This is a genomic window from Streptomyces abikoensis (assembly GCF_014648775.1).
Taxonomy (GTDB): Bacteria; Actinomycetota; Actinomycetes; order Streptomycetales; family Streptomycetaceae; genus Streptomyces; species Streptomyces abikoensis.
In genome coordinates, this window is the sequence record NZ_BMRT01000006.1 from 113,771 (window position 1) to 169,840 (window position 56,070).

56 protein-coding genes and 1 tRNA gene (2 of these 57 only partly in view) are annotated in these 56,070 nt (G+C 73.1%); 40 read left to right on the plus strand and 17 right to left on the minus strand.

The features are described from left to right. The 3 genes from IE096_RS20345 to IE096_RS20355 all read left to right on the plus strand — a co-directional run. Positions 1-18 carry the end of a quaternary amine ABC transporter ATP-binding protein gene (locus tag IE096_RS20345; RefSeq protein WP_229820420.1) on the plus strand. The gene continues 1,098 nt to the left of window position 1, outside the view, so the window shows 18 of its 1,116 coding nt (coding positions 1,099-1,116); the start codon falls outside the window, past its left edge; the stop codon is at positions 16-18. After that, entirely contained in the window at positions 11-1,822 is a 1,812-nt protein-coding gene (locus IE096_RS20350; RefSeq protein ID WP_189453788.1) for an ABC transporter permease/substrate binding protein, read from the plus strand. Before IE096_RS20345 ends, IE096_RS20350 begins: the two co-directional genes overlap by 8 nt. An 83-nt stretch (positions 1,823-1,905) precedes the next feature. Further along, positions 1,906-2,658, plus strand: coding sequence for a helical backbone metal receptor (locus IE096_RS20355; protein ID WP_189453790.1), 753 nt, complete (start codon positions 1,906-1,908; stop codon positions 2,656-2,658). Here the strand turns inward: IE096_RS20355 and IE096_RS20360 are convergent. Next, positions 2,585-3,700, minus strand: a complete 1,116-nt coding sequence (locus tag IE096_RS20360; protein WP_189453792.1) for a TDT family transporter — start codon at positions 3,698-3,700, stop codon at positions 2,585-2,587. The genes IE096_RS20355 and IE096_RS20360 overlap by 74 nt on opposite strands. Positions 3,701-3,770: 70 nt before the next feature. Between IE096_RS20360 and IE096_RS20365 the strand changes: the two genes are divergently transcribed. After that, positions 3,771-4,706 (plus strand): LysR family transcriptional regulator, encoded by a 936-nt coding sequence (locus IE096_RS20365; RefSeq protein WP_189453794.1) that lies wholly within the window; start codon positions 3,771-3,773, stop codon positions 4,704-4,706. A 252-nt stretch (positions 4,707-4,958) separates the two neighbouring features. Here the strand turns inward: IE096_RS20365 and IE096_RS20370 are convergent, their stop codons facing one another. The 3 genes from IE096_RS20370 to IE096_RS20380 form a co-directional block, all read right to left on the minus strand. Then, on the minus strand, positions 4,959-5,672 hold the full coding sequence (locus tag IE096_RS20370; RefSeq protein ID WP_189453796.1) for a gamma-glutamyl-gamma-aminobutyrate hydrolase family protein: 714 nt from the start codon (positions 5,670-5,672) through the stop codon (positions 4,959-4,961). Positions 5,673-5,698: 26 nt separating this feature from the next. Continuing rightward, positions 5,699-7,123 carry an ethanolamine permease gene (gene eat / locus IE096_RS20375; RefSeq protein ID WP_189453797.1) on the minus strand — a complete coding sequence of 475 codons (1,425 nt, stop codon included), beginning with the start codon at positions 7,121-7,123 and terminating at the stop codon, positions 5,699-5,701. A gap of 118 nt (positions 7,124-7,241) precedes the next feature. Continuing rightward, positions 7,242-7,988: a FadR/GntR family transcriptional regulator gene (locus IE096_RS20380; RefSeq protein ID WP_189453799.1), complete on the minus strand. Its 747-nt coding sequence runs from the start codon at positions 7,986-7,988 to the stop codon at positions 7,242-7,244. 71 nt (positions 7,989-8,059) lie between these two features. On the opposite strand from IE096_RS20380, the gene IE096_RS20385 reads away from it, so the two are divergent. The 5 genes from IE096_RS20385 to IE096_RS20405 all read left to right on the plus strand — a co-directional run bounded on the left by IE096_RS20385 (position 8,060) and on the right by IE096_RS20405 (position 14,329). Further along, a complete protein-coding gene (locus IE096_RS20385) occupies positions 8,060-9,436 on the plus strand; it encodes a glutamine synthetase family protein (RefSeq protein WP_189453801.1) in 1,377 nt (458 codons plus the stop codon). 126 nt (positions 9,437-9,562) lie between these two features. Further along, a complete protein-coding gene (locus IE096_RS20390) occupies positions 9,563-10,951 on the plus strand; it encodes an aldehyde dehydrogenase family protein (RefSeq protein ID WP_189453803.1) in 1,389 nt (462 codons plus the stop codon). Next, a complete protein-coding gene (locus tag IE096_RS20395; protein WP_189453805.1) occupies positions 10,948-11,733 on the plus strand; it encodes a 3-oxoacyl-ACP reductase in 786 nt (261 codons plus the stop codon). Before IE096_RS20390 ends, IE096_RS20395 begins: the two co-directional genes overlap by 4 nt. Before the next feature lie 127 nt (positions 11,734-11,860). Further along, the gene (locus IE096_RS20400) at positions 11,861-13,135 is read left to right on the plus strand and encodes an HAD family hydrolase (RefSeq protein ID WP_189453806.1); all 1,275 of its coding nucleotides are present in this window, start codon (positions 11,861-11,863) and stop codon (positions 13,133-13,135) included. Between the two features lie 144 nt (positions 13,136-13,279). Next, positions 13,280-14,329: a zinc-binding dehydrogenase gene (locus IE096_RS20405; RefSeq protein WP_189453808.1), complete on the plus strand. Its 1,050-nt coding sequence runs from the start codon at positions 13,280-13,282 to the stop codon at positions 14,327-14,329. 295 nt (positions 14,330-14,624) lie between these two features. Here IE096_RS20405 and IE096_RS20410 read toward each other — a convergent pair whose 3' ends face one another. Next, positions 14,625-15,812: an amino acid deaminase/aldolase gene (locus IE096_RS20410; RefSeq protein ID WP_373298171.1), complete on the minus strand. Its 1,188-nt coding sequence runs from the start codon at positions 15,810-15,812 to the stop codon at positions 14,625-14,627. A 178-nt stretch (positions 15,813-15,990) separates the two neighbouring features. Here IE096_RS20410 and IE096_RS20415 point away from each other — a divergent pair, with 178 nt between their 5' ends. From IE096_RS20415 to IE096_RS20430, 4 genes are all read left to right on the plus strand, one after another. Next, a complete protein-coding gene (locus IE096_RS20415) occupies positions 15,991-16,848 on the plus strand; it encodes a hypothetical protein (RefSeq protein WP_189453810.1) in 858 nt (285 codons plus the stop codon). Continuing rightward, positions 16,845-18,029, plus strand: a complete 1,185-nt coding sequence (mycP, locus tag IE096_RS20420) for a type VII secretion-associated serine protease mycosin (protein ID WP_189453812.1) — start codon at positions 16,845-16,847, stop codon at positions 18,027-18,029. Before IE096_RS20415 ends, mycP begins: the two co-directional genes overlap by 4 nt. A gap of 93 nt (positions 18,030-18,122) precedes the next feature. Continuing rightward, the gene (locus IE096_RS20425; protein WP_189453813.1) at positions 18,123-18,863 is read left to right on the plus strand and encodes an SseB family protein; all 741 of its coding nucleotides are present in this window, start codon (positions 18,123-18,125) and stop codon (positions 18,861-18,863) included. A gap of 95 nt (positions 18,864-18,958) precedes the next feature. Continuing rightward, positions 18,959-19,783, plus strand: a complete 825-nt coding sequence (locus IE096_RS20430; RefSeq protein ID WP_189453815.1) for an MIP family channel protein — start codon at positions 18,959-18,961, stop codon at positions 19,781-19,783. Positions 19,784-19,805: 22 nt separating this feature from the next. Here the strand turns inward: IE096_RS20430 and IE096_RS20435 are convergent, their stop codons facing one another. Beyond that, a complete protein-coding gene (locus tag IE096_RS20435) occupies positions 19,806-20,177 on the minus strand; it encodes a DUF1844 domain-containing protein (protein ID WP_126913404.1) in 372 nt (123 codons plus the stop codon). 293 nt (positions 20,178-20,470) lie between these two features. Between IE096_RS20435 and infC the strand changes: the two genes are divergently transcribed. The 10 genes from infC (at position 20,471) to IE096_RS20485 (ending at position 31,380) form a co-directional block, all read left to right on the plus strand. Continuing rightward, positions 20,471-21,169 (plus strand): translation initiation factor IF-3, encoded by a 699-nt coding sequence (infC, locus tag IE096_RS20440; protein WP_189454239.1) that lies wholly within the window; start codon positions 20,471-20,473, stop codon positions 21,167-21,169. Between the two features lie 128 nt (positions 21,170-21,297). Continuing rightward, entirely contained in the window at positions 21,298-21,492 is a 195-nt protein-coding gene (gene rpmI / locus IE096_RS20445; RefSeq protein WP_126913401.1) for a 50S ribosomal protein L35, read from the plus strand. Between the two features lie 92 nt (positions 21,493-21,584). Next, positions 21,585-21,971, plus strand: coding sequence for a 50S ribosomal protein L20 (gene rplT / locus IE096_RS20450; protein WP_126913400.1), 387 nt, complete (start codon positions 21,585-21,587; stop codon positions 21,969-21,971). Positions 21,972-22,112: 141 nt separating this feature from the next. Continuing rightward, on the plus strand, positions 22,113-22,946 hold the full coding sequence (locus IE096_RS20455) for a TrmH family RNA methyltransferase (RefSeq protein ID WP_126913399.1): 834 nt from the start codon (positions 22,113-22,115) through the stop codon (positions 22,944-22,946). A 40-nt stretch (positions 22,947-22,986) separates the two neighbouring features. Then, the gene (locus IE096_RS20460) at positions 22,987-24,117 is read left to right on the plus strand and encodes a sensor histidine kinase (RefSeq protein WP_189453817.1); all 1,131 of its coding nucleotides are present in this window, start codon (positions 22,987-22,989) and stop codon (positions 24,115-24,117) included. Positions 24,118-24,255: 138 nt separating this feature from the next. Further along, the gene (pheS, locus tag IE096_RS20465) at positions 24,256-25,401 is read left to right on the plus strand and encodes a phenylalanine--tRNA ligase subunit alpha (RefSeq protein ID WP_189453819.1); all 1,146 of its coding nucleotides are present in this window, start codon (positions 24,256-24,258) and stop codon (positions 25,399-25,401) included. Continuing rightward, positions 25,401-27,911, plus strand: coding sequence for a phenylalanine--tRNA ligase subunit beta (gene pheT, locus IE096_RS20470; RefSeq protein ID WP_189453820.1), 2,511 nt, complete (start codon positions 25,401-25,403; stop codon positions 27,909-27,911). Before pheS ends, pheT begins: the two co-directional genes overlap by 1 nt. Before the next feature lie 312 nt (positions 27,912-28,223). Next, positions 28,224-29,369 (plus strand): PP2C family protein-serine/threonine phosphatase, encoded by a 1,146-nt coding sequence (locus IE096_RS20475; RefSeq protein WP_308430366.1) that lies wholly within the window; start codon positions 28,224-28,226, stop codon positions 29,367-29,369. An 85-nt stretch (positions 29,370-29,454) separates the two neighbouring features. Continuing rightward, complete coding sequence (locus tag IE096_RS20480) at positions 29,455-30,792, plus strand: tetratricopeptide repeat protein (RefSeq protein ID WP_189453824.1); 1,338 nt, start codon at positions 29,455-29,457, stop codon at positions 30,790-30,792. Positions 30,793-30,849: 57 nt separating this feature from the next. After that, on the plus strand, positions 30,850-31,380 hold the full coding sequence (locus tag IE096_RS20485; RefSeq protein ID WP_189453826.1) for an NUDIX hydrolase: 531 nt from the start codon (positions 30,850-30,852) through the stop codon (positions 31,378-31,380). Positions 31,381-31,503: 123 nt separating this feature from the next. On the opposite strand, the gene IE096_RS20490 is transcribed toward IE096_RS20485, so the two are convergent. Both IE096_RS20490 and IE096_RS20495 read right to left on the minus strand, forming a co-directional pair. Then, a complete protein-coding gene (locus IE096_RS20490) occupies positions 31,504-31,767 on the minus strand; it encodes an ADP-ribosylation factor GTPase-activating family protein (RefSeq protein ID WP_189453828.1) in 264 nt (87 codons plus the stop codon). Positions 31,768-31,915: 148 nt separating this feature from the next. Continuing rightward, the gene (locus IE096_RS20495) at positions 31,916-32,773 is read right to left on the minus strand and encodes a 3-hydroxybutyryl-CoA dehydrogenase (RefSeq protein WP_189453830.1); all 858 of its coding nucleotides are present in this window, start codon (positions 32,771-32,773) and stop codon (positions 31,916-31,918) included. A gap of 175 nt (positions 32,774-32,948) precedes the next feature. Between IE096_RS20495 and IE096_RS20500 the strand changes: the two genes are divergently transcribed. Then, positions 32,949-34,208 (plus strand): glycoside hydrolase family 10-like protein, encoded by a 1,260-nt coding sequence (locus IE096_RS20500; RefSeq protein ID WP_189453832.1) that lies wholly within the window; start codon positions 32,949-32,951, stop codon positions 34,206-34,208. 6 nt (positions 34,209-34,214) lie between these two features. Here the strand turns inward: IE096_RS20500 and IE096_RS20505 are convergent, their stop codons facing one another. The 4 genes from IE096_RS20505 to IE096_RS20520 all read right to left on the minus strand — a co-directional run bounded on the left by IE096_RS20505 (position 34,215) and on the right by IE096_RS20520 (position 37,449). Next, positions 34,215-34,415, minus strand: coding sequence for a DUF1918 domain-containing protein (locus tag IE096_RS20505; RefSeq protein WP_189453834.1), 201 nt, complete (start codon positions 34,413-34,415; stop codon positions 34,215-34,217). Positions 34,416-34,497: 82 nt separating this feature from the next. Continuing rightward, positions 34,498-35,412 carry a LysR family transcriptional regulator gene (locus IE096_RS20510; RefSeq protein ID WP_189453836.1) on the minus strand — a complete coding sequence of 305 codons (915 nt, stop codon included), beginning with the start codon at positions 35,410-35,412 and terminating at the stop codon, positions 34,498-34,500. Positions 35,413-35,503: 91 nt separating this feature from the next. Continuing rightward, positions 35,504-36,724 (minus strand): beta-ketoacyl-[acyl-carrier-protein] synthase family protein, encoded by a 1,221-nt coding sequence (locus IE096_RS20515; RefSeq protein WP_189453839.1) that lies wholly within the window; start codon positions 36,722-36,724, stop codon positions 35,504-35,506. 152 nt (positions 36,725-36,876) lie between these two features. After that, positions 36,877-37,449, minus strand: coding sequence for a GNAT family N-acetyltransferase (locus IE096_RS20520; RefSeq protein ID WP_189453841.1), 573 nt, complete (start codon positions 37,447-37,449; stop codon positions 36,877-36,879). A 48-nt stretch (positions 37,450-37,497) separates the two neighbouring features. Between IE096_RS20520 and IE096_RS20525 the strand changes: the two genes are divergently transcribed. The 8 genes from IE096_RS20525 to IE096_RS20560 all read left to right on the plus strand — a co-directional run bounded on the left by IE096_RS20525 (position 37,498) and on the right by IE096_RS20560 (position 45,437). After that, on the plus strand, positions 37,498-38,079 hold the full coding sequence (locus IE096_RS20525) for a TetR/AcrR family transcriptional regulator (RefSeq protein ID WP_189453843.1): 582 nt from the start codon (positions 37,498-37,500) through the stop codon (positions 38,077-38,079). A gap of 91 nt (positions 38,080-38,170) precedes the next feature. Further along, positions 38,171-39,202, plus strand: a complete 1,032-nt coding sequence (gene argC / locus IE096_RS20530) for an N-acetyl-gamma-glutamyl-phosphate reductase (protein ID WP_189453845.1) — start codon at positions 38,171-38,173, stop codon at positions 39,200-39,202. Continuing rightward, positions 39,199-39,336, plus strand: coding sequence for a hypothetical protein (locus IE096_RS20535; RefSeq protein WP_189453848.1), 138 nt, complete (start codon positions 39,199-39,201; stop codon positions 39,334-39,336). The genes argC and IE096_RS20535 overlap by 4 nt, the downstream gene beginning before the upstream one ends. Further along, a complete protein-coding gene (gene argJ / locus IE096_RS20540) occupies positions 39,333-40,484 on the plus strand; it encodes a bifunctional glutamate N-acetyltransferase/amino-acid acetyltransferase ArgJ (RefSeq protein WP_189453849.1) in 1,152 nt (383 codons plus the stop codon). Before IE096_RS20535 ends, argJ begins: the two co-directional genes overlap by 4 nt. After that, a complete protein-coding gene (argB, locus tag IE096_RS20545; protein WP_229820422.1) occupies positions 40,481-41,485 on the plus strand; it encodes an acetylglutamate kinase in 1,005 nt (334 codons plus the stop codon). Before argJ ends, argB begins: the two co-directional genes overlap by 4 nt. Further along, positions 41,482-42,690 carry an acetylornithine transaminase gene (locus IE096_RS20550; RefSeq protein WP_189453851.1) on the plus strand — a complete coding sequence of 403 codons (1,209 nt, stop codon included), beginning with the start codon at positions 41,482-41,484 and terminating at the stop codon, positions 42,688-42,690. Before argB ends, IE096_RS20550 begins: the two co-directional genes overlap by 4 nt. A gap of 8 nt (positions 42,691-42,698) precedes the next feature. After that, the gene (locus IE096_RS20555; RefSeq protein ID WP_189453854.1) at positions 42,699-43,241 is read left to right on the plus strand and encodes an arginine repressor; all 543 of its coding nucleotides are present in this window, start codon (positions 42,699-42,701) and stop codon (positions 43,239-43,241) included. A 222-nt stretch (positions 43,242-43,463) separates the two neighbouring features. Next, entirely contained in the window at positions 43,464-45,437 is a 1,974-nt protein-coding gene (locus IE096_RS20560; RefSeq protein ID WP_189453856.1) for an FAD/NAD(P)-binding protein, read from the plus strand. Here IE096_RS20560 and IE096_RS20565 read toward each other — a convergent pair. Both IE096_RS20565 and IE096_RS20570 read right to left on the minus strand, forming a co-directional pair. After that, a tRNA-Pro gene (locus tag IE096_RS20565) sits at positions 45,403-45,476 on the minus strand. The two genes, IE096_RS20560 and IE096_RS20565, sit on opposite strands and share 35 nt — an antisense overlap. Before the next feature lie 96 nt (positions 45,477-45,572). Further along, positions 45,573-46,115, minus strand: coding sequence for a Uma2 family endonuclease (locus IE096_RS20570; protein ID WP_189453859.1), 543 nt, complete (start codon positions 46,113-46,115; stop codon positions 45,573-45,575). A 184-nt stretch (positions 46,116-46,299) separates the two neighbouring features. Here IE096_RS20570 and IE096_RS20575 point away from each other — a divergent pair, with 184 nt between their 5' ends. The 5 genes from IE096_RS20575 (at position 46,300) to IE096_RS20595 (ending at position 52,176) form a co-directional block, all read left to right on the plus strand. Continuing rightward, positions 46,300-47,493, plus strand: coding sequence for an argininosuccinate synthase (locus tag IE096_RS20575; RefSeq protein ID WP_189453863.1), 1,194 nt, complete (start codon positions 46,300-46,302; stop codon positions 47,491-47,493). Between the two features lie 39 nt (positions 47,494-47,532). Beyond that, positions 47,533-48,966 carry an argininosuccinate lyase gene (gene argH / locus IE096_RS20580; RefSeq protein ID WP_189453866.1) on the plus strand — a complete coding sequence of 478 codons (1,434 nt, stop codon included), beginning with the start codon at positions 47,533-47,535 and terminating at the stop codon, positions 48,964-48,966. A 63-nt stretch (positions 48,967-49,029) separates the two neighbouring features. Continuing rightward, positions 49,030-49,581, plus strand: coding sequence for a TetR/AcrR family transcriptional regulator (locus tag IE096_RS20585; RefSeq protein ID WP_189453869.1), 552 nt, complete (start codon positions 49,030-49,032; stop codon positions 49,579-49,581). After that, positions 49,578-51,131, plus strand: coding sequence for an MFS transporter (locus tag IE096_RS20590; RefSeq protein ID WP_229820424.1), 1,554 nt, complete (start codon positions 49,578-49,580; stop codon positions 51,129-51,131). Before IE096_RS20585 ends, IE096_RS20590 begins: the two co-directional genes overlap by 4 nt. Before the next feature lie 220 nt (positions 51,132-51,351). Next, positions 51,352-52,176 (plus strand): alpha/beta fold hydrolase, encoded by an 825-nt coding sequence (locus tag IE096_RS20595; protein WP_189453871.1) that lies wholly within the window; start codon positions 51,352-51,354, stop codon positions 52,174-52,176. Positions 52,177-52,202: 26 nt separating this feature from the next. Here the strand turns inward: IE096_RS20595 and IE096_RS20600 are convergent, their stop codons facing one another. Continuing rightward, complete coding sequence (locus IE096_RS20600; protein ID WP_189453872.1) at positions 52,203-52,871, minus strand: lysophospholipid acyltransferase family protein; 669 nt, start codon at positions 52,869-52,871, stop codon at positions 52,203-52,205. 222 nt (positions 52,872-53,093) lie between these two features. Here IE096_RS20600 and IE096_RS20605 point away from each other — a divergent pair, with 222 nt between their 5' ends. The 3 genes from IE096_RS20605 to IE096_RS20615 all read left to right on the plus strand — a co-directional run bounded on the left by IE096_RS20605 (position 53,094) and on the right by IE096_RS20615 (position 55,412). After that, positions 53,094-54,272 (plus strand): glycerophosphodiester phosphodiesterase, encoded by a 1,179-nt coding sequence (locus IE096_RS20605; RefSeq protein ID WP_189453874.1) that lies wholly within the window; start codon positions 53,094-53,096, stop codon positions 54,270-54,272. A 77-nt stretch (positions 54,273-54,349) separates the two neighbouring features. Beyond that, the gene (locus IE096_RS20610) at positions 54,350-54,850 is read left to right on the plus strand and encodes a sigma-70 family RNA polymerase sigma factor (protein WP_229820426.1); all 501 of its coding nucleotides are present in this window, start codon (positions 54,350-54,352) and stop codon (positions 54,848-54,850) included. Between the two features lie 49 nt (positions 54,851-54,899). Then, positions 54,900-55,412 carry a GNAT family N-acetyltransferase gene (locus tag IE096_RS20615; RefSeq protein WP_126913372.1) on the plus strand — a complete coding sequence of 171 codons (513 nt, stop codon included), beginning with the start codon at positions 54,900-54,902 and terminating at the stop codon, positions 55,410-55,412. A gap of 19 nt (positions 55,413-55,431) precedes the next feature. Here the strand turns inward: IE096_RS20615 and IE096_RS20620 are convergent, their stop codons facing one another. Next, positions 55,432-55,851 (minus strand): hypothetical protein, encoded by a 420-nt coding sequence (locus IE096_RS20620; protein WP_189453876.1) that lies wholly within the window; start codon positions 55,849-55,851, stop codon positions 55,432-55,434. Positions 55,852-55,894: 43 nt separating this feature from the next. After that, positions 55,895-56,070: the end of a hypothetical protein gene (locus IE096_RS20625; RefSeq protein WP_189453878.1), read on the minus strand. 184 nt of this gene lie beyond the right edge of the window; only the last 176 of its 360 coding nucleotides appear in the window; its start codon lies beyond the right edge, outside the window; the stop codon is at positions 55,895-55,897.

The window sequence follows — 56,070 nt, forward strand, 5'->3', positions numbered from 1 at the left end:
GTGATCACCCATGCCTGAGATCAACCTCGGTGGCTGGGCGGAATCCGCCGTCGGCTGGCTCCAGTCCCACCTCTCCTGGCTCTTCGACGCCGTCAGCACCGTTCTGACCGGCATGTACGACGGCGTCCACGCCGCCCTCGGCGCGCCCGAGGCGCTGCTGATGGCCGGCATCCTCGCCATCGTCGCCTGGTGGCTGCGCGGCCTGCCCGCCGCCGTCCTCGCCTTCGCGGGGCTCGCGGTGATCGATTCGTTCGGGCTGTGGGACAGGGCGATGGCGACGCTGTCGCTCGTCCTGGTCGCCAGCCTCATCACGCTGCTGTTCGCCGTGCCGCTGGGCATCTGGGCGGCCCGGGACCGCCGGGTCAGCGGGGCGCTGCGGCCGGTCCTCGACCTGATGCAGACGATGCCCGCCTTCGTCTACCTGATCCCCGGCGTGATGTTCTTCTCCATCGGGCCGATCCCCGGCCTGATCGCCACCATCGTCTTCTCGATGCCGCCCGGTGTGCGGATGACCGAGCTCGGCATCCGTCAGGTCGACGGCGAGCTCGTCGAGGCCGCCCGGGCCTTCGGCACGACGCCGCGCGACACCCTCGTCCGGGTCCAGCTTCCGCTGGCGCTGCCCACCATCATGGCGGGCGTCAACCAGGTGATCATGCTGGCGCTGTCCATGGTCGTCATCGCCGGCATGGCGGGCGCGGGCGGCCTGGGCGAGTCGGTCTACGCGGCCGTCACGCAGGTCGACATCGGCGGCGGTGTGGAGAGCGGCCTCGCGGTCGTCGTCCTCGCCATGTACCTGGACCGGATGACCGGCGCGCTCGGCAAGCGGGTCTCCCCGCTGGGCCGCCGTGCGGCCGCCAAGGCCGACGCCGCGGCGGGTGCCGCCGTCGCGTCCAAGGTGCTGCGGTACCGGCCGGGCACGGCCGTCGCCGCCGTGGGCGTCGTCGTCCTCGCGCTCGTCGCGGGCGGCATGCGGCTGGCCGACGGCGACGGGCGGCAGACCGCCGCCGCGGGCGGGGGCGTCGGCCAGGGCCGCGCGGTGAAGCTCGGCTACTTCCCCTGGGACGAGGCCGTCGCCTCCACCTACCTCTGGCAGAACATCCTGGAGGAGCGCGGCTACAAGCCCGAGGTCAAGCAGCTCGACCCCGGCCCGCTGTACACGGCGCTGGCCCAGGGCCAGATGGACGTCCAGTTCGACTCCTGGCTGCCCACCACCCACCAGCAGTACATGGACCGCTACCGCGACAGGCTCACCGACCTCGGCTCCTGGTACGGGCCGACGTCCCTGGAGCTGACCGTGCCCTCCTACGTCAAGGGCGTCGACTCGCTCGCCGACCTCAAGGGCAAGTCCGCGATGTTCGGCGGGAAGATCGTCGGCATCGAGTCCAGCGCGGGCATGATGGGCAAGCTCAACGACAAGGTGCTCAAGGAGTACGGGCTGGACGGCGAGTACAAGGTCGTCTCGTCCTCCACCTCCACGATGCTCGCCGAGCTCGACCGGGCCCTGAAGAAGAAGGAGCCCATCGTCACCACGCTCTGGTCGCCGCACTGGGCGTACGGGAAGTACGACCTGAAGAAGCTCAAGGACCCCAAGGGCGCCTGGGGCCAGGGCGAGCAGATCCACGCCGTCGGCAAGAAGGACTTCGCCAAGGACTTCCCGAAGATCGCGGAGTGGGTGAAGAACTTCAAGATGTCCGAGGAGGACCTCTCCTCCCTGGAGGCGGAGATCCAGAACGGCGGCAAGGGCAAGGAGAAGGAGTCCGCGCGGCGTTGGCTCGACGCCCACCCGGGCCTCGTCGACAAGCTGGCGCCCGTCGGCGCCTGACGAACCGGCGTCTGTCGACGTCTGACGAACCGGCGTCTTTCGGCGCCTGACGAACCCGGGTACGGCGGGCGTACGGTGGGGCGGTGAGCAGCTCACCGATCGGCCGCTCCGCCGTGCGCCGGGTCGTCTCCCTGGTCCCCTCGCTCACCGAGGCCGTGGCCGGGACCGGGCCCGGCCTGCTGGTGGGCGCCACCGACTGGTGCGACCACCCGGCCGGGCTCGACGTCGTCCGGGTCGGCGGCACCAAGAACCCCGACGTGGCGCGGATCGCCGCCCTCGCGCCCGACCTCGTACTCGCCAACGAGGAGGAGAACCGCGCCCCGGACCTGGGCGCGCTGCGCGCCGCCGGGCTGGACGTGCTCGTCACCGAAGTGCGCACGCTGGAGCAGGCGTTCACAGAGCTGGAACGGGTCCTGGTGCGCGGCTGCCGGCTGCCCCGGCCCGGCTGGCTGGACGACGCCCGCGACGCCTGGCGGGACGTCCGGCCCACCGGGCGGCCGGTTCCGGCCGTCGTCCCCGTGTGGCGCAGACCCTGGATGGTGCTGGGCCGGGACACCTTCGCGGGGGACGTCCTCGCCCGGCTCGGGGTCGCGAACGTCCACGCCCGGCACCCCGAGCGCTATCCGCGCGTTCCCCTCGACCAGCTCAACGCCTGCGGCGCCGAGCTGGTCGTCCTGCCCGACGAGCCGTACCACTTCGGCGCCGACGACGGCCCGGAGTGCTTCCCCGGGCTGCCGTCGGCGCTCGTCAGCGGCCGTCACCTCACGTGGTACGGGCCATCTCTCGCATCGGCGCCACGGGTGCTGGGCGCGGCGCTGCGAGCAGCCGGCCGCTGACCAGCCCGGCGGCGGTACGGGCCCCGGCGACCGCCCAGGCGGTCACCAGCAGCGCGTACAGTGCCACCGCCAGCCAGGTCAGGGCGGTCAGCCCGGTGCGGTGGGCCAGCGCGGCGGTGCCGGTGACGCAGGTGCCGATGGGGAAGGTGAAGGCCCACCACGTCATCGCGAAGCCCATGCCCCGGCGGGCGGCGCGGATCACCATGGCGGTGGCGAGCACCAGCCAGAGCAGGGCGAAGCCGATGACGGGCATGCCGTAGAGGAGGGCGAAGCCGGCCATGGCCCGCGCGTACGGCTCCGTGACGACGCTCGGTGCGGCGCCCGCGACGGCGTTGACGGCCGTCGTGGACTGGCCCAGCGGGCCGAGGACCAGGAACAGGGTCGGTGTGAGCACGAGCGGCAGCGGTCCGTGGTGGACGAGCCGGGAGAAGACCACCGGCAGGATCAGCAGCGTGGCCAGCAGGCTCATCCCGAACAGTCCGTAGCAGCCCAGCAGCAGCGCCTGCCGCCACTGGCCGGCGGGCAGGTGCGGCACGAGCGCGGGGCCGAGCGCGGCGGAGACCATGGGCGCCACGATCGGCAGCAGCCACACGGGCGAGGCGTCGCCCGGCGCGATCCGGTGCCGGGTGACCATCAGGTAGGGGATGGCGGCCGCCGCGGCCAGCCCGACGACCGTGCCGGCCGTCCACAGGACGGCGTCGACAGCGACGGCCGCGTTCTCGCCGATGACGCCCGTGCCGACGGAGAGCGTGCTGCCGCCGACGGCGAGCAGGGCCATCGCCAGACAGCCGTAGAAGGGGGCGACGGCGGGGTCGCCCAGGTGCCGCCGGGCCTGGTCGGGGTGGTGGGCCCAGTGGAGGGCGCGGGCGGTGACGAGGGTGAGCAGCATCAGCGCCGCCAGCGCCCACACCGCCTCGCAGGCTCCGCGCAGCCCCGGCACGGCCACCGGCAGGGCCGCTCCGGCGGAGGCGACGATCGCGGTGCCCATGACGGTGGCGTACCAGTTGGGGCCGAGGTGGCGGAGGGGATCGCGGGTGTTCATGAGTCCACGGTCTCCTGGCCGTACCCCGCCCACCAGGGGCTTTATGACTATGGGGACATAAGCTGGGGTTATGAGCGGTGATTCCTCCGGGCCCCTCCCGGCCCCCCTGGCCCACCGGGTCCCCGACCTGGGCGCACTGGAGCTGCTGCTCGCCGTGGCCCGGCTGGGCAGCCTCGGCCGGGCGGCCCGCGAGCTGGGCATCACCCAGCCCGCCGCGAGCGGACGCGTCCGGGCCATGGAGCGCCTCCTCGGCGTCGCCCTCGTCGAGCGCTCCCCGCGCGGCTCGCGCCTCACGGACGCCGGGGTGCTCGTCACCGACTGGGCACGCAAGGTCGTCGAGGCCGCCGAGGCCCTCGACGCGGGCGCGCAGGCCCTGCGCGGGCGGCGCGACTCGCGGCTGCGGGTCGCCGCCAGCATGACCATCGCGGAGTACCTGCTGCCGGGCTGGCTGATCGCGCTGCGCACGGAGCGGCCGGGCACGGCGGTGTCGCTGAGCACGGGGAACTCGGCGGCCGTGGCGGAACGCCTGCTCGCGGGGCAGGCGGACCTCGGCTTCGTCGAGGGCCTGGACGTACCGGCCGGCCTGGACGGCGCGGTCGTCGGCCGCGACCGCCTCGTCGTCGTCACCGCCCCCGGCCACCCCTGGGCCCGCCGCCGCGCCCCCCTGGACCCGGCCGAGCTGGCGGCCACCCCCCTGATCCTCCGCGAACGCGGCTCGGGCACCCGCCAGGTCCTCGACGCCGCCCTGGCCGCGCACGGCGGCCTGGCCGAGCCGCTGCTCGAACTCGCCTCCACGACCGCCGCGAAGGCGGCCGCGGTCAGCGGCGCGGGCCCGTCCGTTCTGAGCGAGCTCGCGATCGGCGAGGAGCTGGCGGCCCGGCGACTGGTCGAGATCCCGGTCCGGGACCTCTCCCTGAGCCGCGCCCTCCGCGCCGTCTGGCCCACCGGCCAGCGCCCGACGGGCCCGGCCCGGGAGCTGCTGGGGCTGACACGGTCCCGGGGGTAGGCGACGGGTTCCCGGGGCCCTGTCTCTCCGCCATCGTTTTCCCTCGCCCCGGCGGGCCGGAACGGGGAGATTCACGCTGTCTCGCCGTCATGGGGACAGGGGCTGCGGCGCTACAGCCTGACGGACCAGTTCCCACGGGCGAGATAGGTGGCCCCCGACGGCTTGACGAGCACGCGGGCCCCGCGCAGAGGCAGCTCACCCGTCGCGAGCCAGAGGTCGCGCCGCGGCGAGCCGCGGTACGCCCCGCAGGCGTCAGGAGCCACCCCTCCTGTCCGCCGCCCGGACCAGGGCCTCCGTCACCCGCAAGTCGTCCCGGGCCTCCGGGTGCCACTGGACGCCCAGGGCGAACGAGGGGTGGTCCTGGTATTCCAGGGCCTCCACCGTGCCGTCCTCCGCGTGGGCGGAGGCGGTGAGGCCGGTGCCCAGGCGGGCGACCGACTGGTGGTGGTGGGTGGCCACGTCCAGTGGCCGACCGGCCAGGAGGGTGGCCGTCAGGGTGCCGGGGACCGGCTTCACCGGGTGGTCGGCGAAGGTGCCCGGTGCCGGGTTGTGGGCGTCGTGGCCCACCTCGTCCGGGAGGTGCTGGCAGAGCGTGCCGCCCGCGTGGACGTTCATCAGCTGCATCCCCCGGCAGATGCCGAGGACCGGGGTGCCGCTCGTCAGCGCGGCGTCCAGGAGGGCCAGCTCCCACGCGTCGCGCTCCGGGACGGGGGTCCCGGAGCGGGGGTGGGGGCGGGCGGCGTAGAGGGCGGGGTCGAGGTCTTCGCCGCCCGCGAGGACCAGGGCGTCCAGGCGGGAGACGACGGCGGGGGCGGTGGAGGGGGCGTCCGGGGGGAGCATGACCGCCAGGCCGCCCGCGCGTTGGACGTGCGCCGGGTACGCGGCGGGGAGGAGGGCGGCCGGGAGGTCCCAGGCCACCCCCCAGCGGGCCCGGGTGAGGTACGTGGTGACGCCGATGAGTGGCATGCCGTTCGCTTTCTTTCCTCGTGCGGTCATTCTCGGCTCAGCTCCGCCTCCGCCGCCGCCAGCGCCGCGAACTCCTCCTCGGGCGCGTTCGCCACCAGCCGGTGGCGGCTGTAGAGGGCGAAGTAGCCGGCGGCGACCGCGTAGACGGCCAGGGCGATGAGGGCGGCCGTCACGTCGACCAGGAAGGTCGCCACCAGCGCCGCGCAGGCCAGGACGAAGGCCGTCGTCGAGGTGGCCACGCCGCCCGGGGTGCGGTAGGGCCGGGGCAGAGCCGGTTCGCGGCGGCGCAGGACGATGTGGGAGAGGGACATCAGCGCGTAGGAGATGGTGGCGCCGAAGACGGCCACGTTGAGCATCCGCGCCCCGTCGCCCGTGGCCGCGGCCAGGGTGAAGCCGATCGTGCCCGGGACGAGCAGCCCCAGCCACGGCGCCTTGCGGCGGCTGGTGAGCGAGAGGACGCGGGGGAGGTAGCCGGCGCGGGAGAGGGCGAAGAGCTGGCGGGAGCCCGCGTAGATGAGCGAGAAGAAGGAGGCGACCAGGCCCGCGAGGCCCGCGTAATTGACGACCCTGGCCAGGACGCGGCCCTCGCCGTCGGGGTCCAGGGCGGTGACCAGGGGGTTGCCGGCCTCCGTCAGGGCGTTCGCGCCGCCCGCGCCCGTGGCGGCCAGGAAGGTCAGCAGGGCCAGGAGCAGCAGGATGCCCATGGACGTGGCCATGGCCCTCGGCAGCGTACGGGCCGGGTCGCGGGTCTCCTCGGCGGCCAGCGGCACGCCCTCGACGCCGAGGAAGAACCACATCCCGAACGGGAACGCCGCCCAGATGCCCAGCAGGCCGAACGGCAGCCAGGAGGACGAGCCGAAGGCGTTCGGGTCGGCCGGGATGTCGTCCAGGCGGCCGGTGTGGAAGTCCGTGAAGGCGCCCACCGCGAAGACGAGCAGGGCCGCCACCGCCACGCCCGTCACCAGGAAGCTGAAGCGCAGGGCCTCGCCCACGCCCCACAGGTGGATTCCTATGAAGACGACGAAACAGGCCAGGTACACCGGCCAGGACGACGTGAGGCCGAACAGGTGCAGGGATTCCACGTAGTCGCCGATGAAGATGGAGATGGCGGCGGGGGCCAGGACGTACTCGATGAGGATGGCCGTTCCCGTGAGGAACCCGCCCCAGGGGCCCAGGGCGCGACGGGCGAAGCCGTAGCCGCCGCCCGCCGTGGGCAGGATCGCGGCGAGTTCGGCGAGGGCGAAGACCATGCACGTGTACATCAGGCCCATCAGCGCGGCGGCGACGGCGAGTCCGCCGAAACCGCCGTGCGCGAGCCCGAAGTTCCAGCCCGAGTAGTCGCCGGAGACGACATAGGCCACGCCCAGACCGGTGAGGAGCAGCGGGCCCGCGCTGCCCCGGCGCAGGGAGCGTTTCTCCAGATAGCCGGGGGATTCCGTGCGTTCGGCCATGACCACTCCTGGCGGGGATGCCGGCAAAGGTTTCGCGCCATACCTTTGTGGTGCCGACCGCCCCCACGCAACCCCCTTGCGTTAAACCGGGGTTACCGAACCCCCTGTGCGGCGCTCCTCACGCCAGGAAGCCGCGCAGCAGCGCCGCCGTGCCGTGGCAGTGCTCCCGCATGACCTCGCGGGCCCCCTCCGCGTCCCCGTCCAGCACCGCCTCCACCAGCGCGGTGTGCTGTCGCTGCGAGTGCTCCAGGTTGCGCACCAGCAGCGGGATGCAGTCCAGCAGGTCGTTGACCGTGGCGCGGACGGCGGCGTACTGGGCGGCGAGCGTGGGGGACCCGGACAGTTCGGCCAGCGTCAGGTGGAACAGGGTGTCCTGGCGGCGGTAGTCGGCCAGCGGCGCGTCGTGCGTCGCGGCCAGTGCCGCGCGCAGCCGGACGGCCGCCTCGTCGGCCGTCCCGTGCGCGGCGCACAGCCCCGCCGCCCCCGCCTCCAGCACCTCCCGGAAGCGCAGGACGTCCTCCAGGTCCACGTCCGCGACGCGGCGGCGCAGCTCGTCCTCACCGGCCGTCGCCGGGCGGGGCAGCACGAACGTGCCGCCGTAGCGGCCGCGCCGGCTCTCCACCAGGCCCTGGTCCGTCAGGACCTTCAGCACCTCGCGCAGCGTCACGCGGCTGACCCGCAGCCGTTCGGCCAACTCGCGTTCCGCCGGAAGCCGTTCGCCCTCGGCCACCAGGCCCAGCCGGATGACCTGGAGTATCTGCTCCAGCGCCTCCTCGAAACCGCTGCCCGCCCGCACCGGGCGCAGCACCGGCGACAGCCGGTCCGTCAGGCCGCTGTCCGCGGTTCCGTTCACGGTTCCGCTCATGGTCCCCCTTCCCAATCAATGGTCTACGGCCCTACCTTAAGACGCCCGGACGCACCGACAGGAGGCACACCGTGGCTGACCGCACGCCCCCGCTCACGGTCGACGAGCTGCGCCGGCTCGTGGATTCCGGGGAGGTCGACACCGTCGTCCTCGCCTTCACGGACATGCAGGGACGGCTCCAGGGAAAGCGGTTCGCCGCCCGGTTCTTCCTCGACGAGGTCCTCGAACACGGCACGGAGGGCTGCAACTACCTCCTCGCCGTGGACGTCGACCTCAACACCGTCGGCGGCTACGCCATGTCGTCCTGGGAGCGCGGCTACGGCGACTTCGCGATGCGCCCGGACCTCACCACCCTGCGCCGCACGCCCTGGAACCCGGGCACCGCCCTCGTCACCGCCGACCTCGCCTGGCACGACGGCTCACCCGTCCTCGCCTCCCCGCGCCAGATACTGCGCCGCCAGCTGGACCGGCTGGCCGAGCACGGCTGGAGCGCGCACGTGGGCACGGAGCTGGAGTTCATCGTCTTCAAGGACAGCTACGAGGGCGCCTGGAACCGCGGCTACCGCGACATGACCCCCGCCAACCAGTACAACGGCGACTACTCCGTCCTCGGCACCGGCCGCGTCGAGCCCCTGCTGCGCCGGATCCGCAACGAGATGGGCGCGGCCGGCATGACCGTCGAGTCCGCCAAGGGGGAGTGCAACCTCGGCCAGCACGAGATCGCCTTCCGCTATGACGAGGCCCTCACCACCTGCGACCAGCACGCCGTCTACAAGACCGGCGCCAAGGAGATCGCCGCCCAGGAGGGCATGGCGCTCACCTTCATGGCCAAGTACGACGAGCGCGAGGGCAACTCCTGCCACATCCACCTCTCGCTGCGCGACGAGGCCGGGCGCCCCGTCTTCGCGGCAGCCCAGGGCGACGACGGCCCGTACGGCATGTCGCGCGTCATGCGGCACTTCCTCGCCGGACAGCTCGCCGCCCTGCGGGAGTTCACCCTCCTCTACGCGCCGAACATCAACTCCTACAAGCGCTTCCGGCCCGGCTCCTTCGCCCCCACCGCCGTCGCCTGGGGCCCCGACAACCGCACCTGCGCCCTGCGCGTCGTCGGCCACGGCCACTCGCTGCGCTTCGAGAACCGGCTGCCCGGCGGCGACGTCAACCCCTATCTTGCGGTCGCCGGGATGGTCGCCGCCGGGCTCCACGGCGTCGAGGAGGAGCTGGAGCCGCCGGAGGTCTGCACCGGCAACGCCTACCGGGGCGACGCCGCGCACGTGCCCGCGACCCTGCGGGAGGCCGCCGCCCTGTGGGAGGCGAGCCCCCTGGCCCGGGCCGCGTTCGGCGACGAGGTCGTGGCGCACTACCTGAACATGGCGCGTGTCGAACAGGACGCCTACGACACCGCCGTCACGGACTGGGAGCGGTACCGCTCCTTCGAGCGGATGTGACCCACCGCGTTGTGGGCAGGCGTTCCGCATTGGCGGAACGGGTGGGCACAACGCGACCACCGGCGTGCAGCCGCGTACGAATCGGAACCCCGGCCGCGAGCGGCGGGGCGAACCGCAGGAGAGGACTTGCACGAGCTCCACGTACTCAATCCGGCGACCGAGGAACGCGTCGCCACCGTCCCTGCCGCGACACGGCAGGATGTGCATACGGCCGTGACCCGCGCCGCCGACGCCCAGCGCCGCTGGGCCGGCCTCGCCCCCGGCGACCGGGCCCGGCAACTGCGCCGCTTCGCCGACGCGGTCGACGGGCAGTTGGAGGAGCTCGCGCTGCTGGAGGTCCGCGAGGCGGGCCACCCCATCGCGAGCGCCCGCTGGGAGGCCGGAAACGTCCGCGACCTGCTGGAGTACGCCGCCGGGGGAGTGGAGCGGCTCAACGGCGCCCAGATCCCCGTGCCCGGCGGGCTCGACGTCACCTTCCACGAACCGCTCGGCGTCGTCGCCGTCATCGCCCCGTGGAACTTCCCGATGCCCATCGCCGCCTGGGGCCTGGCCCCCGCGCTGGCCGCCGGGAACGCCGTCGTCCTCAAGCCCGCCGAGACCACGCCGCTCACCGCGCTCCGCCTCGCCGCCCTCGCCCTGGAAGCGGGGCTTCCGGAAGGGCTGTTCCAGGTGCTCCCGGGCGCGGGCCCGGTGGCCGGGGACGCGCTCGTCCGGCACCCAGGCGTCGCCAAGGTCGTCTTCACCGGTTCCACCACCGTCGGCCGGAGCGTCATGGCCACCTGCGCGGAGCAGGTGAAGCGGGTGACGCTCGAACTCGGCGGCAAGAGCCCCAACATCGTCTTCGCCGACGCCGACATCGAGCGCGCCGCGGCCGCCGCCCCGGACTCCTTCCTCGACAACACCGGCCAGGACTGCTGCGCCCGCAGCCGCATCCTCGTCCAGCGGTCCGTCCACGACCGCTTCCTGGAGCTGCTGGAACCGGCCGTGAAGTCCTTCACCGTCGGCGACCCCACCGACCCGGCGACGCGGATGGGCCCGCTGATCTCCGCCGCGCACCGCGAGCGCGTACGGTCCTACGTCCCCGAGAGCGCCCCGGCCCTCATCCGCGGTGAGGTGCCCTCCGGCAAGGGCTACTGGTACCCCGCGACCGTGCTGGCGGCGGCCCCGGACGACCGGGTGGCCGTCGAGGAGGTCTTCGGGCCCGTCGCCGTCGTCATCCCCTTCGAGGACGAGGCCGAGGCGGTGCGGCTCGCCAACGCCACCGACTACGGGCTGTCCGGCTCGGTGTGGACCCGGGACGTCTCCCGCGCCCTGCGGGTCTCCCGGGCCGTCGCCGCCGGCAACCTCTCCGTCAACTCCCACAGCAGCGTCCGCTACTGGACGCCCTTCGGCGGCTTCAAGCGGTCCGGCCTCGGCCGGGAGCTGGGGCCGGGCGCGCTCGCCGCCTTCACCGAGACCAAGAACGTGTTCGTCGCCATCGACCCTCTCGTCGACCCTCTGGAGGAGAGCCAGTGACCGACCCGCAAGTTGTCTGCCGCCGCCTCGTCGGGCGCACCGCCGTCGTCACCGGAGCCGGCAGCGGCATCGGCCTGGCCAGCGCCCGGCGGCTCGCCTCCGAAGGCGCCCACGTCGTCTGCGCCGACATCGACGAGAACGCCGGCAAGGCCGCGGCCGATGCGGTCGGCGGGCTCTTCGTCCGTACTGATGTGACTGATTCCGTCCAGGTCGAGGCGCTGTTCCAGGCGGCGTACGAGACCTACGGGTCCGTCGACATCGCCTTCAACAACGCCGGGATCTCCCCGCCCGAGGACGACTCCATCCTCACCACCGGCCTGGAGGCCTGGAAGCGCGTCCAGGAGGTCAACCTCACCTCCGTCTACCTCTGCTGCAAGGCCGCGCTGCCGTACATGCGGCGGCAAGGGCGGGGGTCCGTCATCAACACCGCCTCCTTCGTCGCCGTGATGGGCGCCGCCACCTCGCAGATCAGCTACACCGCCTCCAAGGGCGGCGTGCTGGCGATGTCCCGCGAGCTCGGGGTGCAGTTCGCCCGCGAGGGCATCCGGGTCAACGCGCTGTGCCCGGGGCCGGTGAACACCCCGCTGCTCAAGGAGCTGTTCGCCAAGGACCCGGAGCGCGCGGCCCGCCGGCTGGTGCACGTGCCGGTGGGGCGGTTCGCCGAACCGGAGGAGATCGCGGCCGCCGTCGCCTTCCTGGCCAGCGACGACTCGTCCTTCGTGAACGCCGCCGAGTTCCTCGTGGACGGAGGCATCGCGGGGGCCTATGTGACACCGCTGTAGGTGTGACCCCGCTGTAAGTGTGACCCCGCTGTAGGGTCCATGATCAAAAGCCGGGGCCGGTCGGCGGTGTCTTCGTCGGCCGGTCCTGGTTTCTGTCCCCGTCCGTCACACGCACCAAAGAGAGCACATGCGCACCACGTCCGCCATTGTCGTCGGTCTTGCCACCGTCGCCGCCCTCGCCGCCGCCCCGCTCCCCGCCGGCGCGGCCACCGCCCACGACCGCACGCCCCGCGCGAACTGTCCTCAGCTCGACACCAAGCTGCCCTGGTACGGCGACAACCGCGCCAAGCTCCAGAAGATGATCGACGAGCGCGGCACCTGCTCCGGCAAGCGCGGCCCCCGCCCGGTCGCCGCCTTCGACTGGGACAACACCGTCGTCAAGAACGACATCACGGACGCGACCCTCGCCTGGGCCCTGAAGCACGACAAGATCCTGCGGCCCGCGCACTGGACGGACACCAACGCCTTCCTGACGCCCGCCGCGGACAAGGCCCTCACCAAGGCCTGCGGCACGGCCGTCCGCGTCGGCCGCCCGCTGCCCACCTCGAAGAACACCGCCTGCGCCGACGAGATCTTCGAGATCCGCGAGAAGTCGAAGACCATGGCGGGCGAGGACGCCTTCGCCGGCGACTGGAACCACCGCCGCACCGTCCCCGGCTACGCCTGGATACCGCAGCTCTTCGCCGGCCACACCCCGGCCGCGCTCACCTCCTTCGCCCGGCAGGCCCGCGCCGAGCAGCTCGCCGCGCCCGTCGGCGCCACGCAGAAGGTCGGCACCCACACCCTCGCCGGGTACGTGCGCTACTACGACCAGCAGAAGGACCTGATCCGCACGCTCAAGGCGGCCGGATTCGACGTGTACATCGTCTCCGCCTCCTCCGAGCCGATCGCCGAGGCGTGGTCGAGTGGGGTGGGCCTTGACGCGAAGCACACCATCGGCATTCGCAACGTCACCGAGCACGGTCGGCTCACCCCCGTCATCAAGGGCTGTGGCGGCGTCGAGACCGGGCGCGGGGACGCTCTGCCGTACATGGACGGCAAGCGCTGCATGATCAACCAGGAGATCTTCAAGATCAAGGGCGCCGCCGCCTGGAAGCAGCAGGACCCGGCCCACCGCATCGCGCTCGGCGCGGGCGACGCCGACACGGACGTGACGTTCGTGAACGACGCGACCGGCGCGCACGTCGCCATCAACCGCAACAAGTCCGAGCTGATGTGCCGCGCGTTCGACGACGCCGACGGCCGCTGGGTGGCCAACCCGATGTTCATCGACCCGATGCCGCGCAAGTCCGGTACGTACCCGTGCTCGACGACCGGTGCGACGGCCGCCGACGGGTCCAAGGTGCCGGTGCGGCGTGCGGACGGCAGCGTGATTCCGGACCAGGTGGACATGGCGTTCTGACCGGTCTTCTGGCCGGTCTTCTGGCCGGTCTTCCGACCGGGTCTTCCGCCTGGCTCGGGTGGGCTCGGGTGGGTTGAAGGAACGTTTCCTCGGGCAGGTTCTGTCGCCAGGTGAACCCTGTCGCGATCACGGAGGTATCCGGACATGCCCGAGACGATGCTCGCCGGACGGCTCGACCTGCGGTCGGGCCGTTTCGCCGTCGAGGAGGTACCCGTCCCCGAGCCCGGCCCCGGGCAGGTCCGGGTCAGGGTGCGGGCCGCGGGTATCTGCCTGTCCGACGTTCATCTTGTGGACGGTGAACTCAAGCCCGCCTTCGCCCGTGCCGGGAAGGTCACCCTGGGGCATGAGACCGCCGGGGTCGTCGATGCGCTCGGGCCGGACGTCCCGGCTCCTTGGGCCGTCGGGCAGCGTGTCCTGCTCCAGGCGGGGGAGCGCTGCGGGGAGTGCGGCGGGTGTGTGCGCCACGAGTCGTGCCGGGCCGTCCGGACGCGCGGCGTCGACTACGACGGCGGGTGGGCCGAGTACGCCCTCGCCAACCACCACACGCTCGTCCCGGTCCCCGACGGGCTCCCCTTCGAGCAGGCCGCCATCATTCCCGATGCCGTCTCCACGCCCTGGGCCGCCATCACGACTACCGGTCGGGTGCGGCCCGCCCGCCCCGCCGGGGTCTGGGGGGTCGGTGGGCTCGGTGCGCACGCGGTGCAGTTGCTGCGGTTGGCCGGGGCGGCGCCCATTGTTGCTGTTGACCCGCTGGAGGGTGCCCGTCGGCGGGCCCTGGAGTTCGGGGCCGATGTCGCTTTGGACGCCGGTGCGGGGGATGTCCGCGAGCGGGTCCTGGAGGCGACCGGGGGGCTGGGGCTCGACCTCGCCCTCGACACGGCGGGGGTGCCGGCCGTCCGGGACCAGGCCGTGCGCTGTCTGGGGCGGGGTGGGCGGCTGGTGCTCGTCGGGATCGCTCCTGGGGCGCTGACGTTGGCCGACGGTGCGGCGTTCATTTTTCGCGAGCAGCAGGTTCTGGGGCACTACGGGTCGGCGCCTGCGCACGTGGACGAGCTGGTGGCGCTCGCCCGTCTGGGGCGGCTGGACCTCGGACGGTCGGTCAGCGGCACGCTGCCGCTGGCGGAGGCGGCGGTTGGTGTCGAACGGTTGCGGAAGAAGGACGGGGATCCGGTGCGGCTGATCCTGTTGCCGTGAGGGCCGGTTGGTGGGTCGGGGGCGGGGTGGGGTGGACGGGCCCTTACGGGGCTGAGCTCTTCGCGGTCCCTGCCACTTTGGTAAGAGTTGCCCCGTACTTGGCTCCAGCGGCGAAGAGCTCTTTACGCCCCTACCAGGGCCCATCCACCCCACCCCGCCCCCTTCCGTCACTACCCCGGGGGCGCGCTTCCGGGTAATCGGGCGGGTGGGTGGGGTAGAACCCGCGCCGAAGGCGCGGGAAACCCCCACCGGGGGCACCCGGAAAGTCCACCGAACCCCGCGCGGGAGGCGCCCGTCAGAGGAACGTGCGGCCCTCCCCCCGGTACGTGGGGACCGTCCCCACCACCCGGTCGCCCTCCACAAGGTGGAGCTCCGCGAACCGCTCGCACAATTCGCCCGCCTTGGCGTGCCGGAACCACACCCGGTCGCCGATCAGCAGATCGTCGGCGGGATGTCCCAGCAGCGGGGTCTGCACCTCGCCCGCACCCTCCCGCCCCGCCAGCCGCAGGCCCGCCGGGAGGTACGGGACCGGCAGGCGGTCCCGTCCGGCCGCGCCCGACGCGGGGTAGCCGCCGCCCAGGACCGTCACCACGCCCACCCCGGGCCGCCGCACCACGGGCAGCGCGAACAGCGCGGCGGGGCGGGCGGTGAAGGACGAGTAGCCGTCGAACAGGCGCGGCGCGTACAGCCCCGAACCGGCGGCGATCTCCGTCACCGCGTCCTCGGCCGCCGTGTGCTGCACACTGCCCGTGCCGCCGCCGTTGACGAACTCCAGTTCCGTCACCTCCCGTACGGCCCGCACCGCCTCCGCGCGCACGGCCGCCACCCGGTCTCGGGCGACTGACTGCATCAGTCGGATCGCCCGGGAGCGGACGGGGTGGCCGGGGATCCTGTCGCCCACGCCCGCCACGTGCGCCTCGTAGGCCATCAGGCCCACCAGGCGGAACCCCGGGCGGCGGGCCACTGACCGGGCCAGCTCCGCCAGTTCGCCCGGGTCGTTCAGTGGTGACCGCAACGCCCCGATCCGTACCCTGCCTCCCAGTAGTCGCAGTGAGACGTCCAACTCCAGGCAGATCCGGATCTCCTCACGGCCCGTTCGGGCGGCTTCCACGACCGTCAGTTGCGTCGGGTCGTCCACCATCAGCGTCACCGCGGCGGCCAGCTTGGGGTCCGAGGTCAGTTCCGCCAGGCTCGTGCGGTCCGTCGACGGATAGGCGACCAGGACGTCCGGAATCCCCGAACGCGCCAGCCACAGCGCCTCGGCGAGGGTGTAGGCCAGCACGCCCGCGAAGCCGTCGCGCGCCAGCACCCGCTCCAGCAGTGCCCGGCACCGCACGGACTTGCTCGCCACTCGCACCGGTTTGCCCCCCGCCCGCCGCACCAGATCGGCGGCATTGGCGTCGAACGCCCCGGTATCGACCACCGCGAGGGGAGCGTCCAGATGGGCGGTGGCCCGGTCGTAACGCGCTCTGTCGGACGACATGGCGGGCAGCCTGCCAGAGCCGGAATCCGCTGACCAGGGGTCGGGCCCGGGCGAATGGCACCCGTCGTGTCGCGCACCGTAAAGTGGCGCGCACGCCACGGCCTTCGGGTCGGCGGCGATGTGGCGGATATCCGACATACGGCGGTACGACCGGCCGGCTCGCAAGGGGGAGCGCAGGTTGAGCACCGAAGCGGAAGCCCTGCCGCCGCCCCCCGCCCCCCACTGGGCACCCCCGCCGCCCCCGCTCCCCGTCCCCGTTCCCGGCCCGCCCTCGCGGGGCTCCGGGCGCGCCGTCGCCGCCGCCGTCAGCCTGGTCCTCGGGCTCGGCCTCATAGCCGGGGCCGTGACCGGGAGTTGCCTGGCCGCCGGCCCGGGCGACGGCTCCGCCGCCGAGGCCGCCTACACGCGCGGCGCCACCCTCTGGCGCGGCCTTCCCGTCGACCGGATCTTCCCGGCCGCCGTCCACCGGGACGCGGCCGGGCCCGGCGGCGCCCCGCGCGACTGGACCCGGCTGGGCGTCGCCCCCGACAGCGGCTGCGCCGACGCCTTCGACCCCCTCCTCGCCACCGCCCTGGCCCCCGTCGGCTGCGCCCGGCTGCTGCGCGCCACCTACGCCGACGCCACGTCGTCGCACGTGACCACCGTCGGCCTGCTCGTCACCGACGCCGACGCCGCCGGCATGCGCGCCCTGCGCCGCCGGTTCGCCGACGAACACCTCGACGAGCGCGCCGACCTGATGCCCCGCCCCCTCGCGCTCCGGGACACCCCCGCCGCGCGCTTCGGCGACGCGCAGCGCGCCAGCTGGTACATCACCGTCATGACGGACGTGCCCGCCGTCGTCTACGCCGTCACCGGCTTCGCCGACGGCCGTACGGGCACCCCGCCGCTGCCCGCCGCCCGGGCGGTCGTCCCCGGCGCCACCGAGGCCCCGGCGCAGGCGGGTCTCGGCCATGACGCGACGGCCCTCGTGGAGGAGGTGGCGCGCGCCTACCGCGACGCCGCGCACCGGCCGGCGGGCCGGGAGGACGGCCGATGAGGCGTCCGCGCCGGTCCCTGGCCGCGCTGGCCACCGGGACCGCCCTCGCCGTGCTCGCCGCCGCCCCGGCCCGGGCGGACGCCATAAGGGCGCAGGAGTGGGCGCTCGACGCCCTCCACGTCCAGGACGTCTGGCGGACCACCAAGGGCGCCGGGATCACCGTCGCCGTACTCGATACCGGTGTCGACGACGGGCACCCCGATCTGCGGGGACGGGTGCTCCCCGGCAAGGATCTGATCGGCTTCGGCGCCGGGCCCGGCGACCGCTCCTGGGCCCGGCACGGCACCGCCATGGCCGGGATCATCGCCGGGCGCGGGCACGGCGACGACGACGCCGACGGGATCACCGGCGTCGCCCCCGAGGCGAGGATCCTCCCGGTGCGGGTGATCCTCGAGGACAGCGACCCCGCCCGCGCCAAGGCCCGGGGAGCGCGCGGCAGCGCGCTGGCGGACGGCATCCGCTGGGCCGCCGACCACGGCGCCGACGTGATCAACCTGTCCCTGGGCGACGACAGCGACACCGCGCATCCGGAGCCGCGCGAGGACGCGGCCGTGCAGTACGCGCTGGCCAAGGGGGCCGTCGTCGTCGCCTCCGCCGGCAACGGCGGCGAGCACGGCGACCACGTCTCCTACCCGGCGGCCTATCCCGGCGTGATCGCCGTGACGGCCGTCGACCGCTACGGGGGCCGCGCCTCCTTCTCCACCCGCCGCTGGTACGCCACCGTCAGCGCGCCCGGCGTCGACGTCGTCATCGCCGACCCGGACCGGCGCTACTACGAGGGCTGGGGGACGAGCGCCGCCTCCGCCTTCGTCTCCGGGGCCGTGGCGCTCCTGCGCGCCGCCCGGCCGGGGCTGAGCCCGGCGCGGGTCCGCGAGCTGCTGACCGACACCGCGCGGGACCGGCCGACGGGCGGCCGCGACGACGAGGTCGGCGCGGGGATGGTGGACCCGGCGGCCGCCATCGAGAAGGCCGGCCGGGAGGGCGCGCAGGTGCGCCGCGCGCCCGCGGTGCCGCGGTACTTCGGCGGGGGGCCGGGGGCCGCGCCCGGGGACGCCTCCGGGGGCGGTCCGGGCGTCCCGGCGCTCGTCGCGGGCGGGGCGGGGGTGCTGCTGCTCATCACGGCGGCGGTGCTGCGGCGTCGGCCGAGGGTGTCTGCTCCCCGATCCCGCCCCTTCCCGTAACCGGGGGGCGAGCCCCCGGCCCCCCGGCGACCGGGCTTCGGGGCGGCAGCCCCGGGCACCCGGCGGGGAAAGCCCACCCGATACGCTCGGGCCGTGGCGCTCAAGAACATCCCGGACTCCCCGTTCTCCGACGACGACGGCTCCGCCGACCCCGCTCTCGCCGAGGCGCTCGCCGCCTGGGCGGCGGACCGGTCGGCCGGGGCCGAGAAGCGGGTGCTGGCCGCCCTGCCGGGCGTCCGGCTCCTCGTGCCCGTGGTGGCCGTGCTCGGCGAGGTGGAGACCGGGCCCGACGGGCTCAAGCGCGAGAAGACCAGCGACATGGCCGTACCGACGCTCCAGGCGCCGGACGGGCGCCGCGCGCTGCCCGCGTTCACCTCGATGGAGACGATGAAGCGGTGGCGCGCCGACGCCCGGCCCGTGGCCGTGCCGCTGCACCAGGCCCTGCAGGCCGCCGTGCACGAGAAGGCGGACACCATCGTGCTCGACCTGGCCGGTCCCGTGACCTATCCGCTGACCGGCCCCGCGCTGCTGGCGCTGGCCGAGGGCCGCGACAGCGCGGACCCGCTGGCCGACCCCGCCGTCACCGGCGCCCTGCGGGACGTCCTCGCGGCCGAGCCCGGGGTGCTGCGGGCCCACCTCACCCCGTCCGGCGAGGCCGACGGCACGCTGGCGCTGGTCCTGGCCGGGGACGCGGCGCCCGGAGACGTGGTGCGCCGGGTCGCCGAGGGGCTGGCCGCCGCCGAGGTGCTGCGGGAGCGGCTGGTGCGGGGCCTGGACCTCGCGCTGCTGCCCGCGACGGCGCACGTCCCGGGAGAGGCGCTCTTCAGCCGCTAGCCGGGCCGCCGGCCGCGGCGGTCCCGACAGGCGCTCCCGGGGAGACCGTCCGACAATTTCACGAGGACGGTCCACGAGATCCTCAGGAGGTCGCCATGGACGCCCTGAAGAACGTGAAGCCGGCCCTGGCCAATCTGGACCCGGTGAAGACCAGGACCGCCGCTTCCGAGTTCCTCGGAACCCTGCTGCTGGTGCTGTTCGCCGTGGGCTCCGTCGTCCTCGCGGCCGACTACATCGGCGTGGTCGGCATCGCCCTGACGTTCGGCTTCACTCTTCTGGCCCTGGTGTACGCCCTGGGGCCGGTGTCGGGCTGCCACCTGAACCCGGCGGTGACGCTCGGCCTGCTGCTGGAGCGCCGCATCACGATCCACACGGCCATCGAGTACTGGATCGCGCAGCTGGTGGGCGGCATCGTCGGCGCGGCGATCCTCTTCCTGATCGCCAAACAGGTGCCCGGGATCAAGACCGACGGGACGTTCGGCAGCAACGGCTACGCGGACCGCTCGGCCGTGCACATCAACACCGGCGGCGCGTTCCTCGCCGAGGTCGTCCTGACCTTCCTGCTGGTGTTCGTGGTGCTCGCGGTGACCCACCGGGTCGCCGTCGTGGGCTTCGGCGGGCTGGCCATCGGCCTGGCGCTGGCGGTGGACCACCTGGTGGGCGTGCCGCTGACCGGCACCTCCGTCAACCCGGCGCGCAGCATCGGCCCGGCGCTCTTCGCGGGCGGCGCGGCCCTGTCCCAGCTGTGGCTGTTCATCGTCGCCCCGCTGGTCGGCGGCGCCCTCGCCTCGTTCGCCCACCGGGTCACCCACCCGCCGCACGGGGTCGCCATGCTCGCGGACGAGCTCGCGGCGCCCGAGCCGCTGGCGGGTACGGGCGAGGGCCGGCCCGACCGGCCGCACTACGGCGGCCCGGCCTGACCGGCCCTCGACGGAGAACCCGTTACGCGTACACGGGTCCGGTGAACTTCTCACCGGGCCCCTGGCCCGGCTCGTCCGGGACGACGGACGCCTCGCGGAAGGCCAGCTGGAGCGACTTCAGGCCGTCGCGCAGCGGGGCCGCGTGGAAGTTGCTGACCTCGGTGGCGCTCGCGGTGACCAGCCCGGCGAGCGCGGTGATCAGCTTGCGGGCCTCGTCGAGGTCCTTGTGCCGCTCGCCGTCCTCGGCGAGGCCGAGGTTGACCGCCGCCGCGCTCATCAGGTGCACCGCGACCGTGGTGATCACCTCGACGGCGGGGACGTCCGCGATGTCGCGGGTCATGGTGTCGAAGTCGGGGGTGGGGTTCTCCCCGCTGGTGGGGGTCGCGTCGCTCATGGCGCACACGATACGTCCCGGTGCCGGATCGGTTCGCCACCGGCCGGTACGCCCGGTTAGCACGCCTGCTCCCCACCTGCTATCGTCGGTAAACGACCGGCTGAGCGCATCCGTGTGCCCGGCCCACAAGTGGAGCTCCGTTCTCCCACCTGGTCGACCATCGGTCGGCAGGTCTCCGGTCAGGCGGTAGCCATCGTTCCGTACGGACGATGGAGCTGCCCGATAGCGCCCCGCGGCTCGCCGTGGCGGTGTTCCGGTATGGAGCCCCGCCTGTGCCCGTCGGGGCATTTTTCATGTACCGGCGCGGTTGGTCTTTACGAAAAGACGTTGCGCGGCCCCATGAGGGTGCCGCGTGGTGCTACCGAGGAGGCCCCATCAGCGCCGAGCCCCGCATCAACGACCGGATCCGCGTCCCCGAGGTGCGACTTGTCGGTCCCAGCGGCGAGCAGGTAGGCATTGTGCCGCTTGCCAAGGCCCTGGAGCTTGCGCAGGAGTACGACCTCGACCTGGTCGAGGTGGCGGCGAACGCACGCCCGCCGGTCTGCAAGCTCATGGACTACGGGAAGTTCAAGTACGAGTCGGCCATGAAGGCCCGTGAGGCGCGCAAGAACCAGGCGCACACGGTCATCAAGGAGATGAAGCTCCGGCCGAAGATCGACCCGCACGACTACGACACCAAGAAGGGTCACGTCGTCCGGTTCCTCAAGCAGGGCGACAAGGTCAAGATCACGATCATGTTCCGTGGTCGCGAGCAGTCCCGGCCGGAGCTCGGCTACCGACTGCTGCAGCGCCTCGCGGAAGACGTCCAGGAGCTGGGTTTCGTCGAGTCGAACCCCAAGCAGGACGGCCGCAACATGATCATGGTTCTCGGTCCGCACAAGAAGAAGACCGAGGCGATGGCCGAAGCCCGCGAGGCGCAGGCCGCCCGCAAGGCGGAGCGCCAGGGTGGATCCCCCGCGGACGCCGCCGCCGAGGAGACCGCAGAGGCGTGATCCCGGGGCCCTCGTGGTCCCGGCGCTCACTCCGGGGCGTCCCCCGTCCCGGACAGCAATCAACAGTTGACGCTTCACCGCGCCCCGAAGGGGCCGTGGAGTGCCACCGACGAGGAGAGAACGGCGCTATGCCGAAGAACAAGTCGCACAGCGGTGCCAAGAAGCGCTTCAAGGTCACCGGCTCCGGCAAGGTGCTGCGTGAGCGCGCTGGCAAGCGCCACCTGCTCGAGCACAAGTCGTCCCGCCTGACGCGTCGCCTCACCGGCAACGCCGAGATGGCCCCGGCCGACGCCAAGAAGATCAAGAAGCTTCTCGGCATGTGACATTCGGCCCCGCGCCGAATGTCCGCACCGGGACCCAATCGTTTTCGGGTCGTGTGAGAAACCACCACGGCCCCGCTACAAGGAGTTAACAAGTGGCACGCGTCAAGCGCGCAGTCAATGCGCACAAGAAGCGCCGGGCGATCCTCGAGCAGGCCAGCGGCTACCGCGGTCAGCGGTCGCGTCTGTACCGCAAGGCCAAGGAGCAGGTCACCCACTCCCTGGTCTACAACTACAACGACCGCAAGAAGCGCAAGGGCGACTTCCGTCAGCTGTGGATCCAGCGCATCAACGCCGCTGCCCGCCAGAACGGCATGACGTACAACCGCCTCATCCAGGGTCTGAAGGCCGCCAACATCGAGGTGGACCGCAAGATGCTGGCCGAGCTGGCCGTCAACGACATGAACGCGTTCGCCGCGCTCGTCGAGGCCGCGCAGAAGGCCCTGCCGGCCGACGTCAACGCGCCGAAGGCCGCCGCCTGATCCAGGCGCCGCAAGGCACCGCTCGGACCCGCAGGCCCCCGGCCTGCGGGTCCGCTCGCGTCCGGCCCCCGGCACCCACCGTGCCGGGAAGCTCACCGGGCGCCCAGCAGCACCCGCACCTCCGCTACCGAAAGTGAGCCCATGGCGGCCCCCGAGCTGACCTCCCTGCGATCGCCCCGTGTCATCGCGGCCCGCCGTCTCGCCAAGCGGAGCTTCCGCAGCAAGGAACGCCGCTTCATCGCGGAGGGCCCGCAGTCCGTGCGCGAGGCCGTCGACCACCTCATCGAGGTGTACGTGACGCCGGACGCCGCCGAGCGCCACGCCGACATCGTCGCCGCCGCCCACGCCGCCGGGGTGCCCGTGCTCACCGCGACGGACGAGGTCATCGCGGAGATGTCCGACACCGTCACCCCGCAGGGCATCGTCGGCCTGTGCCGCTTCCTGGACTCGCCCTTCGAGGAGATCCTCGCCGGCCGCCCCCGGCTGGTGGCCGTCCTCGCGCACGTCCGCGACCCCGGCAACGCCGGTACGGTCCTGCGCTGCGCGGACGCCGCGGGTGCCGACGCCGTCGTGCTGACCGACGCCTCCGTGGACCTCTACAACCCCAAGTCGGTGCGGGCCTCCGTGGGCTCCCTCTTCCACCTGCCGGTGGCCGTGGGCGTCCCCGTCGAGCAGGCCGTCGCGGGCCTGAAGGCCGCCGGGGCGCGGATCCTGGCCGCCGACGGCGCCGGCGACAAGGACCTGGACGAGGAGCTGGACCAGGGCAGCATGGGCGGTCCCAGCGCCTGGATCTTCGGCAACGAGGCCTGGGGCCTGCCGGAGGAGACCCGGGCGCTCGCCGACGCCGTGGTGCGCGTCCCGATCCACGGAAAGGCCGAGAGCCTCAACCTCGCCACCGCCGCCGCGGTGTGCCTCTACGCCTCCGCCCGTGCGCAGCGCGCGTCCGGAGGGTGCCGCTCCGTGACCTCCAGCTAGTAGGGTTGGGGCTCCGGGGGTCGGGAGGGGGTGCGGGTCGATGAACGTCAGAACGTCCGGGAGCACGGTGGCCGGCACGTGCCCGGCCGCCTCCACGGGCTCCCCGGGGCCGGCCGCCGGCCTCCACGCCGACGACCTGCCCGACGGGCTGGTCGTCGCCGACGCCACCGGCCGGATCACCTGCTTCAACGCCGCCGCGGCCCGGATCACCGCCGTGCGCCCGGGCGACGCGCTGGGCCGGCAGCTGGAGAGCGCCCTGCCGCTGGAGGATCTGGACGGCCGCCGCTGGTGGGCCGTGACCGACCCCTATGGCGGCCTCGCCACCCGCACCGGCCAGCCCGAGCGCAATCTGCTGCTGCCCGGCGGCCGCCAGGTGCTCGTCTCCGCCCGCTACGTCCGCGAGCGGCCCGGCGGGCCGGTGGTGCGCGTGGTGGTCCAGCTGCGCGGCACCGAGGCGCGCCGGCGCACCGAGCGCAGCCACGCCGAGCTGATCGCCACCGTCGCCCATGAGCTGCGCTCCCCCCTGACCTCCGTCAAGGGCTTCACGGCCACGCTGCTGGCCAAGTGGGAGCGGTTCACCGACGACCAGAAGCGGCTGATGCTGGAGACGGTCGACGCCGACGCCGACCGGGTCACCCGGCTGATCGCCGAGCTGCTGGACATCTCCCGGATCGACTCCGGCCGGCTGGAGGTGCGCCGGCAGCCGGTCGACATGGCCGCCGCCGTCCGCCGGCACGTGGCGAGCTACACCCGGGCCGGGATGCGGCCCGAGCGGTTCGAGGTCAAGGTCGCCGACGCGCTGCCCCCGCTCTGGGCGGATCCGGACAAGGTCGACCAGGTGCTGGGCAACCTCCTGGAAAACGCCGTGCGCCACGGCGAGGGAGTCGTCACCATAGAAGTGACACCAGCACTGACGAAGGCCCACGCGGAGGGGACGGCGGTCACCGTGAGCGATGAGGGCCCCGGCATCCCGGAGGAGTCGATGGCCCGCGTCTTCACCCGCTTCTGGCGCGGGAGCAAGCGCGGCGGCACCGGCCTGGGGCTGTACATCGTCAAGGGCATCGTCGACGCCCACGGCGGGACGATCACGGTGGGGCGGGCCGCCCGCGGCGGCGCCCAGTTCCGATTTACCCTGCCCGTGGGTGCCCCGGCCTTCCTCACCCAGGCCTGAGCGCGGCCCACGGGCTCGTCCCACCACACGCGCCCCTTAGACTCGACCTTTGGCACCTTTGGCACCACCTTTGGCCAACGTCGTCGGGCGAAGTCGCGCAGCGAAGCGAAGCCACCCCAATCGGAAGCACGGGAAGAGATGTCGGCACCCAATAAGTCGTACGACCCTGTCGAGGTCGAGGCACTGAAACCGGAAGAGATCGAGCGGATGCGGGACGAGGCGCTCGCCGCCCTCGCCGCGGCCGCCGACCTCGAAGCCCTCCGCGAGGCGAAGGCCGCCCACATGGGCGACCGCTCCCCGCTGGCCCTGGCCAACCGCGAGATCGGCGCCCTGCCGCCGCAGGCCAAGGCCGAGGCGGGCAAGCGCGTGGGCATGGCCCGCGGCGCCGTGAACAAGGCCCTCGCCGCCCGTCAGGCGGAGCTGGAGGCCGAGCGCGACGCCCGCGTCCTGGTCGAGGAGGCGGTGGACGTCACCCTGCCGTACGACCGTGTGCCGGCCGGCGCCCGCCACCCGCTGACCACGATCGGCGAGCGCATCGAGGACGTCTTCGTGGCCATGGGCTACGAGGTCGCCGAGGGCCCCGAGGTCGAGGCCGAGTGGTTCAACTTCGACGCCCTCAACCTGGCGCCGGACCACCCGGCCCGCACCATGCAGGACACCTTCTTCGTGCGGGGCACCGCTCGTGCCGATAGCGGCTCCGCCGCGGGGGCCGCCGACTCCGGCGTCGTGCTGCGCACCCACACCTCCCCGGTGCAGATCCGCTCGATGCTCGACCGCGAGCCCCCGGTCTACGTGATCTGCCCGGGCCGCGTGTACCGCACCGACGAGCTGGACGCCACCCACACCCCCGTCTTCCACCAGGTCGAGCTCCTCGCCATCGACGAGGGCCTGACCATGGCGGACCTCAAGGGCACCCTCGACCACATGGTGCGGGTGCTGTTCGGCGAGGACATGCGGACCCGGCTGCGCCCGTCGTACTTCCCGTTCACCGAGCCGTCCGCCGAGATGGACATGGTGTGCTTCGCCTGCCGCGGCGAGTCGGTGGGCAACCCCGACAAGGCGTGCCGCACCTGCTCCAGCGAGGGCTGGATCGAGCTGGGCGGCTGCGGCATGGTCAACCCCCGGGTGCTGACCGCCGCGGGCATCGACCCGGAGAAGTACAGCGGCTTCGCCTTCGGGTTCGGCATCGAGCGGATGCTGATGTTCCGCCACAACGTCGAGGACATGCGAGACATGGTCGAGGGTGACGTGCGCTTCACCCGGCCGTTCGGGATGGAGATCTGATGCGCGCCCCGCTTTCCTGGCTGCGGGAATACGTCGACCTGCCGGCCGGCGAGACCGGCCGCGACGTGCAGGCCAAGCTGATCGACGCCGGCCTCGAGGTCGAGCGCGTCGAGCAGCTCGGTGCCGACCTGACCGGCCCCCTCGTCGTCGGCAAGGTCCTCACCATCGAGGAGCTCGAGGGCTTCCGCAAGCCGATCCGTTTCTGCACCGTCGACGTCGGCACGGCCAACGGCACCGGTGAGCCGCAGGAGATCGTCTGCGGCGCCCGCAACTTCACCGTCGGCGACAAGGTCGTCGTCGCGCTGCCCGGCGCCGTGCTCCCCGGCGACTTCGCCATCGCCGAGCGCAAGACGTACGGCAAGGTCTCGCGCGGCATGATCTGCTCCGGCGACGAGCTGGGCATGGGCGACGACGGCACCCACGGCATCATCGTGCTCTCCAACGAGCACGAGGTCGGCACCGACGCGATCGAGCTGCTCCAGCTCGTCGACGAGGTCCTCGACATCGCCGTCACGCCCGACCGCGGCTACTGCCTGTCGATGCGCGGCATCGCCCGTGAGGCGGCCACCGCCTACGGTCTGCCGCTGCGCGATCCGGCCCTGCTGGACGTGCCCGCGCCCAACGGCTACGGCTACCCGGTCGCCGTCGCCGACCCCAGCGGCTGCGACCGCTTCACCGCCCGTACGGTCACCGGCATCGACCCCGAGGCCCAGTCGCCGATCTGGCTGCGCCGCCGCCTCCAGAAGGCCGGCATGCGCCCGATCTCGCTGACCGTCGACGTCACCAACTACGTGATGCTCGAGCTGGGCCAGCCGCTGCACGCCTACGACCGCGCCACCCTGGACGGCACGATCGGCGTGCGCCGCGCCCAGCCCGGCGAGAAGCTCACCACCCTCGACGGCACCAAGCGCGTCCTGGACGCCGAGGACCTTGTCATCGCCGACAACCGGGGCCCCATCGGCCTCGCCGGTGTGATGGGCGGCGCCGAGACGGAGATCGCCGACCACGCCGCGGGCCAGGGCTCGACCGACGTGGTCATCGAGGCCGCCCACTTCGACGCGGTCGCCATCGCCCGCGCCGCCCGCCGCCACCGGCTGACCACCGAGGCGTCCAAGCGCTTCGAGCGCGGTGTCGACCCGCAGGCCGCCTCCGCCGCCGCCCAGCGCACGGTCGACCTGCTGGTGCTGCTCGCGGGCGGCACCGCCGAGGCCGGCGTCACCGAGGTCGTCGCCCCCAGCGGGCCGCGCACCATCTCCATCCGCGCGGACCACCCGGACCGCGTCGCCGGTCTCGAGTACGGCCGCGAGACCGTCGTCCGCCGCCTCCAGGAGGTCGGCTGCGACGTCTACGGCCAGGACGAGCTGATCGTCACCGTCCCCAGCTGGCGGCCCGACCTCACCGACCCCAACGACCTCGCCGAGGAGGTCATCCGGCTGGAGGGCTACGCCAACGTGCCCTCGGCGCTGCCCGCGCCGCCCGCCGGGCGTGGCCTGACCCACCGCCAGCGGCTCCACCGCCGCGTCGGCCGGGCCCTGGCCGGGGCCGGCTACGTCGAGGTGCTCAACTACCCCTTCATCGGGGACTGGGCCCTGGACCACCTGGGTCTGCCGGCCGACGACCAGCGCCGCACCACCGTGCGCCTGGCCAACCCGCTCTCCGAGGCCGAGCCGGCGCTGCGCACCACCATGCTGCCGGGGCTCTTCGCCGCCCTGCGCCGCAACGACAGCCGCGGCGAGCACGACCTGGCGCTCTTCGAGACCGGCCTGGTCTTCCAGCCGACCGGCGACGAGGGCGTCCCGGCCCGGCTGCCCGTCGACCGCCGTCCCACCGACGAGGAGATCGCCGGCCTGAACGCCGCGCTGCCCCGGCAGCCGCGCCGTGCCGCCGTCGTCCTCGCCGGCGCCCGCGAGCGGGCCGGCTGGTGGGGCCAGGGCCGTCCGGCCGGCTGGGCCGACGCCGTCGAGGCGGGCCGCGTCGTCGCCCGTGAGGCCGGCGCCGAGCTGATCATCCGTCAGGACCAGCAGGCGCCCTACCACCCGGGCCGCTGCGCGGCGCTGTCCGTCCTGATCGACGGGCAGGAGGTGGCCGTCGGCAACGCCGGTGAGCTCCACCCGCGCGTCGTCAAGGCGTTCGGCCTGCCGGAGCGGACCTCCGCCATGGAGATCGACCTCGATCTGCTGGAGCGGGCCGGCGACGGCGCCGTCCAGGGCCCGCGCGTCTCCACCTTCCCGGTCGCCACCCAGGACGTCGCGCTCGTCGTCGACTCCTCGGTCCCGGCGGCCGACGTCGAGGCCGCCCTGCGGGACGGCGCCGGCGAGCTGCTGGAGTCGCTGCGCCTGTTCGACGTCTTCACCGGCGCGCAGCTCGGCGAGGGCAAGAAGTCGCTGGCCTACGCGCTGCGTTTCCGGGCCGCCGACCGCACGCTGACGGCCGACGAGGCGTCGGCCGCGCGCGACACGGCGGTCCAGGCCGCCGTCGAGCGCACGGGCGCGGTGCTGCGCGGCGCGTAGCGCGTAGCGCCTGACGGCGGGTTGAGTGACGACGGGGTCCGGGTTTGCCACCCGGGCCCCGTCGTGCGTTCGCCTCGCGCGAGCGGCGGGGTGGGACCGTTGTCTCGCGGCTGCGGGCGGTTCTGGGCTGGTCGCGCAGTTCCCCGCGCCCCTTACGGGGCGCGTTTCGGCCCCGGCATCCCTCGTTCGGGTGGAAAACGGGGGGCAACCCTCCGCACAGGGGCGCGCTGTCGCGAGAATTCAGCGCGTCTTTGCTGCTAGGGGGCCGACGGAATGATCCGTACACGAGAGGCTCGCTTCCGGCGGGGAATCGTGTTCGTACTGCCCGGGCTGTGGGTCCTCGCGGTCGTCCTCTGGGAAATCCTCAGCCCCCTCGGCACCCAGTTCATCGAACTCCTCGCCGCGACACCCGCGATCGCCTGCGCCGGTACCGGGCGCCGCCAGTGCGTCCTGCTCGGCGGCGCCTGCGCGCTGCTCGCGCTCGTGCCGCCCGGGCCGTCCGGGCGCGCGGCGGTGAGCGGCAGGATCGGCACGTGCGGCGCCGTCCTCGCCGTCGTCGCGGCCAGCTATCTGATCTCCGGCCGTACCCGTCGGCTCACCGGCGAACTGGAGCGCGCCCGCGAGGTCGCGATCACCGCGCAGACCGTGCTGCTGCGCCCCCTGCCGCCCCGGCTCGACGGGATCGCCCTCGCCGGCCGCCATGTGTCCGCCGGCGAGGGCGCGCTCGTCGGCGGCGACCTCTACGACGCCCTCGGCACCCGGCACGGGGTGCGCGTCCTCATGGGCGACGTACGCGGCCACGGCCTCCCCGCGCTCGGCACCGCCGCCGCCCTCCTCGGCAGCTTCCGCGACGCCGCGCACGACGAGGCCCGGCTGCCGGACGTGCTGCGCCGCCTGGAGCGCTCCCTCCACCGCCACCTGCGCGAGCGGGACCAGCGGCAGCCGGCCGGCTTCGACGGGGACCGTTGGGACGCCGAGGAGTTCGCGACCGTCCTCCTGCTGGAGGTCCGCGCGGAGGGCGAGGTCGTGGCCCTCAACTGCGGCCACCCCTGGCCGCACCGGCTGTCCGGCGACCCGGCCCACGGGCCCGGGCCGGCCGTCCTCGTGCCCGGCGACCCGCTGCCCCCGCTCGGGGTGTTCCCCCTGCCCACCGAGCTGTCGCCGCTCCCGCTCACCCGGCTGCTCCTCGGCGACGTCCTGGTGCTCCACACCGACGGCGTCGAGGACGCCCGCGACGCGACGGGCGCGTTCTTCCCCCTCGCGGGCGCCCTCGCCGAGGCCGCCCGGGGCGCCCCGCCCGCCCTCGCGACCCTCGTCGCCCGGGTACAGGCGGCGCTGCTGCGCCACACCGGCGGACCGGTCACGGACGACTTCGCCCTCCTCGCCCTGCGGAACGACCGCGGCCCCGGTCCACCGGCCGCCTCCCGCCCGCCCCGGGCGCTCCTCGCGGGCCCCTGACGTGCGCCCGCGCCCGTGGCCCGTTCACACCCCGTGCGAAGGGATCTCCACTACGCTGATCCCACCGAGCGCACCGGAGGGCAGGATGGAGCCCAACACACTGCTCGACGCCGTCCTCGACGAAGCGGGAATCTCCCATGCGAGTCTCGCCGCGCACATCAACGCGGCAGGCCGGGCCCGGGGACTGGCGTTGCGTTACGAACACACCGCCGTCGCCCGCTGGCTGAAGGGCCAGCGGCCCCGCGGCCAGGTGCCGGACCTGATCTGCGAGGTCCTCGGCGAGCGGCTGCGCCGCGCGCTGACCCTCGACGACATCGGCCTGGCCACCCCCGGTGGCCCCCGGGCCCCCGGCACCCCGCTGTCCGGCTTCGTCGACCGCGCCACCGCCCTGTGGCGCTCCGACGAGCAGCAGCGCGAGCACGTCGTCCGGGCCCCCGCCGTCACCGGCACCCCCGCCGTCATCCCCGTGTGGGAGTGGGAGAACCCGCCCGAGGACGCCGACGTCTCCCGGCGCGGGCTCACCCGCGTCTCGATGGCCGACATCGAGATGCTCCGCGCGGCCCGCGCCCACTACGAGCAGATGTACCGAAAGGCGGGCGGCGTGGCGACCCGCGCCCGGGTCGTCGGCTTCCTCAACGCCGAGGCCGCGCCCCTGCTGCGCGGCGGCTACTCCGACGCGATGGGCCGTCAGCTCCACCGGGCCACCGGGGGGCTGGTGGCCGTTGCGGGGATCTGCGCCTACGACTCGGACGCCCACGGCCTGGCCCAGCGCTACTTCCACCAGGCCCTGCGGCTCGCGAAGGCCAGCAACGACCGTGGCCTGGGCGCCTATGTGATCGCCCTCCTCGTCAACCAGTCGCTCTTCATGGGGGAGTACCGGCAGGCCGTCGCCTTCGCGGAGTCCGCGGTGCGGGCCGCCGGCCGGGACCTCACCCCGGCGCTCGCCGCCGACCTCTACGCCATGCAGGCCAAGGCCTACGCCCGGCTCGGGGACGGCCAGGGGGCGCTGGGCTGCATACGGCGCGCCGAGGCGGCCGCCGAGCGCATCCACCGGGGCCTGGAGCCCGCCGAGACCGGCTATGTCCAGCCCGGACTGGTGAACGTACAGGTGGCGGAGGCCCTGCTGAGCCTCGGCGACCTCGGGCCCGCCCGTGAGCACGCGGACCGGGCCGTCGACACCCCCGCCCACGACCGGGGCCGTGTCCACCGGCTCGCCATGCTCACGCACATCGAGCTGCGTCAGGGAGACGCGGACAAGGCGGTGGCCACCGCGCGGGAGATGACCGAGCAGGCGAGAGGCATGGAATCGCAGCGCTTACGGGACCGGCTCCGTGCGGTGCGCGAGCACCTGATCGAAAGTGGGTGCGCGGCCACGGCCGAGGCCGCCGAGATGATCGACGGGGCGCTGCGCGTGCCGTTGTGAGAGAGGTCGCCAGGACGGCGCCCGGGAGGTGGCCACCTCGGCGGAAGGTGGCAGAACGTGCGTTGGAAGAATCTCAGGGAGCTGACCGTCTACGAGAACCGCTGGTTCCAGGTCAATCTCGCGGACGTCGAACTCCCCGACGGACGTCATCTCGACCATTTCCTCATCCGGTTGCGGCCCGTCGCCGTGGCCACCGTGGTCAACGCGGCCAATGAGGTCCTGCTGCTGTGGCGGCACCGTTTCATCACCGACAACTGGGGCTGGGAGCTGGCGGCCGGGGTCGTCGAGGACGGCGAGGACATCGCCGTCGCCGCGGCCCGGGAGATGGAGGAGGAGACCGGCTGGCGGCCGGGCCCGCTCAGGCACCTGATGTCGGTCGAGCCGTCCAACGGGCTCACCGACGCCCGGCACCACATCTACTGGACGGACGAGGCCGAGTACATCGGCGACCCGGAGGACGGCTTCGAGTCGGACCGCCGTGAGTGGGTGCCGCTCAAGGTGGTGCCGGACCTGATCGCACGGGGCGAGGTCCCGGCCGCCAACATGGCCGCCGCGCTGCTTCTGCTGCACCACATGCGGCTGGGCTGAGGGCTTTCCCCGCGCCCGAAGGGGCGCGGGGCTGTTCTCGATATGCGGCTCCGCCGCGTGAGCGCGACCAGCCCGGGGCAGCCCGCAGTCGCGGGACCGCGGTTCCGCCCCGGCGCTGGCGCGTCACCGCCCGGCCACGGTCTGCCACACCGCGAGAGCCAGCGCAGCGACCCCCGTGAGGGCGGCGAGCGAGGGCAGCGGCCAGCGGCCGTGCTCCAGGGCCCGCACCCGCTCGGCGACTTCGGCGAGATCCCGCTCCGCCTGTTCGCTGCGCTGGCAGAGCAGGGCGAGACGGCCGTCGATGCGGACGACGCCGACGTCGAGGCTGCGGCGGAGCTCCGCGAGCTCCGCCGGAGTGGTGGCGGTGCGCTCGGGATGGATGGTCACGGTCCGTACCCCATTTCGAGAAGACACTGTCGGTGCGACGATCCGAGTCAATCGCGCGGACAGGCGGGGCGGGAGCGTGTGCGGAGGGTGTTCGCGGGTCACCGGCGCACACCCCGTGTGAAGGCGGGGCGGGCGCCGGTGGTCACGGTCAGTAGGTGTAGAAGCCGGAGCCCGTCTTGCGGCCCAGCCGGCCCGCGTCGACCATCCGCTGGAGCAGCGGGGGAGCGGCGTACAGGGGCTCCTTGTACTCCGCGTACATGCTGTCGGCCACGGAGGCGACGGTGTCCAGGCCGATGAGGTCGGAGAGCTTGAGGGGGCCCATGGGGTGGGCGCAGCCCAGCTCCATGCCGTTGTCGATGTCCTCGCGGCTGGCCATGCCGGACTCGAACATCCGGATGGCGGAGAGGAGATAGGGGATGAGGAGGGCGTTGACCACGAACCCGGAGCGGTCCTGGGCGCGGATGGCGTGCTTGCCCAGCACCTTGCCCACCAGGGCCTCGGCGCGCCGGATGGTCTCGTCGCTCGTGGTGAGCGCGGGGATCAGCTCGACGAGCTGCTGCACCGGGGCCGGGTTGAAGAAGTGGATGCCGATGACCCGGTCGGGGCGGGAGGTGGCGACGGCCAGCTTCACCAGCGGGATGGAGGAGGTGTTGGAGGCCAGGATGGCGTCCGGGCGGGTCACGACCTGGTCGAGGACCTGGAAGATCTCCGTCTTGACCTGCTCCTTCTCCACGACGGCCTCGATCACCAGATCGCGGTCGGCGAATTCGCCGAGGTCGGTGGTGAAGCTCAGCCGGGCCAGGGTGGCGTCGCGCTCCGCTTCGGTGATCTTGCCGCGTTCGGCGGCCTTGCCGAGGGAGTTGGTCAGCCGGGTGCGGCCCAGCTCCAGTGCCTCGCCGGTGGTCTCCGCGACCTTGACGTCCAGTCCGGCCCTGGCGCACACCTCCGCGATGCCCGCGCCCATCTGGCCGCAGCCCACCACTCCGACGCGTTCGATGTCGGTCACCACATCGTGCCTTTCGCTGATCTTCGGTCGACCGGCGGAGGGCCGAAGGTCATCCGGCTGCCGCCCTGGGAAAGACGTTACTCCGCGCGGGGCGGTGGCGAGCGGGCCGGGGCGGGCATGCTCTGCGTGAAGGGTGTGACTCACGCGACAGCACCGGAAGAAGGAGCATCCGCATATGGGGCGTTTGACGCGAAGAGGGTTCACCGTGACCGCCGCGAGCGCCATGGCGGCGCTGCTGACCACGACGGGCGAGGCGGGAGCGGTGGACGCCGCGCGGGGCGGTGGCGAGCGGGCCGGCCGGACCCAGGGGCGGGAGCTCCGGGGGATGTGGGTCGCGACCGTCGTCAACATCGACTGGCCCTCGCGCCCCGGGCTGCCCCCGGAGCGGCAACGGGCCGAGCTGCTGGCCCTGTTCGACGCGGCGGTGGCCCGGCGGCTGAACACCGTGATCCTGCAGATCCGCCCGACGGCCGATGCCTTCTGGCCCTCGCGCTTCGAACCGTGGTCGGAATATCTGACCGGTGTTCAGGGCCGGTCGCCGGGCTGGGATCCGCTGGCCTTCGCCGTGCGCGAGGCCCACAAGCGCCGTCTGGAGCTGCACGGTTGGTTCAATCCGTACCGCGTCGCCAACCACACCGACCCCGGGCGGCTCGTGCCCACCCATCCCGCGCGGATCCACCCCGAGTGGGCGGTGCCCTACGGCGGGAAGCTCTACTACAACCCCGGGCTGCCCGAGGTCCGCCGGTTCGTCCAGGACGCCCTGCTCGACGCCGTCTGGCGCTACGACCTCGACGGCGTGCACTTCGACGACTACTTCTACCCCTACCCCGTGGCCGGCCAGACCTTCGACGACACGGCCGCCTACGAGCGGTACGGCGCCGGGTTCCCCGACCGGGCCGCCTGGCGGCGCGACAACATCGACCGCCTGGTGCGGGAGACGGGCGAGCGGATCAAGCGCCGCAAACCCCACGTGCGCTTCGGGATCAGCCCCTTCGCCGTCTGGCGCAACCGGACCACCGACCCCCGGGGCTCGGACACCAAGGCCGGGGTGCAGACCTACGACGACCTCCACGCCGACACCCTCGGCTGGGTCCGCCGGCAGTGGATCGACTACATCGTCCCGCAGTGCTACTGGCACATCGGCTTCGCGGCCGCCGACTACGCCACGCTGGTGCCCTGGTGGGCGGAGGCCGTGCGCGGCACGAACGTCCAGCTCTACATCGGCGAGGCCCTCTACCGGGCGGGCGACCCCACGCAGCCCGCGCCCTGGCAGGACCCGGCCGAGCTCTCCCGGCACGTCGCCCTCGGCCGCCGCCATCCGGAGGTGCGCGGCAACGTCTACTTCTCGGCGAAGAACGTGGTGGCCGACCGTATCGGCGCGATGGCGCGCGTGGTGAAGGACCACTACCCCCACCGCGCGCGCCCGCCGCGCTGAAGCGGCCTAGAACTGCTCGCCGGCCTTGCGGTGGTCCACGACGGAGTCGGGCCCGGGGGACATGATCGTCTCGTGCCCCTTGTCGTCCCTCACCCGGTAGGGCGGGTTGCCGTTGGGGCCGAGGACCTCCACGATCTCCACGGTGTGGTCGTGCTTGCCGACCGTCCGGCCGTGCACCACCAACCGGTCGCCCTTGCTCGCATGCATCGCCATGACCCTTTCGCCGGAGTACGGGGACAGGTGCACTCGGATACTCCCAGCCTAAGGTGGACGGCGGTATAGGGCGCGTTCAAGAATGGCCGTCGGAACGGCCGGTGCCGCCCGCCGCGTCGGCCACGGCCTGCCGCAGCCACCGGTGGGCCGGATCGGTGTCCACGCGCACGTGCCAGGCCATGCCCAGGGCGACCGGGGGCAGGGGCAGCGGGATCTCCCGGACCACCAGCGGCACGGTCTCGGCGACATGGGCGGCGACCGCCGCGCCCACCAGCGCCAGCGCGTCGGAGCGCAGCGCCAGGAAGCAGGCCGTGACGTGCGACGGCACCGTCGTGAGGATCCGGCGGGCCAGCCCGAGCTCGGCGAGCCGCTCGTCGACGACGCTGTGGAAGAGCCCCCGCCGGGTGACCGTGATGTGGGGGAGCGCCGCGAACCGCTCGGCGGTCAGCTCCTCGGCCGCGTGGGGGGCGTCGGCCCGGCAGACCGCGACGTGGTCCTGCGACGGCAGCGGACGGCTGCGCACGTCGTGCGGGAGCTCGGGTAGCTGCCCGATGTCCAGGTCGACGCGGTCGCGCAGGTCGGCGGGGTCCTCGTCGCCCTCGGGGAGGATCCGCAGCTGGACGCCGGGCGCCTCCCGGGCCACTCGGGCGGTGAGCGGCGGGCCGAGGACGACGGCGGCGGCGTCGCTGGTGCGCAGGGTGAACCGCCGCTCCACGGTCGCGATGTCGATCTCCGGCGAGGGCCGCAGCGCGGCCAGCGCCCCGGCGAGGGCCGCCTCGACCGACGGCCGCAGCTCCCGCGCCCGGGGCGTGAGGGTCAGGCCGCGCCCGGCCGGGACCAGCAGCGGATCGCCCAGCACCCGCCGCAGCCGGCCCAGGGTGCGGCTCATCGCCGACGCCGAGACGTTCATCCGGGCGGCGGCGCCCGTCACGCTCCCTTCCCGCAGCAGCGCGTCCAGGGCGGGGAGGAGATTCATGTCGGGCAACTGCATGAGCGCCATCGTCGCAGGCCCTGCGCCCCGAAGGGGCGCGGGACGGTGTCGATACGCGGCTACCGCCGCGTGGGCGCGGCCAGGGGAGTGCTCAGGACGCCGTGAAGACCAGCGACGCGTTGTGCCCGCCGAAGCCGAACGAGTTCGTGAGCGCGGCCGTCAGCGCACCCCGGCGAGGGGCGCCCGCGACGACGTCGAGCCGCACCTCCGGGTCGAGGGCGTCGAGGTTCGCGGTGGCGGGGACGACGCCGTCGCGAACGGCGAGGATCGCGGCGAGCGCGCCGACCGCCCCGGCGGCGCCGAAGAGGTGCCCCGTCATCGACTTGGTCGCCGTGACGGACGGGTGGAGCCCGATGGCCTCGGTGACCGACCGCGCCTCGACCAGGTCGCCCAGGGGAGTGGACGTCGCGTGGGCGTGGACGTGCTCGACGTCCAGCGGGGACAGCCCCGCCGAGTCCAGTGCCAGCCGCATCGCGCGGACCTGGCCCTCGGGGTGGGCGGCCGTGATGTGGTGGGCGTCCGAGGTCACCCCGGCCCCGGCGAGCCGCGCGTGGGCACGCGCCGCGCGGGCGGCGGCGAACTCCGCGCGCTCCAGGACGACCACGGCGGCGCCCTCGCCGATGACGAACCCGTCGCGGTCGGCGTCGAAGGGGCGGGACGCCAGGGCGGGCGCCTCGTTGCGGGTCGAGTGGGCCCGGGCCTGGGCGAACCCGGCGATGGGCAGCGGGGCGATGCAGGCCTCCGTGCCACCGGTGACCACCACGTCGGCCCGGCCGAGCCGGATGAGGTCCAGGCCCATGGCGATGGCCTCGGCGCCGGACGCGCAGGCGCTGACCGGCGTGTGGGCCCCGCCCTTGGCGCCCAGCTCGATGCTGACCCAGGCGGCGGGCCCGTTGGCCATCAGCATGGGGACGGTGTGCGGGGAGACCCGCCGCACGCCGGACGCCTCCAGCACGTCGTCCTGGCCGAGCAGCGTCAGCGCGCCGCCCGTGCCCGTGCCGATCACCACGGCCAGCCGCTCCGGCTCGACCTCGGGCCGGCCCGCGTCCGCCCACGCCTCCCGGGCGGCGATGAGCGCTATCTGCTCGCAGCGGTCCATCCGCCGGGCCTGCACCCGGTCCAGGACCTCGGTCGGCTCGGACTTGAGCCGCCCGGCGATCCGCACGGGCAGCCCGGCCGCCCACTCCTCCTCGATCGCCCCGATCCCCGACTCCCCGGCCAGCATCGCGGCCCAGGTCGACGCGACGTCCCCGCCGAGCGGCGTGGTCGCTCCCAGCCCGGTGACCACCACATCCCTGACATCGCTGCTCATGGACAACCCCCTTTGTAGTGGAGACACAACTCACCGCTCCGAAAGCGAGCGGTGAATGATCAACTTGCTGGCTACTCTTCCAGGGGTTTTGCGGTCGTCCGGATGCCGTGTGCCACGGAGTCGGGTTCGGGGGATTTGTAGGTTCCGGGCATTTACTCCATGCCCGCGCGCTTGCGGTGGGCCTGCCACTCGGAGGCGAGGACCGCCCAGATCTGCTTGTCGTGGCGGGTGCCGTCGAAGGGCCAGGACTCGCGCCGCACGCCTTCGAGCGTCATGCCGAGCCGTACGGCCACCGCCGAGCTCCGGTCGTTGTCGGCCCGGCAGTGCCACTCGGCGCGGTGCAGCCCCCGGGTGGTGAAGGCCCAGTCCAGCAGGGCCCGGCACGCGTCGGTGATCAGGCCCAGCCCCTCGGCGGCCGGCTCCAGCCAGCAGCCGACCTCGCAGGAGCCCAGGGCCGCGTTGAAGTCCGTGAACATCACGCCGCCGACCAGCGTGCCGTCGAGCCAGATGCCGTAGAGACGGGCGCCGTCGGCGGCCTGCCGCTCGGCGTAGCGGCGCAGCGTGCCCCGCGCCCCCTCCAGGTCGTCGGTGACGAACGCCGCCCCCACCCACGGCCGGATGTGCTCGCGGGCCCGGTCCATGTGGGCCGCGAACTCCTCGGCGTGCCATATCTCGAGCGGGCGGAGGGAGAGGAGAGCGTCGTCCCGCAGGGCAAGGGAGAACATGGTGACCCCATTCGCACAACAAGCGTTACGGATATGTACGGTGGCAGCATGCCACGTACCAAGGGAGATCACGAAGCCCGGCGCCGCGAGGTCTCGGAGGCGGTCTGGCGGGTGCTGGCCGCGCACGGCTTCGGCGGGCTGACCCTGCGCGCCGTCGCCGCCGAGCTCGGCGCCACCACCGGTCTGCTCACCCACTACTTCCCCGCCAAGCGCGACCTGGTCGCCTACGCCCTCGACCTGCTCGCGGAGCGCACCGCCGCCCGCCCCCGGCGTGCGGCGGGCGAGGGCCTGTCCGCCGTGCGGGCCGCCCTGCTCGACATCCTTCCGCTGACGGCCGAGGCCGTCGCGAGCAACCGGATCTGGGTCTCGTCCTGGGACACCGCGCTCGCCGACCCCGCCCTGAGCGACGACTACGGCCGGAAGTACGCCCGCAGCCGCGAGAAGCTGAGCGATCTGGTCGCGGCGGCCCAGCGCCTCGGCGAGCTGCCTCCAGGGGACCCGGGGCGCGTCGCGGCCGGCGCCCAGTCCTTCGTGCTCGGCCTGGTGGTGCAGGCCCTCTTCAGCCCCGCGGCCTTCCCGCCCGAGCGGCAGGTCGAGCTCCTCGACGACTATCTGGCGGTGCTGGGCTGACCCCGCCCGCGGGTGAGCCCCGCTGCCGCGCGACCCCATTGCATAAAACTGCAGCTATCCGTATAGTCATGCCATCACCAAGGAGGCGTCGATGGCGGCGATACACGCGGCAGTGGCCGGAGCGAGCGGATACGCGGGCGGCGAAGTGCTGCGCCTGCTGCTGGGCCACCCCGAGGTCCGCATCGGCGCGCTGACCGGGAACTCCAACGCCGGAGCGCGGCTCGGCGGCCTCCAGCCGCACCTGCCGCAGCTCGCGGACCGGGTGCTGCTGCCGACGGGGACCGAGGCCCTCGCCGGGCACGACGTCGTCTTCCTGGCCCTGCCCCACGGACAGTCCGCCGCCGTCGCCGCCGAGCTCGGCGAGGACGTCCTCGTCATCGACTGCGGCGCCGACTTCCGGCTGAAGGACGCGGCCGCGTGGGAGCGCTTCTACGGCTCGTCCCACGCGGGCACCTGGCCCTACGGGCTGCCGGAACTGCCCGGCGCGCGGGACGCGCTGCGCGGCGCCAAGCGGATCGCCGTGCCGGGCTGCTACCCCACCGCCGTCTCCCTCGCGCTCTTCCCCGCGTACGCCGCCGGGCTGGCCGGGCCCGAGGCCGTGGTCGTCGCCGCGTCCGGCACCTCCGGCGCCGGCAAGGCCGCCAAGCCGCACCTGCTGGGCAGCGAGGTCATGGGCGCCATGAGCCCGTACGGCGTCGGCGGCGGCCACCGGCACACCCCGGAGATGGTCCAGAACCTCTCCGCCGTCGCCGGCGAGCCCGTCACGGTGTCCTTCACCCCGACCCTCGCCCCCATGCCGCGCGGCATCCTCGCCACGTGCAGCGCCAAGGCCCGGCCGGGCGTCACGGCGGACGCCGTGCGCGCCGCCTACGAGAAGGCCCTCGCCGGCGAGCCGTTCGCCCGGCTCCTGCCCGAGGGCCAGTGGCCCTCGACCGCGTCCGTCCTCGGCTCCAACACCGCCCTCGTGCAGGTGGCCCTCGACGAGGCGGCGGGCCGGATCGTCGCGATCAGCGCCATCGACAACCTCGCCAAGGGCACGGCCGGCGGCGCCGTGCAGAGCATGAACATCGCCCTCGGACTGCCCGAGGAGCTGGGCCTGCCCGCCACCGGAGTGGCGCCATGACCCTCCGGCGCGCGGTCGCCACCGCGCTCGCCCGGCTCGCACCCTGCGAGCGCCCCCGGTCCGGCCGCCGCCGGACCGGCACCCAGGACCAGACGACGACGGCAGCCATCACGGCCATCAAGGAGAAGCAGTGAGCGTCACAGCGGCGAAGGGATTCACGGCGGCGGGCATCGCCGCCGGGATCAAGGACAGCGGACAGCCCGACCTGGCCCTCGTGGTCAACCAGGGCCCCCGCCTGGCCGCAGCGGGCGTCTTCACCGCCAACCGCGTCAAGGCCGCCCCCGTCCTCTGGTCCCAGCAGGTCCTCAAGGGCGGTCAGGTCTCCGCCGTCGTCCTCAACTCCGGCGGCGCCAACGCCTGCACCGGGCCGGAGGGCTTCCAGGACACCCACGCCACCGCGGAGAAGGCCGCCCAGGCGCTCGGGCACAGCGCCGCCGAGATCGCCATCGCCTCCACCGGCCTGATCGGCGTCCGGCTCCCGATGGACGCGCTGCTGTCCGGCATCGACAAGGCCACCGCCGAACTCTCCGCACACGGCGGCGAGAAGGCCGCCATCGCCATCAAGACCACGGACACCGTCCACAAGACGGCCGTGGCCGAGGGCGACGGCTGGACCGTCGGCGGCATGGCCAAGGGCGCGGGCATGCTCGCCCCCGGCCTCGCCACCATGCTCGTCGTCCTCACCACCGACGCCGACGTCGACGCCGCCGGCCTCGACACCGCGCTGCGCTCCGCCACCCGGACCACCTTCGACCGCGTCGACTCCGACGGCTGCATGTCCACCAACGACACCGTGCTGCTGCTGGCCTCCGGAGCCTCGGGCGTCACGCCCGAGCAGGACGCCTTCGCCGAGGCCGTGCGGGCCGTCTGCGACGACCTCGCCCGGCAGCTCATCGGCGACGCCGAGGGCGCCAGCAAGGACATCCGCATCGAGGTGATCAACGCGGCCACGGAGGACGACGCCGTCGAGGTCGGCCGGTCCATCGCCCGCAACAACCTCCTCAAGTGCGCCCTCCACGGCGAGGACCCCAACTGGGGCCGGGTGCTCTCCGCCATCGGCACCACCTCCGCCGCCTTCGACCCCGACAAGCTCAACGTCGCCATCAACGACGTCTGGGTCTGCCGCAACGGCTCCGTCGGCGACGACCGCGACCTCGTCGACATGCGGTACCGGGAGGTCCGCATCACCGCCGACCTGTCCGCCGGCTCCGAGACCGCGATCATCTGGGCCAACGACCTCACCGCCGACTACGTCCACGAGAACAGCGCGTACTCCTCATGACCACGGACAGCGGCACCACGGCCGCCACCACGACCACCGTCACCCCGGCCGTCGTCGCCCCGGCCACCGGCGACGCGCCCGCGACGGACGCCGCCGGCGCGGGCGGCACCCGCCGGCACACCGCCCTGCCCAAGGCCCGCACCCTCGTCGAGGCCCTGCCCTGGCTGACGCGCCATCACGGCAAAACCGTCGTCGTGAAGTTCGGCGGCAACGCCATGGTCGACGACGAGCTCAAGGCCGCCTTCGCCCAGGACGTCGTCTTCCTGCGGCACGCCGGCCTCAAGCCCGTCGTCGTCCACGGCGGCGGACCGCAGATCAGCGCCCAGCTCGACCGGATGGGCATCACCTCGGAGTTCAAGGCCGGGCTGCGGGTCACCACCCCCGAGGCCATGGACGTCGTCCGGATGGTCCTCGCCGGGCAGGTGCAGCGCGAACTCGTCGGCCTGCTCAACCAGCACGGCCCGCTGGCCGTCGGCCTCACCGGCGAGGACGCCCACCTGATGACCGCCACCAAGCACTACGCCGACATCGACGGCGAGCGCGTGGACCTCGGGCGGGTCGGCGAGATCACCGCGATCGACCCGGGCGCCGTCCAGGCCCTGCTCGACGACGGCCGCATCCCCGTCGTCTCCTCGATCGCCCGCAGCGCCGACGACGGTCACGTCTACAACGTCAACGCCGACACCGCCGCCGCCGCGCTCGCCGTGGCGCTCGGTGCCGAGACGCTGATGGTCCTCACCGACGTCGAGGGCCTCTACGAGGACTGGCCGCACAGCGACGAGGTCATCAGCCGGCTCACCGCGAGCGAGCTGGAGCGGCTGCTGCCCGAGCTGGCCAGCGGCATGGTGCCCAAGATGGAGGGCTGCCTGTACGCCGTCCGCAACGGCGTCACCACCGCGCGGGTGATAGACGGCCGCGTCCAGCACTCGATCCTGCTGGAGATCTTCACGGACGAGGGCATCGGCACCATGGTCGTGCCGGACCCGGAGGGGGAGTCATGACGACCAACGCGGACCTCACCCGGCGCTGGCAGGGCGCCCTGATGGACAACTACGGCACGCCCGCGCTCCCGCTCGTGCGCGGCGAGGGCCCGTACGTCTGGGACGCCGACGGCAAGCGCTATCTGGACTTCGTCGGCGGCATCGCCGTCAACGCCCTCGGCCACGCCCACCCGGCCGTCGTCCGGGCCGTCTCGGACCAGATCGCCACCCTCGGCCACGTCTCCAACCTGTTCACCGCCGAGCCGACCGTCCAGCTCGCCGAGCGGCTGCTCGAACTCGCGGGCCGCCCCGGACGGGTCTACTTCGCCAACTCCGGCGCGGAGGCCGTCGAGGCCGCGTTCAAGATCGGGCGGCGGACGGGCCGTCCGCACATGGTGGCCGCCCGGGGCGGCTTCCACGGCCGCACCATGGGCGCCCTCGCCCTCACCGGCCAGCCCGCCAAGCAGGAACCGTTCCTTCCGCTGCCGGGCGACGTCACCCACGTTCCGTACGGGGACGTGGAGGCGCTCCGCGCGGCCGTCACCACCGACACCGCGATGGTCGTCCTGGAGCCCGTCCAGGGTGAGAACGGCGTCGTCGTGCCCCCGGCGGACTATCTGGCCGCCGCCCGGGAGATCACCAGCGCGGCCGGGGCCCTGCTGGTCCTGGACGAGATCCAGACAGGTATCGGCCGCACCGGACACTGGTTCGAGCACCAGGCGCAGGGCGTCGAGCCGGACGTCGTCACCCTCGCCAAGGGCCTCGGCGGCGGGCTGCCCATCGGGGCGACCCTGGCCTTCGGTCCCGCCGCCGAGCTGCTGACGCCTGGTCAGCACGGCTCCACCTTCGGCGGCAACCCCGTCGCCTGCGCCGCCGCGCTCGCCGTCCTGGAGACCCTGGAGAGCGACGGGATCCTCGGCCGGGTCAAGCGCGTGGGGGCCCTGCTGAGTGACGGGATCGCCGCGCTCGGCCACCCGCTCGTCGACCACGTCCGTGGGACCGGCCTGCTGCTGGGTATTGTCCTTGGCGAGCCCCTCGCACCGAAGGTGCGGCAGGCGGCCCAGGAAGCCGGCCTGCTGGTGAACGCGGTCGCACCCGACGTGGTGCGGCTGGCCCCTCCGCTGATCATCACCGAGGATGATGCGGAGACGTTCCTCCGGACGCTGCCCGGCGTCCTGGACGCCGTCGCCGACGGGGCCCACGGGGAACGACGATCCGGAGACTGACGAAGAAGATGACCGAGGCGCAGGAGACCGAGCCGGCCCACGGCGGACAGGCCGTGCCGCAGACCCGCACCGCACGCCACCGCCGCATCGTGGACATCCTCAGCCGGCAGGCCGTCCGTTCCCAGAGCCAGCTCGCCAAGCTGCTCGCCGACGACGGGCTCTCCGTCACCCAGGCGACGCTCTCCCGCGACCTCGACGAGCTCGGCGCCGTCAAGATCCGCAACACCGGCGGTGAGCTGATCTACGCGGTGCCGGGCGAGGGCGGCGACCGCACCCCGCGCGCCCCCCTCGGGGAATCCGCCTCGGAGGCCCGGATGGGCCGGCTCGCCGGCGAGCTGCTGATCTCGGCCGAGGCCTCGGCCAACCTGGTCGTCCTGCGGACGCCGCCCGGCGCCGCCCAGTTCTTCGCCTCGGCGATCGACCAGGCGGGCGTCCACGAGATCATCGGCACCATCGCCGGTGACGACACCGTCCTGCTGATCAGCCGCGACCCGAGCGGCGGCCAGGCACTGGCGGACCACCTGCTGAGGCTGGCACAGAAGGAACGCTGACGCTCCGCTGAGGGTGCGCCCCGTAAGGGGCGCGGGCAGTGCCAATATGCGGCTTCCGCCGCGTGGGCGCGCTCAGCCCCCACCGGCCCGCAGCGTGATACCACGCTCAAACTCCCCCCGTCGAGAGACGGACCCGAACTCCCGGGAAACCGCACGGCGGTAGACGCCGTGACGGCATCCTGCGCCGGAGGAACGTCCTCTCGACGAAGGGAGCGCGCCGAAGTGACCGGCGACGACCTCACCCTGTGCATCATCGGTGCCGGCCCGCGCGGCCTGTCCATACTGGAGCGGCTGTGCGCCAACGCCCGGGCGGCCGCGGCGGCCGGCGGGGCGCCGCGGGCCGTGGCCGTCCACCTCGTCGACCCCGGGCGCCCCGGCTCCGGCGGCGTCTGGCGCACCGGACAGTCGCGCCACCTGCTGATGAACACCGTGGCATCGCAGATCACCATGTTCACCGATGCCAGTGTGCGCATGGCGGGGCCGCTCGAACCGGGGCCCAGCCTCTACGCCTGGGCGCGCTCCCGCCCCCACGCGGACGCGGCGGTCCGCGCCGAGGCCCGGCGGCTGGGCCCCGACTCGTACCCCACCCGGGCCTTCTACGGCCACTACCTGGAGTGGGTCTTCCGGCGGGTGGTGCGCCGCGCCCCCACGGGCGTCTCCGTCCACGTCCACCGCGCCCGCGCCGTCGCGCTGGACGACGCCGAGGACCGCGCGCGGCAGACCGTACGGCTGGACGACGGCACCGTCCTCGCCCGCCTCGACGCCGTCGTCCTTTGCCAGGGCCACTTACCCGCGCGCCCGACGGACGCGGAGGCGGCCCTCGCCGCCCACGCGGACGCCCACGGCCTGCGCTACGTCCCGCCCGCCAACCCCGCCGACGTCGACCTCTCCGCCGTCCGGCCGGGGGAGAGCGTGCTGTTGCGCGGCCTCGGTCTGACCTTCTTCGACCACGTGGCCCTGCTCACGGAGGGCCGGGGCGGCACCTTCCGGAGAACCGGCGGCTCCCTCGTCTACCGGCCCTCGGGCCGGGAGCCCCTTCTCCACGCGGGTTCCCGGCGCGGCGTCCCGTACCACGCCCGGGGCGAGAACGAGAAGGGCGCGCACGGCCGCCACCGCCCCCGGCTGCTCACCCCGCTCGCCCTCGCCCGGCTGCGCGACCGCGTCGACGCCGGCCGGCGCCTCGACTTCCGCGCCGACCTCTGGCCCCTGATCGCCAAGGAGGCCGAGTGCGTCTACTACGAGGCGCTCCTGCGCCGCAGGGGGACGGGGGAGGGCGAGCTCGCGGAGTTCACGGACCGCTACCTCGCCGCCCCGCGCGGGGTGCCGGAGCGGGACGTCCTCGCCCGGTACGGCATCGGGCCCGCCGACCGCTGGGACTGGGACCGCGTCGCCCGGCCCTGCGCGGGCCTGCGCTTCGCCGGCCCCGACGAGTTGCGGACGTGGCTGCTGGACCGGCTGGCCCGCGATGTGGCCGAGGCCCGCGCGGGCAATGTCAGCGGCCCCCTCAAGGCGGCCCTCGACGTCCTGCGCGACCTGCGCAACGAGATCCGGCACCTGGTCGACCACGCCGGGTTGCACGGCGACTCCCACCGCGACGACCTCGACGGCTGGTACACCCCGCTCAACGCCTTCCTCTCCATCGGCCCGCCCGCCCACCGGATCGAGCAGATGGCGGCGCTGATCGAGGCGGGGATCCTGAGCGTCGTGGGGCCGGGGGCGCGGGTGCGGACGGAAGCGGGGGCGTTCGTCCTGGAGTCGGACGTGCCGGGCGCGGGGGCGCGCGGCCGGGTCCTGATCGAGGCCCGGCTGCCGGAGCCCGACCTGGCCCGCACGGCCGACCCCCTGCTGCGGCACCTGCTCACCACGGGCGGGTGCCGGGCCCACCGCGTGCCCCGCGTCGACGGCACCGACTACGTCACGGGCGGCCTCGCCGTCACCGGCCGCCCGTACCGCCTCCTCGACGCGACGGGCGTTCCCCACCCGCGCCGCTTCGCCCTCGGGGTGCCCACGGAGTCCGTCCACTGGGTCACGGCGGCGGGCATCCGCCCGGGCGCGGACTCGGTGACGCTGGGGGACTGCGACGCGGTGGCCCGGGCGGTGCTGCACATGAAAGAAGCCTCTGATCTGCGGTTTCCCGCTGATCAGAGGCTTCTCCACACCGTCGGGACGACAGGATTTGAACCTGCGACCCCTTGACCCCCAGTCAAGTGCGCTACCAAGCTGCGCCACGTCCCGGTGTCGTGTCCCTCCGGGCTTTTCTTCCCGGTGGGGCGTGCAGGAAGAAAATATCCTGTTCCGCGCCGTGATCCAAATCCGGGGTCCGGAGGGGGTTCAGCTGCGGCGCTTGAAGGTGTCGGTGGGGATGTCGATCCGGCGTCCGTCCGGCAGGTCCAGGGTGATGGAGTCGCCGTACTTGTACACCTCGCGACGGGCGTAGTCGTCGTCCCGGGGCAGGGTGAGCAACGTGCACTCTCCCAGGAACGGGTCGATGATCAGGTAGACGGGGACACCGAAGCGGGCGTACTGACGGACCTTGATCGCGTAGTCGTTCTTGTCGTTCCTCGACGACACGACCTCGATCGCGGCCAGGAGGTCCTCGTGCGTAAACCTCTCCGTGGCCCCGTCCTCGACGATCGATAGGTCCGGGCAGCGCTTGGGCTCCCCAGGGAACTCGAACTCCACGTCGGAGAACACGCGATCCTTGCGGATGCCGGCCGCTACGGCGGCGTCGCGGACGTCGAAGATGGTCAGGCTCTGGACGCTGCTCTGCGGCGTCATGATGATGCGGTCCCCCACTGCTTCGATCTTGAAGCCGTCCAGCACCGCCGCGATACGTTCGATGGCTTCCTGCAGGGAATCGCTCTGCGCGGTCATGGTCAAAACAGCCTCCCCTACTCGGGTCGATCGATAGTCGCATCGTAGAACGCGTCCGAACGCGACGAAGCCCGAACGTTCACCCCTGCGAGCTATTGACGAAACATGCGGTGCACTGCATAGTTATACCCATCAGCGCATGAATGCGCAGCGCACAGCGCACCGCACCGTAAGGAGAACCCCCGTGACCGAGCGCGTCGTACTCGCCTATTCCGGCGGCCTTGACACCTCCGTCGCCATCGGCTGGATCGCCGAGGAGACGGGCGCCGAGGTCATCGCCGTCGCCGTGGATGTCGGCCAGGGCGGCGAGGACCTGGACGTCATCCGCAAGCGCGCGCTCGCCTGCGGTGCGGTGGAGGCGGAGGTCGCCGACGCCAAGGACGAGTTCGCGGAGGAGTACTGCCTCCCCGCGATCAAGGCCAACGCCCTGTACATGGACCGGTACCCGCTGGTCTCCGCCCTCTCGCGGCCCACGATCGTCAAGCACCTGGTCGCCGCCGCGAAGAAGCACGGCGCGACCACCGTCGCCCACGGCTGCACCGGCAAGGGCAACGACCAGGTGCGGTTCGAGGCCGGCATCTCCTCCCTCGCCCCCGAGCTGAAGTGCATCGCCCCCGTCCGGGACTACGCGATGACCCGTGACAAGGCCATCGCCTTCTGCGAGGCCAAGGGCCTGCCGATCGCGACGACCAAGAAGTCGCCGTACTCCATCGACCAGAACGTCTTCGGCCGGGCCGTCGAGACCGGCTTCCTCGAGGACATCTGGAACGCCCCGATCGAGGACGTCTACGACTACACCGCCAACCCGGCCACCCCCCGGGAGGCCGACGAGGTCGTCATCACCTTCGACAAGGGCGTCCCCGTGGCCATCGACGGCAAGCCCGTCACCGTGCTGCAGGCCATCCAGCAGATGAACGAGCGGGCCGGCGCCCAGGGCGTCGGGCGGCTGGACATGGTCGAGGACCGGCTGGTCGGCATCAAGTCCCGGGAGATCTACGAGGCGCCCGGCGCGATCGCGCTGATCACCGCGCACCAGGAGCTGGAGGCCGTCACCGTCGAGCGCGAGCTCGCCCGGTACAAGCGGCAGGTCGAGCAGCGGTGGGCCGAGCTGGTCTACGACGGCCTGTGGTTCTCCCCGCTCAAGCGGGCCCTGGACGGCTTCGTCGCCGAGGCCAACGAGCACGTCTCCGGCGACATCCGGATGACCCTCCACGGCGGCCGGGCCGTCGTCACGGGCCGGCGGTCCGAGAAGTCGCTCTACGACTTCAACCTCGCCACCTACGACACGGGCGACACCTTCGACCAGTCGATGTCGAAGGGCTTCATCGAGATCTTCGGCCTCTCCTCGAAGATCGCGGCCAAGCGGGACCTGGCCTGATAGACCGGCCGCCCCCCACCACCCACGAGGAGCACGCAAGTGAGCAACGGCACCACCGATGACGTCCGGCTTTGGGGCGGCCGCTTCGCCGACGGCCCGGCCGAGGCGCTGGCCAAGCTGTCCGCCTCAGTCCACTTCGACTGGCGGCTCGCCCCTTACGACATCGCCGGTTCCCGCGCCCACGCCCGTGTGCTCCACAAGGCCGGCCTGCTGACGGCCGACGAGCTGGAGCGGATGCTCGACGGCCTCGACCGCCTCGAGGCCGACGTCGCCGCCGGCACCTTCACCGGAACCGTCGCCGACGAGGACGTCCACACCGCGCTCGAGCGCGGTCTGCTGGAGCGGCTCGGACCCGAGCTCGGCGGGAAGCTGCGGGCCGGGCGGTCCCGGAACGACCAGGTCGCCACGCTCTTCCGGATGTACCTGCGCGACCACGCGCGGATCATCGGCGGGCTCATCGCCGACCTCCAGGAAGCGCTGGTCGGGCTGGCGGAGGCGCACCCCGACGTCGCCATGCCGGGCCGCACCCACCTCCAGCACGCCCAGCCGGTGCTCTTCGCCCACCACGTGCTCGCCCACGTCCAGGCGCTGTCCCGGGACGCGGAGCGGCTGCGGCAGTGGGACGAGCGCACGGCGGTCTCGCCGTACGGCTCGGGCGCGCTGGCCGGGTCCTCCCTCGGGCTGGACCCGGAGGCGGTCGCCGCCGACCTGGGCTTCGAGCGGGGCTCCGCCGGGAACTCCATCGACGGCACGGCCTCCCGGGACTTCGTCGCCGAGTTCGCCTTCATCACGGCGATGATCGGCGTCGACCTCTCGCGGATCGCCGAGGAGGTCATCATCTGGAACACGAAGGAGTTCTCCTTCGTCACCCTCCACGACGCCTTCTCCACCGGCTCCTCGATCATGCCGCAGAAGAAGAACCCCGACATCGCCGAGCTCGCGCGCGGCAAGTCCGGGCGGCTGATCGGCAACCTCACCGGGCTGATGGCCACCCTCAAGGCCCTGCCGCTCGCCTACAACCGTGATCTCCAGGAGGACAAGGAGCCGGTCTTCGACTCCTGCGACCAGCTGGAGGTCCTCCTCCCGGCCTTCACCGGGATGATGGCGACCCTCACGGTCCACCGCGAGCGGATGGAGGAGCTGGCCCCGGCCGGTTTCTCGCTGGCCACCGACATCGCCGAATGGCTGGTCCGCCAGGGCGTGCCGTTCCGGGTGGCGCACGAGGTCGCGGGGGAGTGCGTCAAGGAGTGCGAGGCGCGCGGCATCGAGCTCGACGGGCTCACCGACGAGGACTTCGCCGCGATCTCCCCGCACCTGACGCCCGAGGTCCGTACCGTCCTGAGCGTGCCCGGCGCGCTCGCCTCCCGCAGCGGGCGGGGCGGCACGGCCCCCTCGGCCGTGGCGGTCCAGCTCCAGGAGGTCAAGGCCGATCTCGCGGTCCAGCGCACCTGGGCGGATGCGCGCCACGGGTGATCATTTTAAGACGCCGTTAGCCCGGATGAGACGTTCACGTCTCATCCGGGTTATGGTCGTCTCATGAGCCTTGACCGCCGCGAGCATGTACTCAGAGCAGCCGCAGCCTTGCTCCCACGCAAGGCGACCGCCTCCATGGACGAGATCGCCAAGGCAGCCGGCATCAGCCGCGCCACCCTCCACCGTCACTTCGCCGGCCGCGACGCGCTCGTGCGGGCCCTGGAGAAGCTCGGCATCGAGCAGTTCGAGCGGGCCCTGGACGAGGCCCGGCTCGACGAGGGCGACGCGGCCGGGGCGGTGCGCCGCCTGATCGAGAAGGCGGAGCCGGTCGCCGGCATCCTGTCGTTCCTCTACACCGAGAACCAGCTCTTCGAGGGCGAGGTGAACGAGGGCTGGAACCGCCTCGACGCCCGTGTCCACGCGCTCTTCCTGCGCGGCCAGGAGCAGGGCGCCATCCGGGTCGACCTCTCACCCGCCTGGCTCACCGACGCGCTGTACGGGCTGATCGCCTCCGGGGCGTGGGCCGTGCAGGATGGGCGGGTGGCGGCCAAGGACCTCACCCGCATGGTCTCCGAGCTCCTCCTCGGCGGGGCGCAGCGGAGGGCCGAGCGGTGAGCGCGCGGACCGCCGGCCCGGCGCCCGGTGCGCCCACGCCGGTGGAGACGCCGCGTCCGGGGCGCTGGCTGGCGCTGGGCGTGCTCGTCCTCGCCGTGCTGCTCGTCGCCGTCGACGCGACCGTGCTGGGCCTGGCGACGCCGTTCCTCAGCGAGGACCTCAAGCCGTCGGGCACCCAATTGCTGTGGATCGGTGACGTCTATTCCTTCGTCATCGCCGGACTGCTGGTCTCCATGGGCAGCCTGGGCGACCGGGTGGGCCGCAAGAAGCTGCTGCTGACGGGTGCGGTGGCGTTCGGCGCGGTGTCGGTGCTCAACGCCTACGCGTCCAGCCCGGAGATGATGATCGCGGCCCGGGCGCTGCTGGGTGTGGCGGGCGCGACGCTGATGCCCTCGACGCTGGCGCTGATCCGCAACATCTTCCACGACCCCAAGGAGCGCAGCCTGGCCATCGGCATCTGGGGTGCCATGGCCTCCGCGGGCGCGGCCGTCGGGCCGGTGGTGGGCGGCTTCCTGCTGGAGAACTTCTGGTGGGGCTCGGTCTTCCTGATCAACCTGCCGGTGATGGCCGTGCTCGTCCTCGTCGGGGCGAAGCTCCTGCCGGAGTCCAAGGACCCCGCGCCGGGGCCGTGGGACCTGCCGAGCGTGCTGCTGTCGATGGCGGGCATCGTGGGCCTGGTCTACGCGATCAAGGAAGGTGCGACGAACGGTTTCGCCTGGCCGGTCGCCCTGGCGGCGTGCGTCGGCGCGGTGGCGCTGGTGTGGTTCGTCCGGCGGCAGCTCACCCTGCCCTCGCCGCTTTTGAACATGCGGCTCTTCCACCACCGGGGCTTCTCGGGGGCGGTCCTGGCCGATCTGCTGACGGTGCTGGGGCTGTCCGGGATGGTCTTCTTCCTCTCCCAGTTCCTCCAACTGGTGCAGGACCGCAGCCCGCTGGAGGCGGGGCTGGCCGAGCTGCCCGCCGCCATCGGCGCGGTGACGGCCGGTCTGCTGGCCGGGCAGGCCGCCCGGCGCTGGTCGGTGCGCTCGGTGGTCGCCGGCGGGCTCGCGGCGATAGGGCTCGCGCTCGCGGCGCTGGTCACCCTCGACGCGGACACCTCGTACCCGGTGCTGGGCGCGGCGCTGCTCGTCGTCGGCATCGGGGCGGGCTTCTCCTTCACCGTCACCGCCGACGTGATCCTCTCCAGCGTGCCCAAGGAGCAGGCGGGCGCGGCCTCGGCGGTCTCCGAGACGGCCTACGAGCTGGGCGCCGCGCTGGGCATCGCCCTGCTCGGCACGATCGTCACCGGGATCTACCGGGGGTTCACCGTGCCGGCCGGTGTCCCGGCGGGTGCGGCGGGCGACGCGCGGGAATCCCTGGGCGGCGCGGTCGAGGCGGCCGCCACCCTGCCCGCGGACTCGGGTGCGGCGCTGCTCGGCTCGGCGCAGGACTCCTTCGTCGAGGGGCTGCGGGTCGCCTCCGGCGTCGGTGCGCTGGTGCTGCTGGTGACGGCGGTCGCGGCCTGGTTCCTGCTGCGCGGGCAGCGGCTGGAGGAAGGGTACGGCGGCTGAGCCCCCAAGAGGGCTCGGACGGGCCGAGACGGGCTCGGATGAGCAAACACCACATGGGCCGGGGTGGCAAGCCCCGGCCCATGTGACGTTTACCGGCGAGTAACACTCTTGACGCACTCCTGACACGCCCGAGAACATCTCGTCCACCGGTCGACAATGTCGAACGAGGTTCGGACGAAGGCGTCCCCAGCAGCGACGCCATGTTCAAAGGACTCCCCACATGCGTCTGCGCACCACCGCACGGTTCCTGGTCGCCGCCGCGGCCACGGCCGCCCTGAGCCTCATGGGGCTCACCGCGTCCCCGGCCTCCGCCTCGGTCCTGGACGTCCCGCCCAAGGGCGCCAACGACTGGTCCTGCAAGCCGGACTCGGCCCACCCGCAGCCCGTCGTGCTCGTCAACGGCACGTTCAAGCTGATGGCGGAGAACTGGGCCAAGCTCTCCCCGGCGCTCAAGGAGGCGGGCTACTGCGTCTTCGCCTTCAACTACGGGCACATGGAGACCGACCCGATCCCCCAGGCCGCCGCCGAGCTGCGCGACTTCGTCGAGGCGGTGCGCGGCGCGACGGGCGCGGCCAAGGTCGACATCGTCGGGCACAGCCAGGGCGGCATGATGCCGCGCTACTACGTGAAGTTCCTCGGCGGCGCGGACAAGGTCGACGACCTCGTGGGCATCGTCCCGTCCAACCACGGCACGCTGAACCCGCTGGCCATCCCGTTCGGCTACACCTTCTGCCCGTCCTGCCTGGACCAGCGCGTCGGCTCGGACCTGCTGAAGAAGCTCAACGAGGGCGACGAGACCCCGGCCGGCCCGGACTACACCGTCGTCACCACCCGGCACGACGAGGTCGTCATCCCCTACACCAGCGCCCTGCTGACCGGCCCGGCCGAGCACCTCAGCAACGTCGTGCTGCAGGACAAGTGCCCGCTCGACCCGTTCATGCACGACCAGGCCACCAAGGACCCGGTCGTCGCCCAGTGGGTGCTCAACGCCCTCGGGCGCAAGGGCCCGGCCGACCCGGCGTTCCAGCCGCGCTGCCTGGGCTAGCCCCCGCGCGGTGGGTCCGGCCGGGGTCAGGCCGCCTTGGCCTTGGTGGCGTACATGTCCACGTACTCCTGGCCGGACAGCCGCATGACCTCGCTCATCACCTCGTCGGTGACGGCGCGCAGCACATAGCGGTCGCGGTCCATCCCCTCGTAGCGGGAGAAGTCCAGCGGCTCGCCGAAGCGCACCGTCACCGGCGCGATGCGCGGCAGGCCCTTGCCGGAGGGCTGGACCTTCTCCGTGCCGATCATCGCGAACGGCACCACCGGGGCGCCCGTCATCAGCGTCAGCCGGGCGATGCCGGTGCGGCCGCGGTAGAGGCGGCCGTCGGGGGAGCGGGTGCCCTCCGGGTAGATGCCGAAGACCTTGCCCTCCTCCAGCACCCGACGGCCCGTCATCAGCGCGGCCACCCCGCCGTTGCCGCCGTCGCGGTCGACCGGGATCATCCCGGAGGCGCCGAAGAACCACGCCATCAGCCGGCCCTTGAGCCCCTTGCCGGTGACGTACTCGTCCTTGCCGATGAAGAGCACCTGGCGCTTGACGACCAGGGCGAGGAACAGCGAGTCCACGAACGTGGTGTGGTTCCCCGCGAGGATCACCGGCCCGCTCTCCGCGATGTGCTCGGCTCCCTCGATCTTCGGGCGGTACAGGACGCGCATGAGCAATCCGAGGAACGCCTTGAGCAGGATGCGGGACAACGGACCCTCCGGTCGTGATGGGCGGGACGGGCGCGCGGGGCGCGGTCGACGACGATACTCGCGGGTACGCCTCTTGTGCACGCGGGGTTGACCGAGTCGAAACAGAGTGTTGACGTGACTTTCCACTCCGTTCCCCCTTCGTTCTTCAGCCCGGTGGTCGGACGTGCATACGATCGCCCGGCCAAGAGCACCACACGGCGACAGCACCACAGAAGGAGAAACATGCAGCAGGAGCAGCGGCCGGGCAGGCGTACGGTGCTGGGGGCCGCGGCGGCCCTCGGCGCGGGGGCGGTCGCCCTCGGCGGCGGAGCGGTGCCGGCGGTGGCGGCCACCGGGCGGGAGACGGACCTCACGGCCGGGCAGCGCCACGGCGGTTCGTACAAGGACCTGCCCGTGCCCACCGTCATCGGCCACCGCGGCGCCTGCGGCTACCGCCCCGAGCACACTTTCGGCTCCTACGAGTACGCCCTCGCCAACGGCGCGGACGTCATCGAGCAGGACGTCGTGCCGACCAAGGACGGCCACCTCGTCTGCCGCCACGAGAACGACATCACCAACACCACCGATGTCGCCTCGCACCCGGAGTTCGCCTCCCGCAAGACCACCAAGACCGTCGACGGCGAGCAGCACACCGGCTGGTTCACCGAGGACTTCACCCTCGCGGAGCTGAAGACGCTGCGCGCCAAGGAGCGGATACCGGGCACCCGCCAGCACAACACCCTCTACGACGGCCGCTGGGACGTGCCGACGTTCGAGGAGGTCCTCAAGTGGGCCGAGGAGCAGGGCCGCAAGCGCGGCCGGCGGATCTGGCTCCACGTGGAGACCAAGCACCCCACGTACTTCCGCAAGATCGGCCTGGGCCTGGAGGAGCGCCTCGCCAAGCTGCTGCGCCGCTACAACCGCTCGGGCCACAACGGCTACACCTTCCTCCAGTCGTTCGAGCCCAGCAGCCTCCAGCGCCTCGGCAGGCTCGGCCTGGACTGCCCCAAGGTGCTGCTGCTGGACGACCTGCCCACCCGCCCCTGGGACTTCGTCGAGGCGAAGGACCCGCGCACCGTCGCGGACCTCATCACCCCCAAGGGCCTCAAGTGGATCTCCGGCTTCGCGCAGGGCATCGGCCCCTGGGTGAACCAGATCATCCCCCGGGACAAGAACGACCGGCTCACCAAGCCCACCACGCTGGTGCGCGACGCCCATGCCGCCGGGCTGTTCCTCCACCCGTACACCATGCGCAACGAGAACAGCTTCCTGCCCGCCGACTTCCGCCGGGGGACGGACCCGAACGCCTACGGCGACGCGTTCGGGGCGTTCAAGGCGTACTTCGCGACGGGCATCGACGGCATCTTCTCCGACAACTGCGACACGGCGGCGATGGCCCGGGACGCGTTCCGTAAGGGGTGACCCTTGCGCCTCGCCCGGAAGGGTGAATTCCGGCAGGGCCGGAAACCGGTGGGCGGGGACGCCGCGTCCCCGCCCGCGTGACCACACAGAGTGATCTCCTGACCCGGCTCGCCCCCCTGCTCAAGGCCGAGTGCGCCGCCGAGGCGCACTCCGCCGGACTGGACGCCGCGGACCTCGAACAGTCCGTCTGGGTGCGGCTGCTGAGCGAGCGCCGGGCCGGGGAGCCCGCCGCGCGCTTAGCGGCGGCGGTCAGGGCCGAGGTCCGGGCCGCCCTGCGCCGGCGGGAAGTGCTCTACGACCCCACCACCGAGGCCGCCCCGGCGCCCGGCGCACGGGTGGACTCCGGAGTGGAACAGGCCGTGCTGGCCGCCGAGTCCCGCCGCGAGCTGCTGGCCGCGATCCGCCGGCTGCCCGGCCGCTGTCCCCGGGTGATTTCCGCGCTTCTTTCGGGCCACGACCCGACCTACCGTGAAATCGCAGGGAAGTTGGGAATGTCACAAGGATCTTTGGGGCCCGTACGTTCCCGTTGCCTGGGATGCCTGCGCAGAATGCTCATGGCAGAGATTGCAGCTCCTTGACCCGGGGGAAAGGAGCATCAAGCGACCCAGCAAGGGGAGGCGTGCGCACATGGGCATGAGCGTGACCATCTCGGCCGCGGCCGAGAACGATGCCGAGCAGATCCTCAAGCTCCAGTACCTCTGCTACCAGAGCGAGGCGGAGCTCCACGGCGACTACACCATCGAACCCCTGACGCAGACGCTCGACGACCTGCGCGCCGAACTGGGCCGCGGCTGTGTGCTCGTGGCCCGGCTCGGCGAGGAGGTCGTCGGCTCGGTGCGCGCCACCGTCGACGCCGAGGGGACCGCCGTCATCACCGGGCTGATCGTCCACCCCCGGCTGCGGCGGCACGGCCTGGGCGGGCGGCTGCTCGCCGGGATCGAGGAGCGGCTGGCGGCCGAGTGGGACGCCAAGCGGTTCCGGCTGGCCACCGGCCGGCGCGGTGAGGGGAACGCGCGCCTCTACCGCAAGTGGGGCTACGCGCGCACCGGCGCGGACGCGGCCGGGCGGAACCTCACCGTGGTCACCCTGGAGAAGGAGGCCGGGCCCGCCGGGGCGCCCGCCCTGGTGACGACCGCCTGACGCCGGGGCGTGCCGGGTCTCAGCGCGGGGCCCGGCGCAGCCAGACCATCGCGGTCAGCGGCAGGACGACCGGGATGAAGAGATAGCCCATGCCGTAGTCCGACCAGACCGTGGCGTCGGGGAAGGCGGACGGCTCCAGCAGCGTCCAGGTGCCCACGGTCACCACACCCACCAGCTCGGCGGCGCAGCACACCAGCGCCGCCCTGCGGGCCCGTCCGCCGCCGCGCACCAGCGAGTACGTGATGAAGGCGTACACCACGGCGGCGGCCGCCGACAGGACGTACGCCAGCGGCGCCCGCCCGAAGTCCATGATCATCTGGACGATCGAGCGGGAGGCCGCCGCGACGGTGAAGACGCCGTAGAGCCAGACCAGCAGCCGGCCCGGCCCCTGGCCGAGGTCGAAACCGGCTCGCTCGCCCGTGTCGGTGTGCTCGGACATGCCAGTCGTGTGCCCGGACATGTCAGTCGTGTGCTCGGACATGTCAGCCTCCCCAGATGTCGTAGAGCCGCACTTCCAGCACGGCCAGGATCACGGCGCCCGCCGCCACGGTGGCCGAGCCCCAGCGGGTCCGCTCGGCCAGGGACATGAAGCCCGCCGCGGGCACGGCGGCCGCCGCGCCCAGCAGATAGGCCACGAAGATCGCCGTGCCCTGCGCCG

Coding starts and splice junctions, on each gene's coding strand:
- IE096_RS20350 (WP_189453788.1), top strand. CDS start 11: ATGCCTGAGATCAACCTCGGTGGCTGGGCGGAATCCGCCGTCGGCTGG.
- IE096_RS20360 (WP_189453792.1), bottom strand. CDS start 3,700: ATGAACACCCGCGATCCCCTCCGCCACCTCGGCCCCAACTGGTACGCC.
- IE096_RS20365 (WP_189453794.1), top strand. CDS start 3,771: ATGAGCGGTGATTCCTCCGGGCCCCTCCCGGCCCCCCTGGCCCACCGG.
- IE096_RS20370 (WP_189453796.1), bottom strand. CDS start 5,672: ATGCCACTCATCGGCGTCACCACGTACCTCACCCGGGCCCGCTGGGGG.
- eat (WP_189453797.1), bottom strand. CDS start 7,123: ATGGCCGAACGCACGGAATCCCCCGGCTATCTGGAGAAACGCTCCCTG.
- IE096_RS20380 (WP_189453799.1), bottom strand. CDS start 7,988: ATGAGCGGAACCGTGAACGGAACCGCGGACAGCGGCCTGACGGACCGG.
- IE096_RS20400 (WP_189453806.1), top strand. CDS start 11,861: ATGCGCACCACGTCCGCCATTGTCGTCGGTCTTGCCACCGTCGCCGCC.
- IE096_RS20405 (WP_189453808.1), top strand. CDS start 13,280: ATGCCCGAGACGATGCTCGCCGGACGGCTCGACCTGCGGTCGGGCCGT.
- IE096_RS20410 (WP_373298171.1), bottom strand. CDS start 15,812: ATGTCGTCCGACAGAGCGCGTTACGACCGGGCCACCGCCCATCTGGAC.
- mycP (WP_189453812.1), top strand. CDS start 16,845: ATGAGGCGTCCGCGCCGGTCCCTGGCCGCGCTGGCCACCGGGACCGCC.
- IE096_RS20430 (WP_189453815.1), top strand. CDS start 18,959: ATGGACGCCCTGAAGAACGTGAAGCCGGCCCTGGCCAATCTGGACCCG.
- IE096_RS20435 (WP_126913404.1), bottom strand. CDS start 20,177: ATGAGCGACGCGACCCCCACCAGCGGGGAGAACCCCACCCCCGACTTC.
- infC (WP_189454239.1), top strand. CDS start 20,471: ATGTACCGGCGCGGTTGGTCTTTACGAAAAGACGTTGCGCGGCCCCAT.
- rpmI (WP_126913401.1), top strand. CDS start 21,298: ATGCCGAAGAACAAGTCGCACAGCGGTGCCAAGAAGCGCTTCAAGGTC.
- IE096_RS20455 (WP_126913399.1), top strand. CDS start 22,113: ATGGCGGCCCCCGAGCTGACCTCCCTGCGATCGCCCCGTGTCATCGCG.
- IE096_RS20460 (WP_189453817.1), top strand. CDS start 22,987: ATGAACGTCAGAACGTCCGGGAGCACGGTGGCCGGCACGTGCCCGGCC.
- pheS (WP_189453819.1), top strand. CDS start 24,256: ATGTCGGCACCCAATAAGTCGTACGACCCTGTCGAGGTCGAGGCACTG.
- pheT (WP_189453820.1), top strand. CDS start 25,401: ATGCGCGCCCCGCTTTCCTGGCTGCGGGAATACGTCGACCTGCCGGCC.
- IE096_RS20480 (WP_189453824.1), top strand. CDS start 29,455: ATGGAGCCCAACACACTGCTCGACGCCGTCCTCGACGAAGCGGGAATC.
- IE096_RS20500 (WP_189453832.1), top strand. CDS start 32,949: ATGGGGCGTTTGACGCGAAGAGGGTTCACCGTGACCGCCGCGAGCGCC.
- IE096_RS20505 (WP_189453834.1), bottom strand. CDS start 34,415: ATGCATGCGAGCAAGGGCGACCGGTTGGTGGTGCACGGCCGGACGGTC.
- IE096_RS20510 (WP_189453836.1), bottom strand. CDS start 35,412: ATGCAGTTGCCCGACATGAATCTCCTCCCCGCCCTGGACGCGCTGCTG.
- IE096_RS20515 (WP_189453839.1), bottom strand. CDS start 36,724: ATGAGCAGCGATGTCAGGGATGTGGTGGTCACCGGGCTGGGAGCGACC.
- IE096_RS20520 (WP_189453841.1), bottom strand. CDS start 37,449: ATGTTCTCCCTTGCCCTGCGGGACGACGCTCTCCTCTCCCTCCGCCCG.
- IE096_RS20525 (WP_189453843.1), top strand. CDS start 37,498: ATGCCACGTACCAAGGGAGATCACGAAGCCCGGCGCCGCGAGGTCTCG.
- argC (WP_189453845.1), top strand. CDS start 38,171: ATGGCGGCGATACACGCGGCAGTGGCCGGAGCGAGCGGATACGCGGGC.
- IE096_RS20535 (WP_189453848.1), top strand. CDS start 39,199: ATGACCCTCCGGCGCGCGGTCGCCACCGCGCTCGCCCGGCTCGCACCC.
- argB (WP_229820422.1), top strand. CDS start 40,481: ATGACCACGGACAGCGGCACCACGGCCGCCACCACGACCACCGTCACC.
- IE096_RS20550 (WP_189453851.1), top strand. CDS start 41,482: ATGACGACCAACGCGGACCTCACCCGGCGCTGGCAGGGCGCCCTGATG.
- IE096_RS20555 (WP_189453854.1), top strand. CDS start 42,699: ATGACCGAGGCGCAGGAGACCGAGCCGGCCCACGGCGGACAGGCCGTG.
- IE096_RS20570 (WP_189453859.1), bottom strand. CDS start 46,115: ATGACCGCGCAGAGCGATTCCCTGCAGGAAGCCATCGAACGTATCGCG.
- IE096_RS20585 (WP_189453869.1), top strand. CDS start 49,030: ATGAGCCTTGACCGCCGCGAGCATGTACTCAGAGCAGCCGCAGCCTTG.
- IE096_RS20595 (WP_189453871.1), top strand. CDS start 51,352: ATGCGTCTGCGCACCACCGCACGGTTCCTGGTCGCCGCCGCGGCCACG.
- IE096_RS20605 (WP_189453874.1), top strand. CDS start 53,094: ATGCAGCAGGAGCAGCGGCCGGGCAGGCGTACGGTGCTGGGGGCCGCG.
- IE096_RS20615 (WP_126913372.1), top strand. CDS start 54,900: ATGGGCATGAGCGTGACCATCTCGGCCGCGGCCGAGAACGATGCCGAG.
- IE096_RS20620 (WP_189453876.1), bottom strand. CDS start 55,851: ATGTCCGAGCACACCGACACGGGCGAGCGAGCCGGTTTCGACCTCGGC.